Annotated in this window: 47 protein-coding genes and 1 pseudogene (1 of these 48 running past the window's edge); 28 read left to right on the forward strand and 20 right to left on the reverse strand. The window is 50.5% G+C overall.

Features of this window, described 5'->3' with window-relative positions; all coding sequences use genetic code 11:
* The 7 genes in view from BIY29_RS05745 to BIY29_RS05775 are tightly spaced (at most 16 nt apart) and all read right to left on the reverse strand, a layout consistent with a single transcriptional unit that may run on beyond the window.
* Window positions 1-291 carry the 5' end (the start) of a replication protein P gene (locus tag BIY29_RS05745; protein ID WP_121574191.1) on the reverse strand. It extends 456 nt beyond the left edge of the window, so only the first 291 of its 747 coding nucleotides appear in the window; it begins with the start codon at window positions 289-291; the stop codon falls past the left edge of the window.
* On the reverse strand, window positions 288-1331 hold the full coding sequence (locus BIY29_RS05750) for a replication protein (RefSeq protein WP_420808408.1): 1044 nt from the start codon (window positions 1329-1331) through the stop codon (window positions 288-290). Before BIY29_RS05750 ends, BIY29_RS05745 begins: the two co-directional genes overlap by 4 nt.
* A 2-nt stretch (window positions 1332-1333) precedes the next feature.
* Window positions 1334-1555 carry a hypothetical protein gene (locus BIY29_RS05755; RefSeq protein WP_121574192.1) on the reverse strand — a complete coding sequence of 74 codons (222 nt, stop codon included), beginning with the start codon at window positions 1553-1555 and terminating at the stop codon, window positions 1334-1336.
* Window positions 1548-1736 (reverse strand): DUF4222 domain-containing protein, encoded by a 189-nt coding sequence (locus BIY29_RS05760; protein WP_121574193.1) that lies wholly within the window; start codon window positions 1734-1736, stop codon window positions 1548-1550. The genes BIY29_RS05755 and BIY29_RS05760 overlap by 8 nt, the downstream gene beginning before the upstream one ends.
* A complete protein-coding gene (locus tag BIY29_RS05765) occupies window positions 1711-1905 on the reverse strand; it encodes a hypothetical protein (RefSeq protein ID WP_121574194.1) in 195 nt (64 codons plus the stop codon). Before BIY29_RS05765 ends, BIY29_RS05760 begins: the two co-directional genes overlap by 26 nt.
* Entirely contained in the window at window positions 1902-2258 is a 357-nt protein-coding gene (locus BIY29_RS05770) for a hypothetical protein (protein ID WP_121574195.1), read from the reverse strand. The genes BIY29_RS05765 and BIY29_RS05770 overlap by 4 nt, the downstream gene beginning before the upstream one ends.
* Before the next feature lie 16 nt (window positions 2259-2274).
* Window positions 2275-2520 carry a transcriptional regulator gene (locus BIY29_RS05775; RefSeq protein ID WP_121574196.1) on the reverse strand — a complete coding sequence of 82 codons (246 nt, stop codon included), beginning with the start codon at window positions 2518-2520 and terminating at the stop codon, window positions 2275-2277.
* 100 nt (window positions 2521-2620) lie between these two features.
* Here BIY29_RS05775 and BIY29_RS05780 point away from each other — a divergent pair, with 100 nt between their 5' ends.
* The 3 genes from BIY29_RS05780 (at window position 2621) to BIY29_RS05790 (ending at window position 4999) form a co-directional block, all read left to right on the forward strand.
* Window positions 2621-3352, forward strand: a complete 732-nt coding sequence (locus BIY29_RS05780; RefSeq protein WP_121574197.1) for an XRE family transcriptional regulator — start codon at window positions 2621-2623, stop codon at window positions 3350-3352.
* A 106-nt stretch (window positions 3353-3458) separates the two neighbouring features.
* Entirely contained in the window at window positions 3459-4187 is a 729-nt protein-coding gene (locus BIY29_RS05785; RefSeq protein ID WP_121574198.1) for a HipA family kinase, read from the forward strand.
* Window positions 4184-4999, forward strand: coding sequence for a DUF3037 domain-containing protein (locus BIY29_RS05790; RefSeq protein WP_121574199.1), 816 nt, complete (start codon window positions 4184-4186; stop codon window positions 4997-4999). Before BIY29_RS05785 ends, BIY29_RS05790 begins: the two co-directional genes overlap by 4 nt.
* Window positions 5000-5048: 49 nt before the next feature.
* Here BIY29_RS05790 and BIY29_RS05795 read toward each other — a convergent pair whose 3' ends face one another.
* Window positions 5049-5420: a hypothetical protein gene (locus tag BIY29_RS05795; protein WP_121574200.1), complete on the reverse strand. Its 372-nt coding sequence runs from the start codon at window positions 5418-5420 to the stop codon at window positions 5049-5051.
* A 315-nt stretch (window positions 5421-5735) separates the two neighbouring features.
* On the opposite strand from BIY29_RS05795, the gene BIY29_RS20020 reads away from it, so the two are divergent.
* The 16 genes from BIY29_RS20020 to ttcA all read left to right on the forward strand — a co-directional run bounded on the left by BIY29_RS20020 (window position 5736) and on the right by ttcA (window position 17805).
* The gene (locus tag BIY29_RS20020) at window positions 5736-6005 is read left to right on the forward strand and encodes a hypothetical protein (protein ID WP_147437141.1); all 270 of its coding nucleotides are present in this window, start codon (window positions 5736-5738) and stop codon (window positions 6003-6005) included.
* A 126-nt stretch (window positions 6006-6131) separates the two neighbouring features.
* The gene (locus BIY29_RS05805; protein ID WP_121574202.1) at window positions 6132-6395 is read left to right on the forward strand and encodes a KTSC domain-containing protein; all 264 of its coding nucleotides are present in this window, start codon (window positions 6132-6134) and stop codon (window positions 6393-6395) included.
* Between the two features lie 66 nt (window positions 6396-6461).
* The gene (locus BIY29_RS05810; RefSeq protein ID WP_121574203.1) at window positions 6462-6818 is read left to right on the forward strand and encodes a hypothetical protein; all 357 of its coding nucleotides are present in this window, start codon (window positions 6462-6464) and stop codon (window positions 6816-6818) included.
* 76 nt (window positions 6819-6894) lie between these two features.
* Window positions 6895-7032, forward strand: a complete 138-nt coding sequence (locus BIY29_RS20170) for a hypothetical protein (RefSeq protein ID WP_170158887.1) — start codon at window positions 6895-6897, stop codon at window positions 7030-7032.
* Window positions 7033-7045: 13 nt separating this feature from the next.
* A complete protein-coding gene (locus tag BIY29_RS05815) occupies window positions 7046-8131 on the forward strand; it encodes a hypothetical protein (RefSeq protein ID WP_205680312.1) in 1086 nt (361 codons plus the stop codon).
* A complete protein-coding gene (locus BIY29_RS05820) occupies window positions 8131-9798 on the forward strand; it encodes a YqaJ viral recombinase family protein (RefSeq protein ID WP_121574204.1) in 1668 nt (555 codons plus the stop codon). Before BIY29_RS05815 ends, BIY29_RS05820 begins: the two co-directional genes overlap by 1 nt.
* Window positions 9799-9824: 26 nt before the next feature.
* Window positions 9825-10964: a hypothetical protein gene (locus BIY29_RS05825; RefSeq protein WP_121574205.1), complete on the forward strand. Its 1140-nt coding sequence runs from the start codon at window positions 9825-9827 to the stop codon at window positions 10962-10964.
* Window position 10965: 1 nt separating this feature from the next.
* Window positions 10966-11385, forward strand: a complete 420-nt coding sequence (locus BIY29_RS05830) for a hypothetical protein (protein ID WP_121574206.1) — start codon at window positions 10966-10968, stop codon at window positions 11383-11385.
* Window positions 11385-12047 (forward strand): hypothetical protein, encoded by a 663-nt coding sequence (locus BIY29_RS05835; protein ID WP_121574207.1) that lies wholly within the window; start codon window positions 11385-11387, stop codon window positions 12045-12047. The genes BIY29_RS05830 and BIY29_RS05835 overlap by 1 nt, the downstream gene beginning before the upstream one ends.
* Window positions 12048-12530: 483 nt before the next feature.
* Entirely contained in the window at window positions 12531-13343 is an 813-nt protein-coding gene (locus BIY29_RS05840) for a hypothetical protein (RefSeq protein WP_121574208.1), read from the forward strand.
* Between the two features lie 263 nt (window positions 13344-13606).
* Window positions 13607-14449, forward strand: a complete 843-nt coding sequence (locus tag BIY29_RS05845; protein WP_121574209.1) for a hypothetical protein — start codon at window positions 13607-13609, stop codon at window positions 14447-14449.
* 44 nt (window positions 14450-14493) lie between these two features.
* Window positions 14494-14745: a DNA polymerase III subunit theta gene (locus tag BIY29_RS05850; RefSeq protein WP_121574210.1), complete on the forward strand. Its 252-nt coding sequence runs from the start codon at window positions 14494-14496 to the stop codon at window positions 14743-14745.
* 65 nt (window positions 14746-14810) lie between these two features.
* Entirely contained in the window at window positions 14811-15287 is a 477-nt protein-coding gene (locus tag BIY29_RS05855; RefSeq protein WP_121574211.1) for a hypothetical protein, read from the forward strand.
* A gap of 79 nt (window positions 15288-15366) precedes the next feature.
* Window positions 15367-15585 (forward strand): excisionase family protein, encoded by a 219-nt coding sequence (xisR, locus tag BIY29_RS05860; protein WP_121574212.1) that lies wholly within the window; start codon window positions 15367-15369, stop codon window positions 15583-15585.
* Complete coding sequence (locus tag BIY29_RS05865; protein ID WP_121574213.1) at window positions 15586-16821, forward strand: site-specific integrase; 1236 nt, start codon at window positions 15586-15588, stop codon at window positions 16819-16821.
* 48 nt (window positions 16822-16869) lie between these two features.
* Entirely contained in the window at window positions 16870-17805 is a 936-nt protein-coding gene (ttcA, locus tag BIY29_RS05870) for a tRNA 2-thiocytidine(32) synthetase TtcA (RefSeq protein WP_121574214.1), read from the forward strand.
* A 258-nt stretch (window positions 17806-18063) separates the two neighbouring features.
* On the opposite strand, the gene zntB is transcribed toward ttcA, so the two are convergent.
* Window positions 18064-19080 (reverse strand): zinc transporter ZntB, encoded by a 1017-nt coding sequence (gene zntB, locus BIY29_RS05875; RefSeq protein ID WP_205680313.1) that lies wholly within the window; start codon window positions 19078-19080, stop codon window positions 18064-18066.
* Between the two features lie 5 nt (window positions 19081-19085).
* Entirely contained in the window at window positions 19086-20702 is a 1617-nt protein-coding gene (locus BIY29_RS05880) for a peptide ABC transporter substrate-binding protein (RefSeq protein ID WP_121574240.1), read from the reverse strand.
* Between the two features lie 49 nt (window positions 20703-20751).
* On the opposite strand from BIY29_RS05880, the pseudogene BIY29_RS20525 reads away from it, so the two are divergent.
* Both BIY29_RS20525 and tpx read left to right on the forward strand, forming a co-directional pair.
* A pseudogene (locus BIY29_RS20525) lies at window positions 20752-20980 on the forward strand (murein tripeptide amidase MpaA); the annotation flags it as partial.
* Window positions 20981-21016: 36 nt separating this feature from the next.
* Entirely contained in the window at window positions 21017-21520 is a 504-nt protein-coding gene (tpx, locus tag BIY29_RS05890) for a thiol peroxidase (RefSeq protein ID WP_121574216.1), read from the forward strand.
* A gap of 33 nt (window positions 21521-21553) precedes the next feature.
* On the opposite strand, the gene tyrR is transcribed toward tpx, so the two are convergent.
* The 6 genes from tyrR to pspA form a co-directional block, all read right to left on the reverse strand.
* Window positions 21554-23122: a transcriptional regulator TyrR gene (gene tyrR / locus BIY29_RS05895; RefSeq protein ID WP_121574217.1), complete on the reverse strand. Its 1569-nt coding sequence runs from the start codon at window positions 23120-23122 to the stop codon at window positions 21554-21556.
* Between the two features lie 145 nt (window positions 23123-23267).
* Entirely contained in the window at window positions 23268-24311 is a 1044-nt protein-coding gene (locus tag BIY29_RS05900; protein WP_121574218.1) for a YcjF family protein, read from the reverse strand.
* Window positions 24308-25705: a YcjX family GTP-binding protein gene (locus BIY29_RS05905; RefSeq protein WP_121574241.1), complete on the reverse strand. Its 1398-nt coding sequence runs from the start codon at window positions 25703-25705 to the stop codon at window positions 24308-24310. The genes BIY29_RS05900 and BIY29_RS05905 overlap by 4 nt, the downstream gene beginning before the upstream one ends.
* Window positions 25706-25859: 154 nt before the next feature.
* Entirely contained in the window at window positions 25860-26219 is a 360-nt protein-coding gene (gene pspC, locus BIY29_RS05910) for an envelope stress response membrane protein PspC (protein ID WP_121574219.1), read from the reverse strand.
* Window positions 26219-26446, reverse strand: a complete 228-nt coding sequence (gene pspB / locus BIY29_RS05915; RefSeq protein WP_121574220.1) for an envelope stress response membrane protein PspB — start codon at window positions 26444-26446, stop codon at window positions 26219-26221. The genes pspC and pspB overlap by 1 nt, the downstream gene beginning before the upstream one ends.
* A 69-nt stretch (window positions 26447-26515) precedes the next feature.
* The gene (gene pspA / locus BIY29_RS05920; protein ID WP_121574221.1) at window positions 26516-27181 is read right to left on the reverse strand and encodes a phage shock protein PspA; all 666 of its coding nucleotides are present in this window, start codon (window positions 27179-27181) and stop codon (window positions 26516-26518) included.
* A gap of 220 nt (window positions 27182-27401) precedes the next feature.
* On the opposite strand from pspA, the gene pspF reads away from it, so the two are divergent.
* Window positions 27402-28397: a phage shock protein operon transcriptional activator gene (gene pspF, locus BIY29_RS05925; protein WP_121574222.1), complete on the forward strand. Its 996-nt coding sequence runs from the start codon at window positions 27402-27404 to the stop codon at window positions 28395-28397.
* Window positions 28398-28475: 78 nt separating this feature from the next.
* Here pspF and BIY29_RS05930 read toward each other — a convergent pair whose 3' ends face one another.
* Both BIY29_RS05930 and BIY29_RS05935 read right to left on the reverse strand, forming a co-directional pair.
* Window positions 28476-29987, reverse strand: coding sequence for a cellulase family glycosylhydrolase (locus BIY29_RS05930; protein ID WP_121574223.1), 1512 nt, complete (start codon window positions 29985-29987; stop codon window positions 28476-28478).
* Between the two features lie 364 nt (window positions 29988-30351).
* Entirely contained in the window at window positions 30352-31215 is an 864-nt protein-coding gene (locus BIY29_RS05935) for a hypothetical protein (RefSeq protein WP_121574224.1), read from the reverse strand.
* Between the two features lie 234 nt (window positions 31216-31449).
* Between BIY29_RS05935 and sapA the strand changes: the two genes are divergently transcribed.
* From sapA to fabI, 6 genes are all read left to right on the forward strand, one after another.
* A complete protein-coding gene (sapA, locus tag BIY29_RS05940; protein ID WP_121574225.1) occupies window positions 31450-33144 on the forward strand; it encodes an ABC transporter substrate-binding protein SapA in 1695 nt (564 codons plus the stop codon).
* Window positions 33141-34106 (forward strand): putrescine export ABC transporter permease SapB, encoded by a 966-nt coding sequence (gene sapB, locus BIY29_RS05945; protein WP_121574226.1) that lies wholly within the window; start codon window positions 33141-33143, stop codon window positions 34104-34106. The genes sapA and sapB overlap by 4 nt, the downstream gene beginning before the upstream one ends.
* Window positions 34093-34983 (forward strand): putrescine export ABC transporter permease SapC, encoded by an 891-nt coding sequence (sapC, locus tag BIY29_RS05950; RefSeq protein ID WP_121574227.1) that lies wholly within the window; start codon window positions 34093-34095, stop codon window positions 34981-34983. The genes sapB and sapC overlap by 14 nt, the downstream gene beginning before the upstream one ends.
* A gap of 15 nt (window positions 34984-34998) precedes the next feature.
* Entirely contained in the window at window positions 34999-35991 is a 993-nt protein-coding gene (gene sapD, locus BIY29_RS05955) for a putrescine export ABC transporter ATP-binding protein SapD (protein ID WP_121574228.1), read from the forward strand.
* Window positions 35991-36806 (forward strand): putrescine export ABC transporter ATP-binding protein SapF, encoded by an 816-nt coding sequence (gene sapF / locus BIY29_RS05960; protein ID WP_121574229.1) that lies wholly within the window; start codon window positions 35991-35993, stop codon window positions 36804-36806. Before sapD ends, sapF begins: the two co-directional genes overlap by 1 nt.
* A 142-nt stretch (window positions 36807-36948) precedes the next feature.
* A complete protein-coding gene (gene fabI / locus BIY29_RS05965) occupies window positions 36949-37740 on the forward strand; it encodes an enoyl-ACP reductase FabI (RefSeq protein WP_121574230.1) in 792 nt (263 codons plus the stop codon).
* Window positions 37741-37888: 148 nt separating this feature from the next.
* Here the strand turns inward: fabI and BIY29_RS05970 are convergent, their stop codons facing one another.
* Window positions 37889-38878 carry an FAD:protein FMN transferase gene (locus tag BIY29_RS05970; RefSeq protein ID WP_121574231.1) on the reverse strand — a complete coding sequence of 330 codons (990 nt, stop codon included), beginning with the start codon at window positions 38876-38878 and terminating at the stop codon, window positions 37889-37891.
* 86 nt (window positions 38879-38964) lie between these two features.
* Window positions 38965-41847, reverse strand: coding sequence for a flavocytochrome c (locus tag BIY29_RS05975; RefSeq protein ID WP_121574232.1), 2883 nt, complete (start codon window positions 41845-41847; stop codon window positions 38965-38967).
* Window positions 41848-42010 lie beyond the last annotated feature (163 nt).

The raw sequence follows: 42010 nt of genomic DNA on the forward strand, positions 1-42010 counted from the left end.
TATCCTGGCCCGTTGCAAGCCCACGTCGATCACCAACTTCGAATTGATGCCGTTTTCCGCGAATGCGCGCGTCCACTGCTGGCGTAACTCATCAAGTTCTGCCTGCGTTTTGATGTGAGCGCTGATCGCTGGGAAAATTACCCGTAACTGGCGAAACAGGTTGTTAAACAGGCTTCGAACATTGTCGTCCGGTTCAAAGCAGATCGCCGGTTGCACAGGGGATGACATGCTGGCCAGCGCGGCGCCGTTGTGGGCATCGATGTGTTTTTTCAATGACCGGAGAGATTTCATATCAGCCCCCCTAACCCATCAGCCCAATCGGTGTTATCCCAATCCAGTGTCTCGCGCTGCGGTTTGCCGCCCCGACTTTGCTGCTGGGCTTTCAGCGTTCCCCACTGCTTGCGCAGTTTCTTTGGGCTTAGGATGTTGCTGCCCCAGAACGGATCAGCGTTGGCCCATCGGAACAATTCGCAGATCTCCCGGTGGTCGCGATTATCCTGTTCGCGCATTAGGCGGATCGTATTGGCCCACTCGGCCCAGTTGGGTGTTTTTGCCGATGCGTCCACCACTAGTATTTTTTTGTACATCCAGCGAACGGCTGTCAGGTCATCAGCGGTCCCCCATGACTTCCCGTTCGGGGTATACACCGATGCATCTGGGTGGCGACTTAGAAAACCATCAGGGGCTGATGCCGTTTCGTCGGTGTTGGTGAATTCGTCAGAATTCGGCAACGAAGAAGATCTTTTATTCTTGTTATTACCTTCTTGTTCATGGTGTGCGGTTATTTGTGCGGTCGTATGTGCGGCTATTTGTGCGGCACCACCACCGGAAGCCGCGCCATTACTGGCTTCGTCATGTGCGGTTATTTGTGCGGTCGTATGTGCGGTTATTTGTGCGGGTGAATTGTCTATTTTTTCGGCATATTCTGCGTAATTCAGGACTGTAATTACCCGCCCTTTCTTCTGCTCGCCTTCAATAGAAATCATCCCTTCCTTTACAAAAAAAGCCAACATACGCTCGACCGCATCGCGGCTGGTTGCCTTACCTTTCCTGTCACACAATGACAGCCCTAAATCCGCAGCCGTTGTCACCAGTTGACCGGACTGTAACTGCCATTCATGCCCTTTAAACTGCGCCGTATATGGCAGCCTGGCTGCGCTCATCAGAATATTTTCCCACAACGTGCGCAGGTAAACGTCTTTTGCCCATGGTTTTTTCATGATGCTCCGATACAGCGGGATGTAACCACTCTTCTGGTTTTTCATCCTGTTGCTCCCGACTTGCTCCCCGGTATAACGGACGGGGAATTGGATAACTTCTGCCGTGTTCATGGTCATTCCCCTTTCAGAGTTTCCGGCCTCAATGCCATCACCACCCTGCCGTTTTCACATAGCCAGACATCCGTGGGGAACATCACGGGATAACCGCCATGCAGTCGCGGATCAGTAATGCGTTCAGATGCCCGGCAGTAACGAAACGGCGTGACAGTTTTACCGACGTGATCGCCAGACATGACCCGACAAGGTTTCCAAGCGCGGATTTTTGATTTACGCATGGTCGTCTTTAACCTCAGTAACATATTGCTTTACGTAAGAAACCGGACGCGCACAGAGATACTCATAACCTGGACGCGTAAAAATCACGCGCTGCGTAGCCGGTTCATATCCAGTGACATGCACGATCACGCCGTTCTTGTCGCGAAATCGGCGATCAAGAGGTTTGATGTATTCCGTCATGTTGGGCCGCCTTTACTGTTTCTAAGAAGCTTTGCTGGCGGGAATAAAACGCGGTCACCGTGCCAGACAAAGCCCCTGTGATTGCCAAACGCCGGGTTTCATCCCCGGCAACACCCAGCTTCTCACCAACAATGCTGGATATCAGATCAACGCTCTGTGTCTGGTTCATCGCGTAGTCCCTCCCGGTGCCGGCGGCAACCAATCGGGGATCGGTAATCCAGCAGCTTTTAGCTCGGCATGGACGTGGGCCAGCATTTCCGGTGATTCGGCGAACATCGCCAGAAACCCCCGGATAGCGGCAGTATTGGTTTCAACTGCGGGATTGGATGACATGGCGCCGGCAACGCTTTTGATGGTTGCGGCTTCGCTTTCAGTCCAGCGGGTTTTGATCTGGTCTTCACGCACAACGTGAAACGGCAATCCAGCCTTACCCACTTTCTTGCGGGAAAGTAATTCTTTGCGAACGCCAGAAGCGATCGCGGCCCCTGCCGTTGGCCCGGCAGGTTGATGTATTGTGGTCATTGGTCAGTCCTTAGTTTTACTGTTCTTTTTGAGCATTACTCACCTGGTCAGGGTGAGGAAACAGGTGAGGTAAATCAGGGCGTAACTGATACCCTTTCACCACACCATTAGTTGCGTTAACAACTGCTTGTACATTTTCTGGCGCCACTTTCGCCTTGTTGTACAGCCACTTTTGTACGGCGGCCTGAGTCAGCCCACAGGCTTTACCCAGTTTCCGTTGTGATCCGACAACTGCAATAGCGGTTTTAATGACTTCGTTCATAAAACCTCCGTGAGTTCGACCACATATTACAACTATAGTTTTTGAAAAGTCAAAACCATATTCGTTTGATGAATGACAACCGAGGTTGTAGATTGAGAGAATGAAAACGACACTCGCAGAAAGACTTAAAAAAGCCAGAACGTCGCAGGGACTTAGCCAAAAAGCCCTTGGCGATATCATTGGCGTATCTCAGGCTGCCATACAAAAGATTGAAGTGGGTAAAGCCTCACAAACAACGAAAATTTTTGATCTTTCCACTGCCTTAAATATTCGCCCCGAATGGCTGGCAAGCGGTGAAGGACCGATGCGTGCAGAAGGTTCCACATCACAGCCAGAATCGTCCATTCCACCGGAGTCAGAATGGGGTACTGTGGCAGTTTGGGACAACACAACAGCATTATCAAAGGAAGAAGTAGAGGTGCCATTTTTAAAAGACATCGAATTTGCCTGCGGTGATGGAAGAATTCACAGTGAAGATCACAACGGATTCAAACTGAGGTTTTCCAAATCAACACTGCGGAAAGTTGGGGCCAATACTGACGGCTCTGGCGTTCTGTGCTTCCCCGCCACTGGCGACAGCATGGAACCTATCATTCCACATGGAACAACGGTTGCCGTTGATACGAATAACAAACGTATTATTGATGGCAAACTATACGCCATTGCTCAGGAAGGCGGCGGCAACGACAAGTTGAAGCGGATTAAGCAGATATACCGCAAGCCTGGAGGAAAACTGGTGATACACAGCTTCAACCGGGATGAAGATGAAGAAGCCTATGAATCAGAGGTTGAGATTATTGGGCGGGTGTTCTGGTATTCGGTGTTGTTGTAAATAGTAGAAAAAGATGAAGTATGATAACACCTAAAAGAAGTACATTAGAGGTAGGTATAAGTCAGTAAATTAATAATCTTTTATGCTCGCAGCGATGGGGCGCTAAATGCCTGAAAATGATATTTTTGTTGATGAGATAATTAGGCGTATCGAAGATTGCGCTACGCGGCCGTTCCTGTGTCGTTGTGATGATGGAAACCTCTATGTGGTCAAGGGATGGCCGGGCGTTCCAAACAATCAACTGATTGCTGAATGGGTTGCCGCTAACCTGGCAAAAAAACTTAATTTGTCCATACCGGATTTTTCTCTTGTCTATGTTAGCGCCGAGTTAACAGAATATGTTCCTGACTGGAAAAGCGATCTGGGTGAAGGCTACGCTTTTGGTATGCAATACATTGATGGAGTGTCGCCACTGACCTATCAGCAAGCCCATCATAATGTTGATTTGCAATCGCAAAAAGATATATATCTCTTTGATAGATGGATAGTTAATGCTGATAGAACCCTTACTCAGATGGGCGGCAATGTCAATATCATATTTGATTACTTAAAAAACAGACATTACCTTATTGACCATAACCTGGCCTTCGATCATCATCCAGGTGACGTCTTTGACTACCACGTCTACGGCCCTAAAAACAGAGAGTGGCACTATGACATAGTGGACAAACTGGAAGGTCTAGATAAGATTAGTGATTTTCAAGTAACTTTGGATGCAGCTATCAACACAATTCCTGAATATTGGATTACTGATGACACCAACGAATTTGTGGAATTGATGCGTAATCTCTTGTCCAGAGGAAGAGATAAGCAATTTTGGAGTGATCTCACATGACACCATGTTTGTATAGCATAGTACGCTATGCACCGTTTGCGGAAACTGAAGAGTTTGCCAATATCGGTGTGGTTTTGTGTGCGGTGAAGAAAAAAGAGCTATTTTTTTTGCTAACCCAAAGCAACGATTCTCGTATTAATGCCTTTTTTCGTGACGATACCATTTTCCCTTTGGCAAAAGATGCTATCAATCGAGAGTTGAAACTAGCTCAAACGCTAACGCCTACAATTAAAACGGTTGAGAATGTTTCTTACTTTTTTAATAACCTAACAGCAAAAAAAGAATCTATTTTTCACTTCAGTAGCGTCAGAAGTATTTTAACACGTGATCCGCAGCAGGAAGTAAAATTGCTCTATGATCGTTTTATCAATCACTGTGACTACAATAAAGAGCGCCGGGAAGAAATACTTACAAGGGAATTAAAAAATAGACTGAATTCTTATGATGAGCTAAAAAATATTTTTAAAAAAGAAGTGATTGGTGGTGATCTAACCCGATTTACGATGCCGTTCGTTGCCAAGAAAGATGAAGATATCCTGTGCGCCATCAAACCACTGGCTTTTGTTCAAAAAGAGCCAGGGAAAATGATGGAGCACTGCGACTCTTGGGTCGCCAGGGTTGTCAGAGCTGCGAATGAAAATTTGCTGAACTTATCGAACATACTGTTCACGATTGATGGACAAAAAAATCCAACAAATTCCGAGTCTAAAGCAATGGACGAGATACGCCGGACGTTTGATAGAAACAACATTATTCATCTTAAACACGATGATGAATCGGCTATCGTGTCTTTTGCAAAAGCTGCGTTGTAAGTAACCTCTTTACATCCCGCCCCGGCGGGATTTTTTACCTGATAAATCATCAGCTACTTTTCAAAATCGAAATCAACATCGACACCAAGTAAAGCCCATCCCACATTGAGAGTACCCCGATAATCAAGCAAAAAAGCGCGAGCATCCTCAGCAAAAGGGCCTTCACTCTACCGAATAGCTCCCGAGCAAGTCGCCAGAAACCAAACCCAATGTTTGTAGTGTAGAGCCCATAAAAGAAAGTCAGCCCTGCGGCAACACTTACCCCAAAGACACCACCAAAATTCAACATAAAGGCATAGTTGACTACAGCGAGAAGAAGCGCTGCCACAAGGTGTCCAAAGGTTGTACTTACCCCGTAATCTCCTCTCGATAATTTTAATAACCAATTGTTATTTTTAATATTTTTCGAACGTGAGGTCATCGTTTTTCTTCCTTAAACACTAATCCAATCAATCCATGTAGATAAATCTTATACCACCAATCAAAAGAAAAATAAATTACTTATAAAAACAACCACATATATAATTAAAACCAACAAAAACAACTTTGGTATTGACATTAAAAACAACTAAAGTTTTAATAAGCTCATCCCAACCGGGATCGCTCTTTAACAGTCAGGTTAAGTTTCACACATCAACGGTCCGCATGTACCGGTGAGACGGCTACGGCTAAACCATGCTTATCACCAGTGCGCTCTTGTGAGGGCGTAGCGGTGATAACTGTAGAGGACTGACCAATGACCAAACCACGTAAAAAACGCTCTGCAATTGCAAAGCAACGCATGGAACACATTCAGCGCATCGCCCAACGCAAAAGCGACCGCATAGCAAAAGCTGTTCTGGTTACTGTTCGCTGTAAACCAATGCCTGATCTCCCTGCTCCCCGCAAAAAATCGCGTTCTGGCAAGCCCAATGACGGCAGTGATCCTGATCGCTACGTTGGATACTCAGCAGCCGGACGGCAGAAAATGCGCGGAAGCAGTACCATTCCCCGCGGCGTTTACTGAACAAAATAAAATCAAGCTCACTACGGTGGGCTTTTTTTTCGCCCAAAGCGAATTTTACGCCTCACCAGGCAAAACGCAGGTCACCTTCGGGTGGCCTTTTTTATTGCTCTTAAAAAGGTAAAAACCATGTCCAACATTGCACTAACCCCCGTTAAATCATCACAGATCCACAGCATCGGCCACGACCCGGCAACCAACACGCTGGCCATTCGTTTCAACGGTCGCAATAACGCGCCGGGAAGCCTTTATCACTACAGCAATGTGAGCAGCGAAGACTTTGCAGCGTTCTCCGGCGCCGAGTCCGTTGGCTCCCATTTCTATCGCAACATCAAGCCCAATACGGACAAATTCCCGTACCAGCGCATCAATGAGGAGAAGTCAGAAGCGTAACCAGTAGGTTTTCACCATGCGCCTGTGTCGGGCGCATGAGTAAGCCCATTGGCACAGTGAGGTCATATGTACGAGTACAACTATCAGCGGATGCAGGAGGAACGCAGGGAACAGTACGAACGCAGACTGCCACACGATCCGGTTGAGCAGGCGGTGCTGGCTGAGCGTATCGAATACCTACGGCGCAATGCGCATCTGTTTAATCGGATGAAACAGATCATCGCGGCTGAATGCGTGGTGGCCGGCAACGATGAAAGGCCAGTTCACAGGCTGGTTGAATCCCCAGAAATGGAAGAGCTTTTGGACGAATTTCAGAAAAAGATATTTGCCATGACGGTTAAGGCCGAACGCATCAACGAATTAGAGAGAAAAGCCCCAGCTTTCGCCGGGGCTATCCCGGTCAGCGGCGACCAAACCGCATGACCATAAGGACTGACCAATGACCATAAAGATCATCAGCAGTTGATCGGGGACCAACCCGATCGCTAAGGAGTATACCGTGTCCGTAAAACATATCCAGTACCAACACCGCGTTGGCAGCCACAACATCCACCACTATCCGGAGCAAAAGCACGGCCTGACGTTCGTCATTGTCGTTACGGTTGCCGCGTTTGCCGCCTTGGCATTATTTCTTTGATAAGGACTGACCAATGACTTTTCATGATTCTCAAGCCCTGGCAGTACGCCAGGATTTCGGAGGCGTCAGCAACACCCTGACGGCTCTGGAAACTTCCGCCACCGCGGTAGCTGCGCAAGCCAAAGCGATGGTTGAGGCCCGCTATATCATGGCACTGCGCCGCCCCCGCCAATGGGATCAGGTGCGCCAAGACCTGCTGAAGGAATGCCGGCGCCCCAGCTTCGCCAATAACAAAAGCGCCTACTACCGAAAACCCATCGGTAACGGCGTGGAGGGGCTGGGCATCCGCTTCGTCGAGGTGGCGCTACGCTGTATGACGAACGTGCTGGTGGAAACCAGCATGATTTTCGAGGACGAGAACAAGGAAATCCATCGCGTCTCCGTGACCGATTTGGAATCCAACCTCACCTATCCGCTGGACGTGCGCGTAACCAAGACCGTCGAACGCTCGAAACCCAACGACGACGGCAGTTACATCAGCGTACGCAAGAACAGCTACAACAAGAACGTCTATACGGTCCCAGCCACAGACGATGACTTATTGAACAAACGCGCCGCGCAAATTTCAAAGGCCATCCGCACGCTAGGCCTGCGCATCATTCCAGGCGATCTTCAAGACGAAGCAGAGTCCATCATCAAGGCCATCCGATTAGATGAGGCTGCACGCGACCCCGACACCGAGCGCAAGCGCATCGCCGACGCCTTCGGCGAAATCGGCGTTAAGGCTGCTGATCTGGCCGAATATCTGGGCCACAGCCTTGACACTTGCTCTCCCGCCGAATTGGTCAACCTGCGAGGTATTTATGGTGCCATCCGAGACGGCGAATCGTCGTGGAAATCCGTCATGGAGAACAAGGCTGAACAGCAGACCACCGGAAGGAACGCCAATGCGAGCAGTGCCGGCAGTGGCTCGAAAGGCGACTCTCTGCCGGCATGCAGCGATGAAGCCTTTGGGAAGAAGAAAGCCGGGTGGCGCAAGGTTATTGAGGGCGGTAAGTCGGTGAACGACCTGATCGCAATGATTCAGACCAAGGAACTGCTCACCGACGACCAGAAAATGGAAATCGCATCGTGGGCCAATAGCGGGAGCAACCAATAATGAAGATCCATGAACTTATCCAAGGCTGTGACGAATGGGCGGCTTTCCGACTGACCCACCACGGCGCAAGCGAAGCCGCCGCGATGCTGGGCCTGTCAAAGAAAGCGACACGCTCCGAGTTGCTGCGCATCAAGCACACCAGTACACCGAAGGAGTTCTCCGACTGGGTGCAGACTAATATCCTTGATTATGGACACCAGGTCGAAGCGCTTGCCCGACCGCTGGTCGAAGAAATCATCGGTGAAGACCTCTACCCAGTGACGTGCTCGAATGAAGACGAAGGTGGACACTTGTCGGCGTCGTGCGATGGACTGACGATGCTCTACGACACCGCATTCGAGCACAAGCAGTGGGCGGCGGAGTTGGCCGCATCCGTGAGAGACGGAGTGTTGCCAGAAGAACACATGCCACAATGCCAGCAGATCATGATGATTACGGGCGCACGGCGCGTCATCTTCACCGTCTCCGATGGCACACCGGAGAAACTCGTATGGATGGAGGTGCTACCGGACGCGGAATGGTTTGATCGCATCAGTGCTGGCTGGGCGCAATTTGACCGAGACCTGGCTAACTATGAGCTGCCAGAAATCAAGCTGGCCGTGGTCGCCGAAGCAGTACAGGATCTGCCAGCGGTATCAGTACAGGTCAACGGGCAAATCGAAGTTCGCGAAAACTTCAAGATTTTCGAGGTCGCACTGCGCGACTTCCTTGAAAACAAGCTGATCCGCGAACCACAAACCGACCAGGACTTCGCCGACCTTGACCTGCAAATAAAGGCGATGAAAAAGGCGGAAGATACCCTGAACGCCGCCGAAGCGATGATGCTGGCGCAAATCCAGAGCGTTGATGAAGCGAAACGCCAGAAAGATATGCTTGCCAAGCTGGTACGCGATAATCGGCTTATGGCCGAAAAGTTGCTTGCCAGTGAGAAAGAGCGCCGGCGGGCCGAGAAAGTCGTCGCGGCACGTAAGGCATTTGCCGATCACGTCGCCGAGTTACAGCGCGAAATTAGCGGTGTACGCCTTGATATCGCCGCCCCGGATTTTGCAGGCGCCATCAAGGGACTGAAAACCATGTCGAGCATTCAGGACAAGATCGACACTGCGCTGGCGAATGGTAAGATCGCTGCTGACCAACTGGCTGCCGACTTGCGCACGAAGTTGGCCTGGATTGATGCCAATGCCGCCGAATACCGTGCTCTACTGGCCGACCTGCAACAACTGGCCGCTAAACCGTTCGATGATTTCAAACTAGCTGTAACAGCGCGCATCGATGCACACAAGAAAGCGGAACAAGCCCGCCTGGAAGCCGAACGCGAGCGTATCCGCCGGGAAGAAGCTACTCGACTGGAGGCGGAACAGCAACAGCGGCAGGAACAGCCGTCCACTCGCGAAACCGAAAGCGTGGCAACCACCGCGCCGCAGTTGCTCGCAGCGGCAGTAAGAAATATCTCGCAGCCAGCGCCGGATGCTGCGCCTACGCTACGCCTGGGGCAAATCAACGCTCATCTGGCGCCTATCACCCTGACAGCCGACGGCTTGGCGCGCCTGGGCATTACGCATGCCACCACGGATAAATCCGCGAAACTCTACCACGAAAGCGATTTTTCACTCATCTGCGACGCTTTGCTGCGACATATTCAGACTGTTCAGGCTACGAACAACTAAGCCCCTCACCATTCAGGAAACACCTTATGACCACCACCACAACCGTCGCTGACGTGTTGGAATCCTCCCTGCGCCCCGTTCGGGCGCAACTCGACTTGGCGACATCGCAGACCACCGGCATTGCCCAGCGTTCCGTTGAAAGTGCAGGTGTTTTATTAAATCAAGCACAGGCCCTGTGCATTGAGCAGATCAATGCGGAAACCGACGAATACAACACGCTATTAGATCGTTTGGAAACAGCAGAAAACGCGCTGACAACCAAAGAATTGGCGCTGACGCAGGTTCAGGAGCGAATTGATAACGCAGAACTGACGGCGGCAGAGGCTACCGCTGAACGCGACAGCATCACCGCCAAATACAAACTGGCGCTATCCGACCAGCGGGTTCTGGCTGAAGAAGTAAACCGGCTGAAGTCACTTAACCCTGAACGGTTAAAAGCTCAACTGGTTCGGGTAAAAACCGATCTGGAAGATAGCCGCACCCTGCGCAATCAGCAACTGGCCGAAATCCGGCGCGTTAAGAAAGAGCTGGCCGATAAAACCAGCAAATTAGCCAGCATGGTCCAAATTAACGATGAGTTGAGCAACCAAGTTGCTGACCTGAGAGCCCGACTGCAACGCACCGATGGCGACGTGGCGCCGCGCTACTGGCAGGCCAGCAACGGAGTACAGTTTTATTTCTACACCTTCCAGTGGGGATTACAGCTCTACTCCCCTGAATACGACGTTAAGATCCTGAACGACATTGACTGGCATCTGGAGATCCGCAGCACTATCGGCATCTGCATGATTGTGTCTGTTACTGAATGGGCCATTCCTGTCTATCCCACCGTAGAAAACTTTAAGGAAGCGTGGCCGCACGGTTTAAATGAGGCGGTGACGACGCGCATCCGTGAACTACTGGAAGAGACTCACCCTCAACTGGTACGCCGGGCGGAATGGGCAGAATCCATGCTGACGGAAACCCTGCCGCTGAAAGAACAACACCTCGAACTACTCAGCGCTTCCGGCATCCATTCTCTTTTTGACGTCGTGCGCCGTACCCCGGAAAGGCTGGCAGAGCGTGTTAAAGGCTTCGGGATCGCCACGGCGCGCCAGGTTAACGCCAAGTGCATGAGTCTGGTGAAAGACTGGGAAAAAACTCAAAAAAACAGCGAGGCGGCCTGATATGGAAGAAGAATTGCACCCTGTAGCCGTCCTGTTCAAAGCAGAAGACGACCACTGCGACTGGACGCACGTCATTATCCATCGCATGCGCGCCCGGTCATCCATACACACCGGCAAACCTTACAAACCGGAGCCAAAGCCTGTCTATGTTGGCAGTCGGTTCCCCGCGGTATCGCCTGTTGCGCCGCGTATCGGTGCCCGACGATGTTACTCAGCCAATATCATGCTGTCGGTTTACCAACTCCACCGCCGAGGCATCAACGAAAACGTGATCGCCAAAGATACCAGCATTCCTGTCGGTGATATCCGCAAGCTGCTGACGCATAAAACGCAGACCCAGCGCAAGCAATGGCAACTGGCCCAGCAATTACCGCTGCCGTCAAAGGCGGTGATTCTGGCACGGCTGGGTAAGGAGGCTTGATGAAAGAGCGTGGAATTATTTTCAATGCTGAGATGGTGCAGGCGATTTTGTCCGGGCAGAAGACGCAAACACGGCGCATCGTGAAGCCGCAGCCATTTGATCGAAGTTGGTCACGTCACGACCATCAAATCGAAATCGTATCAGGCCGTGCAGAACGAGGTGACGAAATCGACGGTTTGCTGGCTTACACCAAAAGCAGCGGCGGCACATGGAGTGCCAAATGCCCGTTCGGCCAACCCGGCGATCGGCTGTGGGTGCGGGAGACGTGCCAGGCTAAAGAGTTGGAATCTGGTCTGGACGTGGTTTGCTATCCAGCAGATGAAACTGAGATTCCCATCAAGGCCCATCCTCTTGATTCAGGGAATTGGATTGACCTTTATCGCTACCGCAGCGGTGAAGGGAAGTTAGTTCCGTCAATCCACATGCCGCGCTGGGCGTCCCGCATCACGCTGGAAATTACCGATGTTCGCGTTGAGAAACTTAAGCACATCCCGCGTGATGGGATTATTGCTGAGGGATATCCAACTGAACGCGCCATTAATGGTGGTGAATATGATCCATTTCTTTGGTATCGGGATTTATGGGAATCGCTTTACGGCGTAGGAAGCTGGCAGGCTAATCCATACGTTTGGTGTATATCCTTTGCGAGGCTTAATTCATGAAAATATGCTCAAGGTGCCATATTTAAAAAAGTGAAAATGATTTTTATGCAGACAAAAGAACTACATCAGGGCTTAAATCGCAATGCAAACCATGCCATATGGAATCCGCAATAAGAACAAGGGACAGGGATCGTGCCAGGGATTCAAACAAGAATTATATGAGAAGAGCGAGATTAAAATCCCCAGAAAAATTCCGAGAGAGAGAAAGAACGCACAGCGCCAAGCGGCCTAAAGATCAGAGGTATAAGTCTAGGTGTTTGCTAAACATCGCCGTTCGATGCGGGAAAGTTATTAAACCCTCCCTATGTGTTGCATGCGGGGAAAAAAAAGAAACTGACAGCCCACCACCATGATTATTTAAAGCCACTCGATGTAACTTGGCTCTGTTATTCCTGCCACGCAAAAGAACATAGAAATGAAATTAACTAAATTGGCATGAGTAATCGAATTTAAACATACCAAATAAGCAATAAGGACTGACCAATGACCAATACAACGACCAAAGCAACCCCCAGTGTAAATGCCACAAGTCTGGCAACCGATATTGCTGCTCATTGCATCGCATTCGAGCAATCGCCTGAATATGCGGAAATGATCCGCAGTCACGTCGCTAAGTTGTACGAAAAGGCTATCGAAGACACCTTCCGCTGGGGCACATTTCCCGATGCTATTAAAAAGGCGCTGGAAGAAGCATTGCCAGGTAACATCTCAAAAATAGTGGATCTCCCCCGTTATAACCTTCTTATGGCAAAAGAACTTGCGACTCAGTGGAAACAAGACGCGGTTTCAGACCAACTTGTTACAGCCATGCGCGATAAAGTCACCACGTTTATTAGCGACCATCAGATTCCCAAATTCATTAAAGCATCCGACTTATGGGCTGCGTTCATTGAAGACCATCAGGAAGAAGCCGCTCAAAATGGCTGGCAGCGGCCTGAAGTGCTGATGGAATACAGTGAATACGGCGGATTTCGCGTAGGTTTAGAGAAAGAACCGTTTGAAGAACGGAGTTGGTCGAACGCCAAACGTAAAACGCATCCATTTGAGTTTTGTGACAATCTCTATTTCTCCCAGGCCGTCGAGTATGAAGACGATAAGAAAAAAGAGGTTACTCATGATGGTCATAAGTGTTACAGCTTGTATTCAGGTAAATGTGACGGCGATACTCTCGGCAAGAAAGTTATCGCCTTCCACAGTCGTTTTGAAAAACTGGTTGCAGCACTTTACTACGGCGACAGTCTGTTAGCACTCGATCAGGATGACGCCGACGAGGTGTATTACCCCGGTGATTACTGATCACTGTCAGTCTGCATTGAATTTCACCGCATCCGTTCTGTGATGCGGTCATTCCCTTTTCCAACTAATACCGAAGGAGGCCACCTTGTTCGGTCTATTTCTCTACGTCTGTTACACGTTCCAGCCCTGCCAATACGAACCGCAAGGCTGGATATATCCCGATCGACAAAATTGTGAAGCTGATATTCGGGCGCAAAAATTGCCCAGCGCCTACGAATGTCTACCTGTGGACGCTGTTATGGCAGTCAAGGAGGTTAATTAGCATGACAGATTTAACGAAAGGTTGGCGCTGCTTTCATTGTGGCGAGTATTTTGACGAGCATCAGGCACACCTCGCAAAACTGCATTTCGGCCAGGAACAAAACGCGGTTCCTCGCTGCAAGGATTCACTGGAAAAGCTGTCAGTGATGACGACCGCGTTCATGAACTTGCAGCGCATTTCTGAGGTTTATCGAACTGCATATGAAGAGTCGAAAGACCGCATCGTAGAACTGCAAAAGCAGGAACCGGTTGCTGAAATTAAATGCATGGAGGACCTGTCCCTACAGGTGGTAAATGTAAGTGATGGGTTTTCATTGGGCCGCTATCCGGTATACGCCGCGCCCGTTCCACCAGCGGTGCCGGATCAGAAAACTCGGCAAGACTACAAGATTAGCCCCAGCGGATTAATAAACGTTTTCGATCACGGTCATCTTGAGGGATGGAATGCATGCCGCGCAGCGATGCTCCAGTTGTCCGGTAATGCCGAACCTGTAAGCAAGCTAAATCCATTGCCGAAAAACAAGCCATGCACCGACGCACCAGAAAAAATCTGGTTGCAAACGGCTGGGGAATGGCCGGCTGGCGGGGTCGTCGGAGACATGACATGGTGCGATGACAGCCAGCATCCTGATGACACGTTGTATATCCGGGCTGATTTTGTCGGCAACTCTCCGGTAATACCGGATGGTTGGGTACTGGTGCCAGCGAAAGCAACTTATGCAATGATTAGAGCCGCTGGTCGAGCAGCAAGGGGATATATGGAAGAGTTTGGGGGCAATAATCCGTCTGTAATTTATTCCGCCATGCTCGCCGCAGCTCCACAGCCAAGCAAAACCACTGATTAACCCACTTACAGCCCTGCGCTATACTCTTCGCTAGGAGGATAGCCATGTCATACAATCTCGGTGATTTACCACAGGAAGAGCGCGACAAAGTCAATATTGACATTGCCGCCAGCGGCGTTGCGTACAAAGAGCGAATGAATATGCCTGTTATTCCGGCCCAGGTCGAAGCTGAACAGCCGGAGAAACACCGTGCATATTTCAGGGAACGCCTGGCGCACTATAGGGAAGTTAGCAAAACGCTTCCGAATGCCAACGACCCTGTATATCAGAAGATGGCCGAAGCCAATAAGAAGTAACCAACATCAATCAAATTGAACCCGCCAAGTGCGGGTTTTTTATTGCCAAAATTAAGGAGAAAAATATGCTTCAATCATGGTCAGTTCCATTTCCTGAATCGCAAACTGAATATAACGGCTATCCCGTCTACTGGCGATACATTGAAATTGTTGAAGAGGATGGAATTAAAGTCTCTTCTGAACAATACATCGCTTTCCATCAAACTGAATGCTACACCTTTTTATGCCCTGCTCATTGGGCGAAGGATTACGATATCGATCGGGATAAGGGGAAATGGCTCGACGGATGGAAAAAGAAAAATATGCGGTATGCGATCAAGAAGGTTGCAAAATCGGCAGAGCGTTCTTTTGCCTTTCCATCACAGCAATTGGCGTTAGAAAGCCTGTTACGTCGAAAGAAATATCATTTGGCACGGTTAAGGCAGGATATTGCAATTATCACCACCGTTGTCGAGGAAATGAAAAAGTTGGATCTTTCATCCCCACAGATCGAATACAACTTCGGACATAACGCCGAAACAGAAAGCTGGACCTTCTACTAACCAAAGCCCCTTCCCTACCCACACCAAACGACCAGAATAAGGGCGTGTCATTGGCACGCCCTTTTTATGAGGACTGACCATGACCAGAAAACCGATTGTCTTTGATCATGAATGGATTGTTGAAGACGCACTGAAAGAGAAGACAGGGCTGGATGAACGACAGATAGAACGATATCGACAAGGCTGCTGGATTGAAGGCGTCCATTTCAAGCGCGTATCGCCATCCGGTGAAAAAACGCAGCGCGGTATTACCTGGTATAACCACCCTGCAATAAATCAGTTTATCCAAGAGGCATAAATGGCAAAACTTCCCACTGGGGTTGAAATAAGAAGCGGCAGTATCTGCATCTGGTTTATGTACCGTGGTGAACGTTGCAGGGAGATTCTGACAGGATGGATTAATACGCCATCTAATATTAAAAAAGCGGGTAATCTACGTACTATTATTGTTAGTGAAATTAATCTTGGGGAATTTGATTATGCAAAACGGTTCCCTAATTCCACCAAAGCAAAAAGAAACTCCACCGCAAAAATCTCAACGTTTGGTGAGTTAACCAGTACATGGCTGAAAAACCGTGAAATAGAACTGACAGCAAATACCTTACGAAAAACAGGATCTCAGTTAAATACGTTGCTTCATATTATAGGCGAACATACACCCATTACCGATATTAGCCAAAATGATATCCTGAACTATCGTTACCAGTTACTTCACGGAGAAACACATTATAACGTATCTGTTCGTGGCAATAAGGAGGGGCGAAGTGTCAGAACTGTCGATAACTATGTTTCCCTGCTCTGTTCCCTGCTGCGCTTTGCACATCGTTCTGGCTTCATATCAGGTAGACCATTTGAAGGCATAAAGAAACTTCAAAAGAGCCGACCCCGTCCCGATCCATTACTTAAACATGAGTTCACGCAACTTATAAAGCATTTGTCAGGACAGAACAAAAATCTGTGGCAATTAGCGGTCTATACAGGCTTGCGGCATGGTGAGCTTGCAGCATTAGCCTGGGAGGATATCGATCTAAATTCGGGCGTTATGCATGTATCCCGTAATTTGACAGCTATTGGACACTTTGGCCCACCCAAAACCCAGGCTGGCATTCGTACTGTTACATTGCTTAAACCGGCTTTTGAAGCGCTCAAGTCTCAAATGGAAATCACAGGGAGCCGTCAACCGGGTGAAATCGTCTATCACCACAGGGAGTATGGTTTAACAGAGATTCAGAATTTACGTTTCGTCTTTCTACCACGAGTGAGAAAAGGCGAACAAAAAATCAGTTACTCTCTCTCATCCATCGGGCAATTATGGAACACGGCTGTAAAACGATCTGGCATTCGCCGCCGTAATCCGTACCATACGCGCCATACTTATGCTTGCTGGTTACTATCGGCAGGAGCAAACCCTTCGTTTATTGCGAACCAAATGGGGCATGAGAACGCGCAAATGGTGTATGAAATCTACGGAAAATGGATTGAGGACATGAATGAAGATCAGGTTGGCATGCTGAATCGGAAACTCGCGCTGTGAAGTGGTTTGCCCCTTTGGTGCCCCTTTTGGGTATAGGAATAAATTAAAATGTTAGAAAAACAAGAACTTAAACAAAAACAACAATACAATCTCAACAAGCTTCAAAAACGCCTGCGTCGTCATGTCGGTGAGGCTATTGCTGACTTCAACATGATTGAAGAAGGTGACCGCATTATGGTTTGCCTGTCCGGCGGAAAAGACAGCTTCACCATGCTGGAAATTCTCCGTAACCTGCAACAGAGCGCGCCGGTTAACTTTTCGCTGGTTGCCGTCAATCTTGACCAAAAGCAGCCCGGTTTTCCTGAACAGGTATTACCGCAATACCTTGATAATATCGGCATTGAATACAAGATCGTAGAAGAGAACACCTACGGTATCGTTAAAGAAAAAATACCGGCAGGCAAAACCACCTGTTCACTGTGTTCACGTCTGCGGCGCGGTATTCTGTATCGCACCGCCACGGAATTGGGTGCCACCAAGATCGCCCTCGGCCATCACCGCGACGACATTCTGCAAACACTGTTTCTGAACATGTTCTATGGGGGGAAACTGAAAGGGATGCCGCCCAAGCTGATGAGCGATGATGGTAAACATGTAGTTATCCGTCCGCTGGCCTATTGTCGTGAAAAAGACATTGAGCGCTTTGCCGAGGCCCGCCAGTATCCCATTATTCCGTGTAATCTATGCGGCTCTCAGCCTAATCTACAGCGCCAGGTGATCAAGGACATGCTGCGTGATTGGGATAAACGCTATCCCGGGCGTATCGAAACCATGTTCAGTGCGATGCAGAATGTGGTTCCTTCCCACCTTGCCGACCATGCGCTGTTTGATTTCAAAAGCATCCGCCACGGTAGTGAAGTGATTGATGGCGGCGATCTGGCGTTTGATCGTGAAGACATTCCACTCACGCCTGCTGGCTGGCAGCCGGAAGACGACGATGAGGCTCTGCCACGGACAAGATTAGACGTACTGGAAATCAAATAGCGTGTTCTCAAGCTGTTGACAAAAAAATGCCGACGAAATCGTCGGCATGGTGTGAATCAATTGTGCTATGCAGTAATTCAAAATAAGGAAGTAAGACAATATGGAGCGCAACGCCCATCGCTTGACGTTGCATTCACCTGCGTCAGTGATAATGCCGGACAACCTTGCAAAAAATGTTGATATTGCTCAATTTAGGCGTTTATTTTAAAGCCTCTGCAAGAGGTTGTGATGCGCTACGCAATAACCATTAATAGGTGCTTATAACCATTTACTACGTTTTAACCACCAGGCAACGCCCCCAACCAATCCTACCAACATCAGGCAAAAAGTTGCGAACCCCAGGCGTGAATCACCGCCGGGTATCCCTCCCAGATTGACGCCAAATAACCCGGTTAAAAATGTGGTGGGCAGAAAAACCATCGCCAGAAGCGACATGGTATAAGTTCGCCTATTCATGGCATCCGTCATTAGTGTGGTGACTTCATCGGATAATACGGTCGTGCGTGCAATGCTGGCATCCAGATCCTCCAGCCCCCTCCCTAACCTGTCGGATATTTCCTGCATTCTGCGCCGGTCATCATCCTGCATCCAGGGCAGTTTTTCTCCGGAAAGACGCGAAAAAACATCACGCTGCGGCGTCATATAACGCCGCAAAACAATTAATTGTTTGCGGATTAGCGCCAGTTCGCCTTGCTGCGGGATCTTTTGCTCCAGCAGATCTTCTTCCAGATCGACGATTTTTTCATGTAAATCATCGACAAAATCGCTGGTGTGATCGGTCAGTGATTCGGCGATGGAAACCAACCAGCTCCCGCAATCCGTCGGGCCGTGGCCTTCTTTAAGCTCGGTCAGCACTTCATCAATCGCCAAAACCTTACGGCGCCGGGTAGAGATGATCAGCTTGTCGGTAATAAATATCCGGATGGCAACCAGTTGGTCAGGGCGCGCATTCTCATTCCAATTGATACTGCGCATCGTAATCATTGTGCCATCACCCAGCCGGGTAACTCTGGGACGCATACTTTCACCCGATAACGCGTCGCGTACGCTGTCCGGCACCAGGCTGGTTTCACTTAGCCAGTGCGCACTGGCAGGCTGTGTGGAGTCGAGGTGCAGCCAGCAAGGTTTAGTACTATTTACCACGTCATGATCGCCTATTGGTGCGATCCCGCCCTTGCCATCCAACTGATACGCATGAACAGCGCCGCTATGCTGTAGTTCTTTTCCTGCAAAGGATCCCACATTTGCCTCCAGCGAGGGTTCATTACGCCTCATATAAATCAATGTTTGACGATATACAGCATGTGGCTATATGCCACGTCCTCAGGGTTGGCGATCGGATAGCCTTTTACCCAGGGTTTAATCAGACGCCCGTTAGTGTATTGATAGATCGACGCAATAGGCGCCTCTTCCATCAAAATTTGCTCCGCCCGGTTGTAATCGGCATTCAAGGCCTGAGCGTTGGTTTGATTACCCGCTTCTTTCATTAAACGGTCATAGTCGGCATTTTTAAATCGTGCGATGTTGCCACTGTGCTGTGAGGTTAATAACGACAAAAAGGTGGACGCTTCATTGTAATCCCCTACCCAGGAAGCCCGCACCACGTCAAAATTACCGCTGTTACGGCTATCAATATACGTTTGCCACTCCTGATTGGTTAAACGCACATCAACCCCTAATTTTGTTTTCCACATCGATGCAACCGCAATGGCTATTTTCTGGTGGCTTTCCGAGGTGTTATACAGCAACGATAGCTTAAGCGGTTTGCCGGGGCCGTACCCCGCAGCAGATATCAACGCTTTTGCCTGCGCATCCAATTCGGCCTGGGAATATTGCTGCAACAGACTCTCTGTCGGTTCAAATCCGGCGGTCACATCCGGCGTAAAGTGATAAGCCGGTTTTTCACCGGTTCCCAACACTTTTTCCGCAATGACTTTGCGGTCAATCGCGTAAGAAAGCGCTTTCCGTACCCGAACATCGTTGGTTGGCGGCCGCTGGGTGTTAAATGCGTAGTAATAGGTTCCCAGTTGTTCAGGCGTATAGACCTGACCAGGCAACGCTTTCAACAGCTTCTGGTACATATTTTTGGGAAACGATTCAGTAATGTCGATATCGCCGGATAAATAACGTTTTGTCGCGTTCGATTCCTGATTAATCGGAACGAAAGTCACTTTCGTCAACCGGGTATTTGCGTGATCCCAATAATATTCATTAGCCGCCAGCACCAGTTTTTCGTTTACCACCCGCTGTTGCAGTTTAAATGCGCCGTTCCCCACCAGATTGCCGGGTTTTGTCCAGTCGTCACCGTATTTTTCCACCGTGGCCTGATGAACCGGAAACAGGCTGAAATTTGCCAGCAGGCTGACAAAATAGGGCACGGGTTTATTGAGTTGTACTTTCAGCGTATGGTCATCAACCGCAGTTACCCCCAGCTTATCCGTCGGCATTTGACCATTGATAATCTGTTCGGCATTCATCATTCCCGCCAGACGGGCAAACCAGGCAAAAGGCGAGGTATTTTCCGGCGCAACCAGACGACGCCAACTGTATACAAAATCCTTTGCCGTAACCGGATCGCCGTTTGACCAGCGAGCATCATTGCGTAAGGTAAACGTGAAGGTGCGGTTATCGTTGGTTTGCCAGCCTTGCGCCACGCCCGGCACAATGTTGCCATTCGCATCCTGATTAACCAGCCCCTCAAACAGATCCCGCGAGACCTGCGCTTCCGGCAGCCCTACTGCTTTTATCGGATCCAACGACGCCGGTTCATCCTTAATGTGACGTATAATTTCCTGTTTTTCGGCCAATATAGTGCCAGCCGGGACTTGCGCTGCGGTGACAGGCTCGGTCACTACGGCGATCAACGCGGCATACAATGCCGAATAACGATAGCGCATGATGATTTGTCTCAGATAATAATGAAATAACTGAATGACATAATAGTCAGAAACCACGACATTGTGTGAGCTGATTGGGAAACTTAATCCCGCCTGGGTTGTCTCTTTTCATGAGCTACTGGCCTGCATTGAGGATCCACTAAAATTCGGCGTTCGGTCAGTGGCTGGCACAGCAATTTGATTTACCGTTGGTCGCCAGTGAATATTACCTTAACGCAAGGGTTGCATTGTTGTGCCGTAATTTATATATCAATGTTGCCAGCGTTGCCTTAAACTGAGCAACATGTTAACCACCTGTAATTAAGGACGCATACATGTCACAGAACGTACATTTTCAAGGTAATCCAGTTCCCTTAGCAGGCACTTTCCCCGCAAAGGGCGACAAGGCCAAAGCCTTTACACTGGTTGCCAAAGACCTGTCAGACGTCTCTCTCAGCAACTATGCTGGTAAACGTAAAATCCTGAACATTTTCCCTAGCATTGATACCGGCGTTTGTGCTGCCTCTGTACGTAAGTTTAACCAGTTGGCTTCGGAGCTGGATAACACGGTTGTACTATGTATCTCTTCCGATCTGCCGTTTGCGCAAGCCCGCTTTTGCGGGGCGGAAGGTCTGAACAACGTGGTGGTGCTGTCCACTCTGCGTGGCGCCGAGTTCAAACAAGACTATGGCGTCGCGGTTGTTGATGGCGCACTGAAAGGTCTGACTGCACGTGCCGTTGTGGTTCTGGATGAGCATGACAACGTATTGTACAGCGAGCTGGTGAACGAGATCACCACCGAGCCGGATTATGATGCAGCCCTGGCGGTACTGAAGTAACCGCATGAAAAACGGCTGTATTCTCAGCCGTTTTTATTCATCCTCTTCGCTGGCGGCTTTGCGGTGACTGAGGCCATATTCCCGCAGTTTGTTGGCAATCGCCGTGTGCGATACCCCTAAACGCTTCGCCAGTTTACGGGTACTGGGATAGGTCTGATATAACCGGGTCAATACCGAGCGTTCGAAACGCTTGCTGATGTCATCCAGCGATCCTTCCAGCAGCTCTTCACTTTGCGGCATCTCCACCGAAAAAGCGGGCAATTCAATATCCTGCATACGCAGCTTATTACCTTCCAACTGCGTCAGCGCACGGTAAAGGGTATTCTTCAACTGTCGAATATTGCCCGGCCAGCCGTACTGCGGCAACAACTGGGGCAGATCGGCTGCCAGTCTGGGCCGAGGAATCCCCTGCTCATCGGCAAAGCGCGCCACGAACAGTTCCGTCAGCGGCATGATATCCGCCGGGCGTTCGCGCAGCGGCGGCAATGTCAGAGTCAACACATTGAGACGGTAATAGAGATCTTCCCGAAATTCACCGCGCTGTACCATTTCCAGCAGGTTCTTCTTGGTGGCGCAAATCACCCGCACATCCACGTGCATTTCATGATCTTCGCCCACCCGCCGAAATGTACCGTCATTCAGAAAACGCAGCAGCTTGGTCTGCATCTGCGCCGACATCTCGCCGACTTCGTCCAGCAGCACGGAACCGCCGTTGGCCTGTTCGAAAAAGCCTTTCTTGCCTTCCAGCGCATTCGGATAGGCTCCCGGCGCATGTCCGTAAAGTTCGCTTTCCATCACCTCATCAGGCAGTGCCGCACAGTTCAGCGCCAGAAAGGGGTTCTTTGCACGGGGGCCGCGTAAATGGCAGGCCCTGGCCAGCATATCTTTACCCGTGCCGGTATCCCCGACGATCAACAGCGGCGCATCCAGCATCGCCAGCTTGCGGGCCTGCTCCACCACCTGACGCATTTTAGCGCTGACCGCCACTATGTGTTCAAACCCGCTATCATCATTAACCGACAAATCCTGCAATTGCCGCCCCATGCGCACCGCAGACTTGAGCATCACCAGCGCGCCTGCCGTTGAATTCTTGCCCGCTTCATCTTCCTGATGAATGGGTGTGATTTCCAGCAGAAAATCCTGCCCGCGGATCACCACCCGCTCCGTTACCGGTTTGCCGCCCCGCTCCAGCCACGCCGTAAAGTTATACCCGGCGATCAGATGCGAAATAGTCAGGTTGCGGATTTTATCAGCCGAGGCATCAAATAAGGTTACCGTCGCAGCATTTAACAGCTCAATCTTGCCTTTCATATCGAGTGAAAACACCGGCTCAGGCATAGATTCCAATAGTGCATTCAACGCCCGGTGTTCACGTTCAGAGGGCATAAAAGCCACGGTACGCACATCACTGACGCTTTCAATACGGCGGATTTCCGCCATCAATATGCGAAAATCATCAAAATCCAACGTAGCGAAATTAAGATAAATACGACCAATAGGATCGATTTCCATGCCACGCAAGTCGATATTGCGCGACGCCAGCAGATCCAATAATTCGCGGGCCAGGCCGATACGGTTGGCACAAGAAACTTCCAGACGCATCAATGGCTACCTTCTTAACAGGTGCGACAGGCTAATAAGCATTGATAATACGCTTTCGTCCTCGCCGGATGAAGTCAGGTGGCAAAAAAAGTTGACAGCTAACGGGATACCTTTCCATCCGGTAGTGAGCAACGCATCAGATGCGTTATCGCGATTTTTGCAATGTCGCTTTCACCTGCCCAATCAGCTCACGGCGGAAATCGCCCAAACGCGGCTTGTCATCCAGCCAGGGCAGCGGACGGCACAACTCCATTGCCTTGATGCCCAGACGGGCGGTCAGCAGTCCGGCGCCGATACCTTGCGCCGCCCGGGCTGACAGCCGGGCGGCCAGATCCTGAGACATCCAGTCCATGCCGATCTCCCGCACCAGTTCAGATGCGCCAGCGAAAGCAATATTCAGCAGCACCAGACGAAAAAGCCGGATGCGGCTGAAATAACCCAGTTCGATGCCATACAGCGCGGCAATACGGTTTATCAGCCGCAAATTTCGCCAGGCGATAAAGGCCATATCCACCAGCGCCAACGGGCTGACCGCGATCATCAAGGTGGATTCCGCCGCCGAACGGCTGATTTCCCGCCTTGCCTGCTTATCCAGCACCGGCTGAACCAGGCGGGCATACAGTTCGATCACTTCACGATCGTTATGTGTTTCATGCAGCGAGGCCTGCCAACGCTGCAACGCAGGGTGTCCGTTATCCAGCCCCGCCTGCCGGGCAAGTTTTTCACAAAACTCCCGCCCGCGCCCGATACCGTGGCTGTGCAGTAAATCACGGGCAATATCGCGCTCTTCCGCCCGCTGACGCAACCGGTAAAGACGCCGCCATTCAACGGCAACCGATCCCACTCCCGCCACCACAATCAGACCGCCTGCCGTAATCCCCCCCAGCGCGATCCAGTCCTGCTGTACCCAGGAATTATGCAGGGACTGCACACCCTGGGCGATAGCGCTGACGCCAAACAGCGTCAGCCCAGCCATCACCAAACGCCGCCACAGACTGCGTTTGGGTCGTAAAGCCGTGCTGACCACCTCTTCGGCCACGCCCTCTTCAGGGACTTCCTGCTCACGGCTGACCGGTGAAAATTGCTCTGCATCCTGCGCATCAAAAGCCACACTGGCGCGTAACTGAGGCTGAGGTTCCGCAGGGGACGACTTATCAAACGTCATACGCGGTTTCAGTGGTTCGTTCATCGCAATTTATCTCCCAACAAAAACTCCATTACCGTATCCAGCCGGATATGCGGCAAGGGGGTGTCCACGGTCATTTCACGCGGACGAAACTGATCAAAATGGAATCCCTGTTGTTGCCAGAACGCCGCGCCCGGCAAACGGGCAGGCACTTCACCCGGATAGACCGTCAAGGGCTGACCATCACTCAGACGATGGCCTTTCAGCGCCGGTATTTTCTGCCCCTGATGCTCGACGACGCCGCTTTGCGTCGATTGAATCGACGCAATGCCGGCACAATCCATGCTGATGCCTTCAAATGCAGCGTTCTGCCAGGCTTCCTGTACCAGTTGTTGAAGCAATGACACCAGGTTGGCGTGTTGATCGGCGGTGATGTGATCCGATTTACTGGCGGCAAACATCAGTTTGTCGATACAGGGTGAGAATAAACGCCGGAACAGCGTGCGTTTACCATAATGAAAGCTTTGCATCAGTTGGGTTAACGCCAGCCGCATATCGTTGAAGGCATGAATGCCACTGTTCAGCGGTTGCAGGCAATCCACCAGTACAATCTGGCGATCAAAACGGATGAAGTGATGCTTATAAAATCCTTTCACCACCGACTGACAGTAATAGTCGAAACGCTGGCGCAGCATACCGATATTGGTTTTGGCATCCGCCTGCACCAGCGTTGCCTCACCCAGTTTATCCACCTGCGGCCACGGGAAAAATTGCAGCACCGGCGCACCGGCCAGATCGCCCGGCAGCACAAAACGCCCTGGCTGAATGAAATGCAACCCTTGCTGCTTGCAGCGAACCAAATAGTCGGTATAAGCCTGCGCAATTGCGGCCAATTGATTTTCATCGGCAGGCGCCAGCGGATCGAGCGTTTCACACAAAGCCAGCCAGGGTTTGGCCCACTCGGCGCGATCGCCCTGCAACAGCCCCGCCATCTGCCGTGACCAGCCCAGATAGGTTTGCTCAAGCAGCGGTAAATCCAGCAGCCATTCGCCGGGGTAATCCACAATTTCCAGATACAGCGTGGAGGTGTCTTTAAAATGCCGTAGCAGCGAATCATTAGAGCGGTAACGCAGCGCCAGGCGAATTTCACTCACGCCGCGCGTAGGCCGGGGCCAGTCGGGTGGCTCCCCATATAACGCCGCCATGCCTTCATCATAGGCAAAACGGGGAACACCGAGATCACGCTGCGGTACACGTTTGGCTCCCAGTAAACGCCCTTCGCGCACTGCGGAAAACAGCGGCAGATGAGCGCCGCTGTGTATGTTCAACAGTTGATTGACAAATGCCGTAATAAAGGCCGTTTTCCCGCTGCGACTCAGCCCGGTAACCGCCAGGCGCAGATGGCGATCCACACTGCGGTTAACCAGTGAGTTAATCTCATTTTGTAATCGCTTCATTGGATAAATCATGACTCCTTATTATTCAACTGAGGCGAATGATGCGTTTGTATATGAAACCAGGGCGGATTATCGTCCCGGCGTCGGGAAAGAAAATACGACGCGATATTATAAGATCGGCGTCGTATGACCATTAGTCAATGAGGCAAAGCGCTTAAAGCTGGCGAAAACGGCTCTCGACGCCAAAAGTATCGGAAGTGACGTAGCGCTCAATGTTGCGCAGGCGCTGTTCGCTGGCATTCAGGGTGGCATCGGCATCATTCAGTAGCTGATTCGGCGTTTGCGGCGGCGATGTCTGATAGCTGTCCGCTGGCGCTGGCTCAAGAATAAAGCTGAGAATGATATAAGCCAGTATGGTGAAAAAGAACAAGCCGAAGAACATCGACAGTACCACAATCACCCGCAGCAATTTGACCGGCACATCAAAGTAGCGGGCCAACCCTGCGCAGACGCCTTTCAGCATCCCCTCTTCCGGTATGCGGTATAAGGTTTTACCTGACCATGTATGTTTCATTACGATTTTCTCCAGTCCGGATGTTGCGCGTCCAGAATTTCTTCCAGCGCCTGAATACGTTCGCGCATACGTCGGGCATCTTCCGTCAGTCGCGTCAGACGCTGCATATCGCCTTGTCCCAGTTGAGCATTGTTTTGCTTGCGCTGACTGTAATGTAGCCAAAGCCATATCGGTGCCACAAATAGCATGAAAATGGTCAGCGGTATGGCAAGAAACAAAGCACTCATTGTGTCTCCTTAATTATTATGTTTACCGTATCGCATGGCTGCCGCCAGCCATGACGACAGCCAGTCCGGTTATTCAACTGGTTTAACTTTAGCCTTAAGCGCCGCCAGTTGCGCACTGATTTCATCATCGGCTTGCAGTTCGGCAAACTGCTGATCCAGCGGTTTCTGTTTGCCCAGCCCCACGCTTTCTGCTTCCGCTTCCATAGTATCAATGCGGCGCTCGAACTGTTCAAATCGCGCCATCGCTTCGTCCAGTTTACCGCTGTCCAGTTGACGGCGCACATCACGTGATGAAGACGCCGCCTGATGACGTAGCGTCAACGCCTGCTGACGGGCACGGGTTTCGCTCAGTTTATTTTCCAGTTCGCCAATTTCACGCTTCATCCGCTCCAGAGTTTCATCCACGTTTTCCGCTTCATGCTGCAATATTGCAATCAGGTCCGTCATTTTCTGTTTTTCAATCAGCGCGGCACGGGCCAGATCGTCTTTGTCTTTACGTAAGGCCAGTTCCGCTTTTTCCTGCCATTGCGCCTGTTGCGATTTGGCTTGCTCAATGCGACGAGCAATCTGTTTCTTTTCCGCCAGCGCCCGTGCAGAAGTGGATCGAACCTCTACCAACGTATCTTCCATTTCCTGGATCATCAGCCGCACCAGCTTTTGCGGATCTTCGGCCTTATCCAGCAACGAATTGATGTTGGCATTCACGATGTCGGCAAAACGAGAAAAAATACCCATAATCAAATCCTCTTAATGATTTACAGCGTCTGATTACGCCTGATTTATTATCACCACCCGTCAGTAGCGATATGGTTATAGCTATATCAATAAACATGCCAACTTTTCTAAACACATAACCAATTGAAAAATATGAGTTGTTAAATTTTGACTATTTTTCAATACCCGCTAGATTAGTCAAATAAGCTAACTATTAGTAAAAATCACACGGTGAAGGTCGATGGCACAGGAAAAAGAGAATTTATTGGGGGAAGCCAACAGCTTTCTTGAAGTGCTGGAGCAGGTTTCACAACTGGCGCAGCTCAATAAGCCGGTGCTGGTCATTGGCGAACGCGGCACCGGTAAAGAACTTATCGCCAGCCGTCTTCACTATCTCTCCCCCCGCTGGCAAGGCCCCTTTATTTCACTGAACTGCGCCGCGCTGAATGAAAATCTGCTGGACTCTGAACTGTTTGGTCACGAAGCGGGGGCATTTACCGGTGCGCAGAAGCGTCATTTGGGACGGTTTGAACGCGCCGACGGCGGCACGCTGTTTCTGGATGAACTGGCCACCGCGCCCATGCTGGTTCAGGAGAAACTGCTGCGGGTGATTGAATATGGCGTGTTGGAGCGCGTCGGCGGCGGTCAATCGCTACAGGTGGATGTGCGGCTGGTATGCGCCACCAATGACGATCTGCCCGCGCTGGCGGCCAGCGGAAAGTTCCGCGCCGACCTGCTGGACAGGCTGGCGTTTGATGTCGTGCAATTGCCGCCGTTACGCGAGCGCCAGCAGGACATCATGCTACTGGCGGAGCATTTCGCCATTCAGATGTGCCGCGAATTACATCTTCCGCTGTTTCCCGGCTTCACCCCCCATGCCCGCGACACGCTGATAAATTATGGCTGGCCAGGAAATATTCGTGAGTTGAAGAATGTGGTGGAGCGTTCGGTTTACCGACACGGCAGCAGCGATCGGGCACTGGATACCATTATTGTTAATCCGTTTCATAAAACGGCCAAGCCCGCCGAAACCACCGCTGAAGCGGCGCTGACGGATGGACTACCCAACTTCCCGCTGGATATGAAAGAGTGGCAACGCACACAGGAACAAACACTGCTGGAACAAGCGCTGGCCAGGGCACGGTTCAATCAGCGTAAAGCCGCCGAGTTGCTGGGGCTGACCTATCATCAGTTACGCGGCTTGCTGAAAAAACATGGCATCAGCGTCAATGAGTAAGTTTGTTATCAAACTCAGCCAGCACCGAGGCTGGCTGCAATCCTATTGCGACCAATATTATATTCGTCTTTTATTCGGTCAAGGCTCAATCCCCCACACCAGCGAACCTTTATCATGCACGGTCATCTTATCCCAGTTGGTAAAGGTGGTAATGCTGCTATCGTAGGAGTAATCATTGGTTTCGTCATAGTTACTCCAGTCCAGGGGATGAATACGCACCTGCACCTCACCGCTCTGCCCACCCGCCGGAATCGATCCGGCGCCGCTGCTGAAAGATAATTCCACATAACGGTTTGTCTGTGTGGTACTACCGGACAAGGCTTCAGAGGTGGCCGTTATATTGCTGGCGCCCACATTCGCCCAGTCAATATAGATCTGGTCGGTTGATTTACCGTCATCGTTGAAATAGTAACGGACTTTCAGATCGCTCAACTTTATGACGGTACTGCCTGTATTTTGAATATTGAACGCCAGATTAATCGCATTATCGAATGAATTGCTATTTCCATTGCGGTATTGCAAGACCAGCGTCTCTGCTTCACGCCCCGGATTTTCCGGCTCAGTTGGCGTGGTTTCATCATCGCCGCCATCCGTATCCAGATCAGCACGAATCAACTCTCTGACAAATTTACCCGAGGCCGACAGCTCGGCCTCCGTCCAGCCGCCGGACGTGCTTGCTCCCGGCGCCAACGCGGCTGACGCTTCCGACTTATCCGCCAGCGACCAGTTAACCCAACTGATGCCGTGGTTGTTCAGAAAATCAATCCAGGTCTGGGACTCAGGCAGGAAAGGGCCGTCGCTGCCGGAAGCACCGCTGGTTCCCCATTCGCTGACGAAAATGGGCGCCCCCAGACTTTGCGCATAATCAATCCGATCACGTAAAAACTGCCCGTGCGTACCCGCATAGAAGTGTAACGCATACATCGTATTGGCATCCGGCAGCGGATTGTCTGCCGCATCATGCACATCCTGGCTCCAGGTTCCGGTGCCAACGATAATGATATTATCCGGATCCTTCTCACGGATGGTCTGCGTCACCTCCAGCGCGTATGGTCGGATATGTTCATTCCAGGTCACGTTGCCGTTGGGTTCATTGGCGATTTCATAAATCACATTCGGCGAACTGCCGTACAGCCCGGCCATGTCACTGAAGAAATCTTTCGCTTCTGTTTTATAAGTATTCGGATTGCCATCCGACAAAATATGCCAGTCGATAATAATATAGACGCCAAGGCTCTGCGCCGCTGCAACGGCTTCTTTTACCTTATTGGCTACCGACGGATTGTCGATATATCCCCCCTCCGCCGTGTACATCGCCGCCCGGAATACTGAGATGCCCCAGTCGTCACGCAGCCATTTCATGACATCCTGATTCACGTAGTCGCCATACCATTGCAAACCGTGTGAACTCATTCCCTTTAGTTGTACCGGTTCACCGCTCATGCCTACAAGCCGTCCGTTCGCGATGGACAATTGCCCATGTATCTGTACCGGCGTTGCCGCCGAGCAGGAAGCGGAAAAACTCAGTGTCCCCGCCAGCGCGGCGCTCGCCACGCCTAACTTTAATGTCCTTACTATCTTTATCCACATGTTCCTGATCTCCGTTGTGAACCCCTATTATCTTAGATTTATGCATAATACTGTCGTTTACACTTACTGCATAAAATCCAGGAAACACCTTAAAATAGTTGATTTTATTGATTATTTTTTATTTGAAGTAATTAAGGTATTGGCAATGCGGAACAAAAAAAAAGCCAGCACGTAGGCTGGCTAAAATAATACTGGAAGCAATGTGAGCAATGTCGTGCTCTCCTTCAGCGCCCTGCGAAAAGGCAACTGCTGAAGCGCGGAAATGATGATAATAGTTATCAGTATCATCTGTAAAGGACTTTGTTGAGAATTTTTCTCATTTCCGTACTGATTGTGGGGTTCCTTTCACATTGTCATTGCTCTTTCATCGTATCTTTAGCGCCCGTGGCGTGTACTTTTGCACAAAATCTTCCCAGCGGTCGGCCAGCAGGCTTAAATGCTGTAACTCAGTATCCAGCGTTTGTGCACAACTGCCGCTCTCTCTCAGCATCATTTCAAACTGATCGAGCATATCTACAGCGCTGCGTGCGTTGTCAGCAATCGATAACGCCTGAGACATTTCGACCTGAGCGTAATATCTCCCTTGTTGCAGAGCCTCAATATCCTCCCGTATCGCTTCAGCGTATTTTTCGTCGCCTAAATTAGAGGCAAGCAAAAATTCCGCGTTGGCTGCCCCCAGCCGTACACCATCCCGTCTTGACACCAGCTCGCTGATATAACCGTCAATTATTTTTGATGCCTGTGGCTGATACGCGTCGGTGATAAAGGACTCCTTGATAAAAGTGAGCATCTCTTTTCTCATCGCAATATCAAAAGCCTCCATCATCGCCGTTTTTTCGGCATTTAGCGGACTGGAGAAGGCATCATGCAGGGCATTGGCAAGTTCAGTGAACGGCGATCGGGCTCCTTCAATGGCGATAATAAAAAAAGAAGTGGCCAGATCAGAGACGCGATCCAACGGAGCAGAAAGCGAGGTATCTCTTAGCTGCCTTATCTTCTCATGTTGCTTTTGCGCATTAATTTCTTCTTCGGTTAACACAGGCAGCGGATTTTGCTGATAGATGTCGGCCTTATTGTCTCTGTGGTCGATGCTTTCATCTGAAAGTTCAATGGCCTCAAATGTTGCAGTGGTAGCATCAGTATTCAAATCAGCGGATTTATCGGTCACATCACCCGCCTCAGGTGAAAATTCGAGGTCAAGGGTACAACGAGGCCTGATGCTTTCCATTCAGAATCACTCCATTTTTCGGGCAAAGTTTTAGCTATAACGGCAGCTTTTACCCATAGCTTAGTAAATTATTGGTTATTCTCATGATGAAATGACCTTAATATGATCCAGAGCAAAAATTTGACATAAGCCATATCAGCCGGTCGGAAAGTCACCATACGCGCACAACAGAGTGGGGAGTATTGTCAGAGTGCGGTACACTCTGTGTATTACGTATTGACTGAAAAATCCTGCATGTCTGGAAAAACTTATTTCGCACTGGCATTCGTCTGGCTGGCAATGCCCTCGCTGGCGACCCCTTTGCCAACGGTATCAGCCCCTACGCCATTGGAAGATATCCGCCAAAGCGGCTTTGTCTATTGTGTAAATGACATACTGAATACGTTTAATCCGCAAATGGCGCGCAGTGGCGTCACCATTGATACGCTGGCCGCCCAGCTTTACGATCGCCTGCTGGACGTTGATCCCTATACTTATCGCCTGATGCCGGAATTAGCCCAGCGGTGGGAAGTGCTGGATAACGGCTCAACGTATCGGTTTTATCTGCGTCGTGACGTTCCGTTTCAAACCACCGCCTGGTTTAGCCCTACCCGCAAGATGAATGCTGATGATGTGCTGTTCAGTTTTCAACGTATGCTGGATAAAAAACACCCGTATCATGATGTTAACGGCGGTGAATACCCCTATTTTGACAGCCTGCAATTTGCTGATTCCGTGCAAAGTATTCGCAAGTTGGGGGAGTACAGCATTGAAATCCGGCTAAACAGCCCGGATGCATCTTTCCTGTGGCACCTGGCGACACACTATGCGCCGATCCTGTCCGCCGAATATGCACAGGCGCTGTCTGAAAATGATAAGCAGGAATTGCTGGATCGCGAACCGGTCGGCACCGGCCCCTATAGACTGAATGAATACCGCTACGGGCAATATATCCGTCTGACGCGTAATAATGTGTACTGGCGTGGCCTGCCACGTATGCAGCAGGTGGTGGTTGATCTTGGCTCTGGCGGTACAGGCCGGTTGTCCAAGTTACTGACCGGCGAATGTGATGTTCTGGCCTATCCCGCCGTCAGCCAACTTGCTATTTTACGTAACGATCCTCGGTTGCGTCTGTCGTTGCGCTCTGGAATGAACGTCGCCTATCTGGCATTTAATGTGCGTAAACCCCCACTAGATGACCGTCGTATCCGTGAAGCCATTGCGCTGGCGATTAACAACGATCGGCTGATGCAGTCAATTTATTACGGCACCGCCGAAACCGCCGCCTCGATCTTACCGCGAGCCTCCTGGGCGTATGATAATGACGCTCAGGTAACGGAATACAACCCGGAGAAATCCCGCAAGATATTAAAGGCGCTGGGTATTGCCAATCTCAGCCTGCGTTTATGGGTGCCCAGCGCGTCACAATCCTACAACCCCAGCCCACTAAAAACCGCCGAACTGATACAGGCCGATCTGGCCCAGGTAGGAGTGCAGGTTACCATTGTGCCGGTGGAGGGACGTTTTCAGGAAGCGAAATTGATGGAACTCAGCCACGACTTAACTCTGGCAGGCTGGGCTACCGACAGTAACGATCCCGACAGTTTTTTCCGGCCTTTATTAAGCTGTGCCGCCATTCGCTCCCAAACTAACTATGCTCATTGGTGCGATCCTACTTTTGATAAAGTGTTGCAAAACGCCCTGTCTTCACAGCAATTGTCAAAACGCATTGAACACTACCAACAGGCGCAGAGGATTCTGGCGGAGCAAATACCGGTTTTGCCGCTGACCGCCTCCTTACGCCTGTTGGCTTATCGCTATGATATGAAAGGGTTAGTCCTTAGCCCATTCGGTAACGGTTCGTTCGCGGGAGTTTTCCGCGAGAATAGCGCCGCTCCCCAGCCACAAAAACGTTCTTCACAGGACGACGCTACAGGAGAAAAACCGTGATTATCTTTACTCTGCGTCGACTGGTCTTGTTGCTGGTTACCTTGTTTTTACTGACGTTGGTGGGGTTCAGCCTGAGCTATTACACACCGCACGCCCCCCTCAACGGCGCATCGCTGTTTGATGCATATCACTTTTATCTCACCAGCTTGTTACAGGGTGACTTTGGCCGCTCCAGCATTAACGGTCAGGCCATCAGCGCACAGCTAAAAGATGTTTTCCCTGCAACCACAGAGCTTTGCCTGCTGGCATTCGCGCTCTCTTTGTTGGTAGGGATCCCGCTGGGCGTCACTGCGGGTGTTATGCAGAATAAAGCGCCGGATATTGTTATCAGTACGCTGGCGCTCGTCGGTTTTTCCCTGCCGGTATTCTGGCTGGCGCTGCTGCTCACGCTGTTTTTCTCGCTACATCTCGGCTGGTTGCCGGTTTCCGGACGCTTTGACCTGCTCTATCAGGTAAAAAACGTCACGGGCTTTGCGTTGATCGATGCCTGGCTGTCAGATTCTCCCTATCGTAGTGAGATGATTGCCAGTGCGATTCGGCATCTGATCCTGCCTATTACCGTACTCGCCGTGGGGCCGACGACGGAGGTGATACGCCTGATGCGTATCAGCACCACTGAAGTTATAGGTAAAAACTACATTAAAGCGGCGGCGACGCGTGGTTTGTCGCCACTGACCATTATTCGCCGTCATGTGCTGCACAATGCATTACCACCGATTATGCCAAAGCTGGGATTACAGTTTTCTACCATGCTGACGCTCACCATCATTACTGAGGTGGTGTTCAGTTGGCCGGGGCTGGGGCGTTGGCTGGTTAACGCGATCCGCCAGCAGGATTACGCCGCTATTTCCGCAGGCGTTATCATTGTCGGCGCAACGGTCATTACGGTTAATGTGCTGTCTGACATCTGGGGTGCAATAACCAACCCATTGAAACATAAGGAATGGTATGCCCTTCGATAATGTTTACAGCGAGAAGCGCCTTCCCAGCCGCCTGGGTGATACCTGGCGGGTATTTCATCAGGATATGCTGGCGATGGTCGGCTTTTACGGTTTTCTGTTTTTGTTGGGCCTGTGCCTGTTCGGCGAACTGCTGGCGCCTTATGACGTCAGCCAGCAATTTTTGGGCTACCAGATGCTTCCTCCGTCCTGGTCACACTACGGTGAAGTGTCGTTCTTCCTCGGCACTGACGATCTGGGGCGCGATCAATTGAGCCGGTTGTTAAGGGGGGCCGCCCCTACCGTGGGGTCGGCATTGATCGTCACCCTTGCGGCGGCGCTGTGCGGCGTCATTTTAGGCGTTTTTGCCGGCGTAACCCGCGGGCTTCGCTCCGCCATGCTCAACCATATTCTCGACACATTGTTATCTATTCCGTCGCTGCTGCTGGCCATTGTGGTGATTGCCTTTATCGGCCCGAAACTGGAACATGCCATGCTGGCCGTCTGGCTGGCGTTGTTGCCCCGGATGGTGCGCACTATATACAGCACGATACATAATGAAATGGACAAAGAGTACGTTGTCGCCACCCGCCTTGATGGCGCGTCCACGTTTTATATTGTCTGGTATGTGGTGTTGCCGAATATCGCGGCGGTACTGGTATCTGAATTCACCCGTGCGTTGTCTATCGCTATTCTGGACATTGCCGCATTAGGTTTTCTTGACCTCGGCGCACAGTTACCGACCACCGAATGGGGAGCAATGCTGGGTAATTCATTGGAGCTGATCTATGCCGCCCCCTGGACGGTTATGTTGCCCGGCGCGGCGATTGCCCTGAGCGTGCTGATTGTTAATCTGCTTGGGGACGGTATTCGCCGCGCCCTGCTGGCGGAAACGGAATAATGGCGGAGACGACATATGCCCTTGCTTGATATTCGTAATCTGACCATCGAATTCCTCACCTCAGACGGCGCGGTAAAAGCGGTTGACCGGGTCAGCATGACGCTGAATGAAGGGGAAATTCGCGGCTTGGTGGGCGAATCCGGCTCAGGCAAAAGCCTGATTGCCAAAGCCATCTGCGGTATTACCAACGATAACTGGCGGGTTACCGCCGATCGTTTTCGTCTTGATGACATTGACCTGCTGCAACTGTCGCCACGCGAACGGCGTAAACTGGTCGGTCATAACGTCTCGATGATTTTTCAGGAACCGCAGTCCTGCCTCGATCCCTCCGAAAACATCGGACGGCAATTGATACAAACCATCCCCGGCTGGACGTATAAAGGCCGCTGGTGGCAACGGTTCCACTGGCGCAAACGCCGGGCAATCGAACTGCTTCACCGCGTCGGCATCAAAGATCATAAAAGCATTATGGGCAGCTACCCCTATGAACTGACCGATGGGGAATGCCAAAAAGTGATGATTGCCATCGCGCTGGCAAACCAGCCGCGTTTGTTGATCGCCGACGAACCCACCAACGCGATGGAGTCCACCACGCAGGCACAGATTTTTCGCTTATTGTCCCGGCTGAACCAGAACAATAACACCACTATTCTGCTCATCAGCCATGACCTGCAAACCATGAGTAAATGGGCCGATCGGATTAACGTGCTCTATTGCGGGCAGACGGTGGAAAGCGCCGCCAGTGAAGACCTGATTACCGCGCCACATCACCCTTACACTCAGGCATTGATCCGGGCAATGCCGGACTTTGGCCGCTCTTTACCGCATAAAAGCCGTCTGAATACCCTGCCGGGAGCGATCCCTTCGCTGGAACATTTACCGGTCGGTTGCCGTCTGGGGCCGCGCTGTCCTTACGCGCAGAAACAGTGTATGCAGACCCCCCAGTTGCTTTCGGTCAAGAATCATTGGTACGCCTGCCACTTCCCACTCAATATGGAGGGTTCCTGATGGTTGAAACGTTACTTGAGGCCCGTAATCTGACCAAAACCTTCCGTTATCGCAACGGGCTGTTTCGCCGTCAGCATGTTGAAGCCGTGAAGTCCGTGAGTTTCACCTTACGTGAGCGGCAGACTTTAGCCATCATCGGTGAAAATGGTTCGGGGAAATCTACGTTGGCAAAAATGTTGGCCGGCATGATAGCCCCGACGTCCGGTGAGTTATTGATCGACGATCATCCGTTGCATTATGGTGATTACCGCTACCGCAGCCAGCGTATCCGTATGATTTTTCAGGATGCGGGTAATGCCCTGAATCCCCGTCAGCGTATCGGTCAGTTGCTGGATGCGCCGTTACGGCTGAATACCGATCTCAGCACCCAAGAACGCGAAAAGGCCATCAACCTGGCGCTGCAACAGGTGGGATTGCGGCCTGATCATGCCTACCATTATCCTCACGCGCTGGCCCCCGGTCAGAAACAGCGGGTGGGGCTGGCGCGGGCGCTGATCCTGCAACCCAAGGTCATCGTGGCGGATGAAGCGCTGGCGTCGCTGGATATGTCTATGCGATCACAGATTATTAATCTGATGCTGGAACTTCAGGAAAAGCACGGCATCTCTTATATTTATGTCACTCAGCATCTGGGAATGATGAAGCATATCAGCGATCAGATCCTGGTCATGCAGGGTGGAGAAGTGGTTGAGCGCGGCAGCACGGCTGACGTGCTGGCCTCTCCACTTCATGAACTGACCAAGCGCCTGATTGCCAGCCATTTTGGTGAAGCGCTGAGTGCCGATGCCTGGCGGAGTGACGGTGCGCAGTTTTAACCCAAAAATCGGCGATACTGCTCGGATTACCGTTATTGACTCGGGACATGATAGAATCGCCCGGTTTATTCATCCCGACTGTCATTAACGGCTTATTTTTAGATTGATGGTCGCAGCAACAACGATCACAAGGATTACTGTTATGGGTTTTCTTACCGGTAAGCGCATTCTGGTAACTGGTGTTGCCAGTAACCGCTCCATTGCATTCGGTATCGCACAGGCTATGCACCGCGAAGGTGCTGAACTGGCGTTTACGTATCAGAACGATAAACTGAAATCTCGCGTTGACGAGTTTGCAGGCGAACTGGGTTCCAGCATTGTCCTGCCGTGTGATGTCGCTGAAGATACAAGTATTGAAGCGCTGTTTACCGAACTGGCCAAAGTCTGGCCGACTTTTGATGGTTTCGTTCACTCCATCGCTTTCGCGCCGGGCGATCAGCTTGACGGCGACTATGTCGACGCGGTAACCCGTGAAGGCTTCAATATTGCTCACGATATCAGTTCTTACAGCTTTGTGGCGTTGGCGAAGGCCTGCCGCAACATGCTGAACCCGAACTCTGCGCTGCTTACCCTGTCCTATCTGGGCGCAGAACGCGCCATTCCTAACTACAATGTGATGGGGCTGGCTAAGGCGTCTCTGGAAGCGAACGTGCGTTACATGGCGAACGCCATGGGTGCTCAGGGGGTGCGTGTCAACGCCATTTCCGCTGGCCCAATCCGTACGCTGGCCGCATCAGGCATTAAAAACTTCAAGAAAATGCTGTCTCACTGTGAAGCGGTTACCCCAATCCGCCGCGTCGTCACTATTGAAGACGTCGGTAATTCCGCCGCATTCCTGTGCTCCGATCTGGCAGCCGGTATCTCCGGCGAAGTTCTCCACGTGGACGGTGGCTTTAGCATCGCCGCCATGAACGAACTGGAACTGAATAATTAATATCCCGCAACAATAAAATCATTGAAGGCCCCCACGATTTTTCGTAGGGGCCTTTCCTTTGTTAAAGCTTAAAAACGTTGGTGGGAAGATTGTTGATATACAACGCCCTGCTTTCTCCGGCAGGCTAATGGGTTGACAGGCAACTATGTTAAACCCGGCCCTGACCGTCAGTACAGATTAAGGAGTAAGTGCAATCCAATAATTCAAAATCATAGTGCCGCTGTGAAGAAAGAATAATTTCTTTATTTTTGGTGACGAAGATAGCGTCGATTCCCGGTCGGGCCATTAAATATTTAATACCGGCCTCCACATCCATGCCATACATCAGCGTGGAATAGATATCACCATCAATGGATTTATCTGAAATGATAGTGACGCTATGCAGCGAGTTATTCAGCGGATAGCCGGTTCTGGGATTCAAGATATGGTGATACACCCGATCATCAACGGTAAAAAATCGCTCATACACGCCGGAGGTGACCACGGATTGATTCTTCACTTTGATAATGCCAAGTAAACAATCTCTGTCAGCGAACGGCTTTTGCAAACCCACACTCCACTGCCCTCGCGCATCCGTCAATGAACAGCCGATTGCCAGAACGTTGCCGCCAAGATTGATAACGGCATGATGAATATTATGCTGATATAGCAAATCTCTGATGACATCCGCGATATATCCCTTGGCGATAGCGCCTAAATCGATCTCCATCCCTTCGGTTTTCAGAAAAACGGCGCATTCATCATCATTGAGCATGACGCGAGCGGGATTGGTCAATTCAAGGGCGTTTTCGATTGTCGCCGCATCAGGAACCGCACAACCTTTGAAGCCAATTTTCCACAATTTAACCACCGGGCCAATGGCTAAATTAAAACAGCTACCTTTAATCAGGCTGATGGCTTTCGCTTGTTTAATGAGCTGGAACACGGCAGGACTGACGGCAACGTAACCTTTGCCCGCCGCGTTATTAATCTTCATCACCTCTGAATGTTGTCGATTTACGGTCAATACGTCTTCAAGCTGTTTAATGCAATGAAATACCCGCCTGGCTACTGTTTCATCATGAACAAACATTTTTAATAAAACAGGGCTTCCCATCAGTTGGGCGGAATAGGAATAAATGTTATTTACGGATCTCATTATGATGAAGCCTACAACCTACTTTATTTCAGGCGCAGCCCGGGGAATAAGGAGGCGTCCTTACGGACGCACTCCCTTAAAGAGCATCACCCCACGATCAAGGCTGGCTGTTGTTGTTCAGGCGATTCTGACGAAATTTCCTCCTGGATTTTCGCCGTGTGCTCAACCTCTTTTAATAGCGCCTTACCCGGCGATTTGGCATAGGCTGCCGCCTGTTTGCCGGCCTGAATACCGAAAATAATGATATCCGCCACCGCGTTGCCGCCGATACGATTGGCACCGTGAATACCGCCGACCACTTCTCCGGCGGCATAGACTCCGGCGATAGCGTCCTTACGGCGATTCAAGACTCCGGCCCCGGTATTGATAACCACGCCCCCCATTGTGTGGTGAACGCCCGGCGCGACTTTAATGGCATAGTAAGGCGCGTGATTAAGCGGATCGCGCATACCTGTCGCTCTGCCGAAATCATCGTCGCGCTTTTGGCTGACGAAGGTATTGTATCTGTCGAAGGTTTTTTGCAGCCTGTCTGGATCGACGCCAAGCGCTTCAGCCAGTTCAGCGGGACTCTCGCCGCTTACGGTTAACCCTTGCGACACATATTCTTCAACCGCCTTATTTTTATTTCTCACCTGCTGATCAAACAGAATATAGGCATACTTTTCCGACAGGTTAACGATCGCCGCAGAAACTTTGTCTCTGGTATCCAACTCATTGATGAATCTTTCGCCACGTTGTGAAACCAGAATAGCCCCACCGCCGCGGATAGATTCAGAGATCAAATAAGATGTCGTTTGCTCCACCGTCGGATGGATTTGAATTTCACCCAGGTCAACGGTGTCCGCGCCAAGATTTTCCAACAGCCGAATGCCAGCGCCGGTCGCGCCGGAGTGATTCGTCGTCACATAGCCATCAAGATCGGGCCGATATTTGACAACCATTTGTTCATTCGCGCCGAATCCGCCCGTTGCCACAATAACGGCTTTTGTCGGAATGATTTTTTCTTTATTTTCATCATTAACGATTCTGACGCCCACCACTTTCCCTTGATCTTGAATGATGTCGATCACCGCCGTATCCAACATGACGTCAATATTATATTTATTGATATTTTTTATCAGACCGCTAATCAAATAACCGCCGACTGAAGCCCCGTTCGCCGGTCTGTGCGTTCTGTCAACACTCATGCCGCCAGTGGTGGTAATGTCGCTCAACTCAATGCCGTGTCTGGCAAGCCAGTCAATGGCGATCGGCGCATGTTCAACGAAATATTTCACCAGTTCCGGGTTGTTTTTATGCTTACCGCTTTTCAATGTCTCGTTATAGAAAAGGGTTTGGCTATCTTCAATTCCTTTGATTTTTTGAAATAGCGTCCCGGCGGCGTTCATACCGGCCGAGGCTTTGATCGTATTGCCGCCGATAACCGGCATTTTTTCGACCAGAATAACGCTAGCCCCTTCCTCACTGGCCTGAATCGCCGCCGCAAGCCCCGCACCGCCGCTACCGATAACCACCACATCGACATCCTGAATGGCATCAGGATTGCCGCCATTTTCAATAATGGCGTCTTCGCATGATTTCACCATCGCTTTGGTGACCGCTTTTTTAATCGCTTCACTCTGCGCCGTCGCGCCGGTTACCGCATCAACATGTGGGCTGTTGGCGTCGACAATCCGCTCACGGATAATTTCAAAACTTATCAGCAACGACTCGTCAATATCGGCGCCATCATCCAGCGCAATATTTTTTATCTGGTTTTGTTCAAAGTGGATATTCAAAACCAGGTCACAATTTTCATCCGCGACTTTTTCCTGATAAGTCCCGGATTTAAATTTTTTCCCATTTAAACTCACATCCCGAATCATTGCCTCCACTAACGAAAAACGCCACAAGGGTTCGGGGATCATTAACGCTTCGCGCTTACCGCTATCAATATAAAGATCGATTTTCTGCTGGTCGGCAATTTGTTCAATCCAGTCCGGGTAGGCAATACAGCCTCTGCCTACGGCGACCAGGTCATAACCGTTTTCCAGGGCCGTCACGGCATCTGTTTTATTGATAATGTCGCCGACGCCAATTACCGGAATTACCGCCAGTCTGGCAGAGCGGTTAGCGACATATTTTTTAATCAACGGCGTAGGATCGTTAATATCGACAATTGACGAGCGTAACGTATGCCCCATAGAGAAGTGCACATAATCCAATCCCTTTTCCGCCAGTTTATCCAACAGATACAACGAATCATCAAATCGAATGCCTGGCTCTTCTATTTCCTCCGGAGAGAATCGATAACCAATGATAAAAGGCCGATCCGCATATTTATTTACCCTCTCATGAGTGATATCCAGAACGGCCAGTGGGAATTTCGCCCGCTTATCTCTGCTGCCGCCCCACTTATCAGTGCGTTGATTTGAATTGGGGGAATAGAACTGCTGAATCAGATAAGTATTGGCGCCATGAATTTCCACGCCGTCAAAGCCAGCCTGGATAGCCCGATAGACTGCCTTGCCAAACTTTTCGATCATCTCCTCAACGTCATCTTCCGTTAACGCAACAGGAACTACCGCGCCAGCTCTGGGCGCGGCCAATGCGCTCGGCGCCACTGGCGAGGCGCCGCCAATAAAGCGAGGTTCCACCATGCGCCCGCCATGATAAATTTGCAGTATCGCTTTCGATCCCTTTGCCTGAATCGCCGCCGAAATTTTCGCCAGACCGGCTATTTTAGCGTCATCATCGATCCCTATTGCCCCAGGGAACGCCAGCCCTTTATCATCAACAAAACAGCATTCCACAATAATCGCGCCAATACTTCCCGCACGCGCCTGATAATATTCGATTAATTCTTTGGTCACGCTCCCGTCAAAAAAGCCGCTACAGGTGGTCATTGGCGCCATAAGCACCCTATTCTTCAGGGTGACGCCATTAGGTAGCGTGAAAGATTTTAACAAGTCATGGTTACTATTTGTCATAGTGAACGCTCCACTTTGAAATGAAAATTCTGCTCAAAAATAAATCAATAAAGCAGCCATGATTTTTGTCGTAATTAGTTATACTGGCTGATAGTTTATTAGCTAAGTATGTCTTTTTTTTAATGTAATAATACGTTTTTTTAATATTTTAACTGCCAGATAG

It is taken from the genome of Brenneria alni, from assembly GCF_003666245.1.
GTDB lineage: Bacteria > Pseudomonadota > Gammaproteobacteria > Enterobacterales > Enterobacteriaceae > Brenneria > Brenneria alni.

Bases quoted from the DNA above. Each gene is read 5' to 3' on its own strand.
- sapD (WP_121574228.1), top strand. From the start codon at position 34,999: ATGCCCTTGCTTGATATTCGTAATCTGACCATCGAATTCCTCACCTCA.
- BIY29_RS05865 (WP_121574213.1), top strand. From the start codon at position 15,586: ATGGCAAAACTTCCCACTGGGGTTGAAATAAGAAGCGGCAGTATCTGC.
- BIY29_RS05900 (WP_121574218.1), bottom strand. From the start codon at position 24,311: ATGAACGAACCACTGAAACCGCGTATGACGTTTGATAAGTCGTCCCCT.
- BIY29_RS05905 (WP_121574241.1), bottom strand. From the start codon at position 25,705: ATGAAGCGATTACAAAATGAGATTAACTCACTGGTTAACCGCAGTGTG.
- BIY29_RS05815 (WP_205680312.1), top strand. From the start codon at position 7,046: ATGACTTTTCATGATTCTCAAGCCCTGGCAGTACGCCAGGATTTCGGA.
- BIY29_RS05750 (WP_420808408.1), bottom strand. From the start codon at position 1,331: ATGAACACGGCAGAAGTTATCCAATTCCCCGTCCGTTATACCGGGGAG.
- pspA (WP_121574221.1), bottom strand. From the start codon at position 27,181: ATGGGTATTTTTTCTCGTTTTGCCGACATCGTGAATGCCAACATCAAT.
- BIY29_RS05810 (WP_121574203.1), top strand. From the start codon at position 6,462: ATGTACGAGTACAACTATCAGCGGATGCAGGAGGAACGCAGGGAACAG.
- BIY29_RS05855 (WP_121574211.1), top strand. From the start codon at position 14,811: ATGCTTCAATCATGGTCAGTTCCATTTCCTGAATCGCAAACTGAATAT.
- BIY29_RS05755 (WP_121574192.1), bottom strand. From the start codon at position 1,555: ATGCGTAAATCAAAAATCCGCGCTTGGAAACCTTGTCGGGTCATGTCT.
- BIY29_RS05975 (WP_121574232.1), bottom strand. From the start codon at position 41,847: ATGACAAATAGTAACCATGACTTGTTAAAATCTTTCACGCTACCTAAT.
- BIY29_RS05835 (WP_121574207.1), top strand. From the start codon at position 11,385: ATGAAAGAGCGTGGAATTATTTTCAATGCTGAGATGGTGCAGGCGATT.
- sapA (WP_121574225.1), top strand. From the start codon at position 31,450: ATGTCTGGAAAAACTTATTTCGCACTGGCATTCGTCTGGCTGGCAATG.
- BIY29_RS05780 (WP_121574197.1), top strand. From the start codon at position 2,621: ATGAAAACGACACTCGCAGAAAGACTTAAAAAAGCCAGAACGTCGCAG.
- BIY29_RS05830 (WP_121574206.1), top strand. From the start codon at position 10,966: ATGGAAGAAGAATTGCACCCTGTAGCCGTCCTGTTCAAAGCAGAAGAC.
- tyrR (WP_121574217.1), bottom strand. From the start codon at position 23,122: ATGCGTCTGGAAGTTTCTTGTGCCAACCGTATCGGCCTGGCCCGCGAA.
- BIY29_RS05930 (WP_121574223.1), bottom strand. From the start codon at position 29,987: ATGTGGATAAAGATAGTAAGGACATTAAAGTTAGGCGTGGCGAGCGCC.
- BIY29_RS05880 (WP_121574240.1), bottom strand. From the start codon at position 20,702: ATGCGCTATCGTTATTCGGCATTGTATGCCGCGTTGATCGCCGTAGTG.
- BIY29_RS20020 (WP_147437141.1), top strand. From the start codon at position 5,736: ATGACCAAACCACGTAAAAAACGCTCTGCAATTGCAAAGCAACGCATG.
- sapC (WP_121574227.1), top strand. From the start codon at position 34,093: ATGCCCTTCGATAATGTTTACAGCGAGAAGCGCCTTCCCAGCCGCCTG.
- BIY29_RS05845 (WP_121574209.1), top strand. From the start codon at position 13,607: ATGACAGATTTAACGAAAGGTTGGCGCTGCTTTCATTGTGGCGAGTAT.
- BIY29_RS05805 (WP_121574202.1), top strand. From the start codon at position 6,132: ATGTCCAACATTGCACTAACCCCCGTTAAATCATCACAGATCCACAGC.
- pspC (WP_121574219.1), bottom strand. From the start codon at position 26,219: ATGAAACATACATGGTCAGGTAAAACCTTATACCGCATACCGGAAGAG.
- BIY29_RS05795 (WP_121574200.1), bottom strand. From the start codon at position 5,420: ATGACCTCACGTTCGAAAAATATTAAAAATAACAATTGGTTATTAAAA.
- pspB (WP_121574220.1), bottom strand. From the start codon at position 26,446: ATGAGTGCTTTGTTTCTTGCCATACCGCTGACCATTTTCATGCTATTT.
- ttcA (WP_121574214.1), top strand. From the start codon at position 16,870: ATGTTAGAAAAACAAGAACTTAAACAAAAACAACAATACAATCTCAAC.
- BIY29_RS05790 (WP_121574199.1), top strand. From the start codon at position 4,184: ATGACACCATGTTTGTATAGCATAGTACGCTATGCACCGTTTGCGGAA.
- BIY29_RS05770 (WP_121574195.1), bottom strand. From the start codon at position 2,258: ATGACCACAATACATCAACCTGCCGGGCCAACGGCAGGGGCCGCGATC.
- BIY29_RS05785 (WP_121574198.1), top strand. From the start codon at position 3,459: ATGCCTGAAAATGATATTTTTGTTGATGAGATAATTAGGCGTATCGAA.
- pspF (WP_121574222.1), top strand. From the start codon at position 27,402: ATGGCACAGGAAAAAGAGAATTTATTGGGGGAAGCCAACAGCTTTCTT.
- BIY29_RS05825 (WP_121574205.1), top strand. From the start codon at position 9,825: ATGACCACCACCACAACCGTCGCTGACGTGTTGGAATCCTCCCTGCGC.
- BIY29_RS05840 (WP_121574208.1), top strand. From the start codon at position 12,531: ATGACCAATACAACGACCAAAGCAACCCCCAGTGTAAATGCCACAAGT.
- xisR (WP_121574212.1), top strand. From the start codon at position 15,367: ATGACCAGAAAACCGATTGTCTTTGATCATGAATGGATTGTTGAAGAC.
- BIY29_RS05820 (WP_121574204.1), top strand. From the start codon at position 8,131: ATGAAGATCCATGAACTTATCCAAGGCTGTGACGAATGGGCGGCTTTC.
- sapF (WP_121574229.1), top strand. From the start codon at position 35,991: ATGGTTGAAACGTTACTTGAGGCCCGTAATCTGACCAAAACCTTCCGT.
- BIY29_RS05775 (WP_121574196.1), bottom strand. From the start codon at position 2,520: ATGAACGAAGTCATTAAAACCGCTATTGCAGTTGTCGGATCACAACGG.
- BIY29_RS05935 (WP_121574224.1), bottom strand. From the start codon at position 31,215: ATGGAAAGCATCAGGCCTCGTTGTACCCTTGACCTCGAATTTTCACCT.
- fabI (WP_121574230.1), top strand. From the start codon at position 36,949: ATGGGTTTTCTTACCGGTAAGCGCATTCTGGTAACTGGTGTTGCCAGT.
- zntB (WP_205680313.1), bottom strand. From the start codon at position 19,080: ATGAGGCGTAATGAACCCTCGCTGGAGGCAAATGTGGGATCCTTTGCA.
- tpx (WP_121574216.1), top strand. From the start codon at position 21,017: ATGTCACAGAACGTACATTTTCAAGGTAATCCAGTTCCCTTAGCAGGC.
- BIY29_RS05760 (WP_121574193.1), bottom strand. From the start codon at position 1,736: ATGACGGAATACATCAAACCTCTTGATCGCCGATTTCGCGACAAGAAC.
- BIY29_RS05970 (WP_121574231.1), bottom strand. From the start codon at position 38,878: ATGAGATCCGTAAATAACATTTATTCCTATTCCGCCCAACTGATGGGA.
- BIY29_RS05850 (WP_121574210.1), top strand. From the start codon at position 14,494: ATGTCATACAATCTCGGTGATTTACCACAGGAAGAGCGCGACAAAGTC.
- BIY29_RS05765 (WP_121574194.1), bottom strand. From the start codon at position 1,905: ATGAACCAGACACAGAGCGTTGATCTGATATCCAGCATTGTTGGTGAG.